Below are 56,826 nucleotides of genomic sequence, written 5' to 3' on the forward strand. Positions count from 1 at the left end.
GCCGCCGCCTATGCGGCCATGCTGGAGCAGGTTGCGACACTGGACATGGTGCTGTTGGGCATGGGCGAAGACGGGCATACCGCCAGCCTGTTTCCAGGCAATCCGGCCACGGAAAGCGCGGCGACAGCCGTGCCGGTATTCAACTCGCCCAAGCCGCCCCCCGAGCGAGTGTCGTTGGGCATAGGCGCATTGAATGCGGCGCGCCATAAAATCTTTCTTGTCGCCGGGGCGGGGAAACGCGAGGCGCTGGAGCGGATTCTGCGAGGAGAGTCCCTGCCCGCAGCACGTGTTTTGTCCGCCGAATGGTATCTCGACCGTGCGGCGCTGGCTGGGCGATAAAACACCCGGGCAATTCTGGAGAGCAGGGCAGTTGCGCTATAATTAATCCGAGCATTCGTGCAATTCAGACTATTGACGGGGCATAAAACCATGGAAAAAAGCACCTCGTATATCCTGCAAGTCCGCCCGAAAATTCCCGCGCGTCTCGCGCGCCTCGAAGAACTCGCAAACAACCTCTGGTATAGCTGGGATCGCCCCACCCGCGCGCTGTTCGCGCGCCTGCATCCCGGCCTGTGGAAAGCCACCGGGCAAAGCCCCAAGGCATTCCTGAAGCGCGTCGATGAACAACGCCTCCAGGATGCGGCGGCAGACCCAGTGTTCATCGGCAATCTCAACCGCGTGCTGGCGGCCTACGACACCTACCATGATTACCGCTTGCCGCCGGCAGGTTCCAATCTGCTGGGCAAGGACGACCTGGTCGCCTATTTCTGCGCCGAGTTCGGTTTCCACGAGAGCCTGCCGATCTATTCGGGCGGACTCGGCATCCTCGCGGGCGACCACTGCAAGGCGGCGAGCGATTTGCGCCTGCCCTTCATCGGCGTCGGCCTGCTATACCGCCAGGGTTACTTCCACCAGACCATAGACGGCGAAGGCAACCAGATCGCCACCAACACCGACTCCCATTTCGAAGACCTGCCCGTCGCTCCGGCCAAGCGCGCCGACGGCTCCGAAGCCTACATCTCGGTGAACCTGCCCAACCGCAAGCTCAACATCAAGATATGGCAGGTGAGGATCGGGCACATCACGCTGTACCTGCTGGACACCGACCTAGAGAGCAACAACGTGCACGACCGCGACATCACGCACCGCCTGTATGGCGGCGACAAGGTGATGCGCATCGAGCAGGAGATCGTGCTCGGCATCGGCGGCGTGCTGGCCTTGCAGGAACTCGGCATCCATCCGACGGTATGGCACATCAACGAAGGGCATGCGGCCTTTCTGGTGCTGGAGCGCATCCGCCAGAAGATCGCCCTCGAAGGGCTGACCTTCGAGGCTGCGCTCGAATATGTGGCGGTCAACACCGTTTTCACCACACATACCCCGGTGCCCGCCGGGCACGACCACTTCAGCGAAGGCATGGTGCGCACCTATTTCGAACACTACTACCCGGAACTCAAGCTCAGCAGCGAGGAATTCCTGGCGCTGGGCCACGCCAAGGACAGCCCGGACTTCAACATGACGGCGCTGGCGATCCGAGGCACGCGTTTCAACAACGGCGTGTCGCGCATCCATGGCGACGTGTCGGCGGACATCTGCGGCGACATGTGGCCGCAGATCGAGGCCAAGGAAAACCCGATGACCTACATCACCAACGGGGTGCATGCGCCGACCTTCCTCGCCACCGAGTGGATAGAGGTGTTCGAGCGCCACCTCGGGCTGGAATGGAGTGCGCGCATGAACGACGTGGAGTTCTGGGAAGGCGTGAATCGCATCCCGGATCACCTGTTCTGGAGCGTAACCCAGTCATTGAAGGCCAAGATGCTGACTATGGTGCGCGAACGCATCAGCGCGCAGCACTTCCGCAACCACGGCTCGGAGGCGCACCTCGAGCGCCTGCTCAGATACGTCAACCCGGAAAACCCCAATGTCCTCACCATCGGCTTCGCGCGCCGCTTTGCGACCTACAAGCGCGCGACCATGCTGTTCGGCGACCTGGACTGGCTGCGCGCAATAGTGGGGCACGAGGAGCGCCCCGTGGTGTTCATCTTCGCCGGCAAGGCGCACCCGGCGGACGTTCCGGGGCAGGACCTGATCCGCCGCATCACGCAGATTTCCAAGATGCGCGAGTTCGTCGGCAAGATCCTGATGGTGGAAGGCTACGACCTGGCGCTGGCGCGCAAGTTGGTATCCGGCGTGGATGTCTGGCTGAACAATCCGCTCTATCCGCTGGAGGCCAGCGGCACCTCCGGCATGAAGGCCGGCATCAACGGCACCATCAACCTGTCGGTACTGGACGGCTGGTGGGGCGAGGGCTACGACGGCAAGAACGGCTGGGCGATCAAGCCGGTGTCGGAATCGCTGAACGAAGAAGCCCGCACGCGCGAGGAGGCCCGCACCCTCTACGAACTGCTGCAGGACCAACTCCTGCCGCTGTACTACGAACACGGCAAGATGGGCCTGTCGCCCGACTGGGTAAAGATGTCCAAGCGCTCGATGGCCTCCATCATGCCGCGCTTCAACTCCAAGCGCATGGTGGGCGAGTACCTCGCCAAATGCTACCTGCCGGCCAGCCAGCAGCACCGCCTGTACCAGCAGAACCACTTCGAGAATGCGCAGATCATCGCCGGCTGGAAGGCGCGCATCCGCCACGCCTGGCCGGGTGTCGCGCTGCGCCGCCTGGATGCCGGGCAGAGGGAAATCAACTATGGCGACAGCATGCGTTTCGAAGTGGGAGTCAGGCTGAACGGCCTGCAGCCCAACGACGTGGTCGTGGAGATGCTGCTGGGCCTGTTCACCAAGCGCGAAAAACTGTCGAGCTCAACGCGCTACCGCTTCGAAGCCACCGGCGCGATGACTGAGGCGGGCGAAACCGTGTTCGCCCTCGAAATCCAGCCCGAGAAATGCGGCAAGCTGGAATACCGCATCCGCACCTACCCCAGCCACGAAATGCTGACGCATCCGTTTGAATTGGGCATGATGCACTGGCTCTAACAGATGGCTGAACTGAAAGTCCTGTTCGCGACCTCCGAAGTCGCCCCGCTGATCAAGACCGGCGGGCTGGCCGACGTCAGCGGCGCACTGCCCGCCGCGTTGTGCGCCATCGGCGTGGACGTGCGCATCCTGGTGCCGGGTTACCCGCAGGTCATCGCGCAACTGGGGCGGCATGAAACCGTCGCGACCTTCGACGCCTTGCCGGGCTTCCCCTCATCGCGGCTGCTCTCAGGCGCAATGCCGAGCGGCGTGCCGCTCCTGGTGCTCGACTGTCCGCTCCTGTATCAACGCGACGGCGGTCCCTATCAGGACGCCAGTGGCCACGACTGGGCCGACAATGCGCTGCGTTTCGGCCTGCTTTCCAGGATTGCCGCCCTCTTGGGCGGCAGCGGATCGCCGCTCGGCTGGCGTCCCGACCTCGTGCACTGCAACGACTGGCAGACCGGCCTTGCGCCCGCCTGGCTGCGCCTCGCGCCGGGCTCCGCGCCCAGCGTGTTCGCGATCCACAACCTCGCTTTCCAGGGAATTTTCCCGCCCGAGACGGTGGACGAATTACACCTGCCGCCATCCTGTTTCGGCATCGACGGGGTGGAGTATTACGGCAACCTGTCGTTCCTCAAGGCGGGGCTGTTCTACGCCGACCACATCACCACCGTCAGCCCGAACTACGCGCAGGAAATCCAGCAGGAGCCGCTCGGCTTCGGCATGCAGGGTATGCTCGCGATGCGCCACGACGATCTCACCGGCATCCTCAACGGCATCGACACCGACGAATGGGACCCCGCGACCGACCCGCACCTCGCCCAAAAATACAGCCGCGCGCGCATGGCCGGCAAGGCAGCCAACAAGGAGTCGCTGCAGCGCCGCATGGGGCTGAACCCCGCACCGGACGTGCCGCTGCTCGGCGTGGTCAGCCGCTTCACCCACCAGAAGGGGCTGGACCTGCTGCTGGAAATCGCGCCGTTGCTGGCCGAATTGCCCGCGCAACTGGTCATGCTCGGCACGGGCGAAGCGAAAATGGAACTGGCCACGCGCGACCTGGCGCAAAGATACCCCGGCAGCATCGGGGTGCATATCGGCTTCAGCGAAGATATCTCGCACCAGATCGAGGCCGGGGCAGACCTGTTCGTCATGCCATCGCGCTTCGAGCCCTGCGGCCTGAACCAGCTCTACAGCCAGCGCTACGGCACCCCGCCGATCGTGCACGCCACCGGCGGCCTGGCCGATTCGGTAGTGGATTGCACGCCGAAAACGCTCAAGGACGGCAGCGCCAGCGGCTTCGCGTTCCACGGCATGACTGCCGAAAACCTGTTCGCCGCGATCCGGCGCGCGGTCGAGCTTTATCACGATGAAGCCAAATGGAAGGCGCTGCGCCGGAACTGCATGGACAAGGATTTCAGCTGGCAGCACAGCGCCGAGGCTTATCGGGCGGTGTATTTGAAGGTGCTGGGGCGGCGGGAGTAGGGGAGTTGCAATATCCCCACCATGCTAGACTGCCAGCAACAAGGGGAGAAAAGCGATGTTCCAGCTTATCTGGAGAGTCTTACCAGAATATACGGCGTTATTGCCACCTACTTTAGGTTAGGTGCCATCATACTTTCCGCTCGCCCATCCTACGAGCTATTCAAACAGCTACACGCCTCGCCGGGAATGAACTACCTCAACCGTCGAAAGCTTCGAGCGTTCACTTTCAACATCTTCAGTGGCAACTATTTGGAGCTAAAGAAGGCGTGCGAAATCGTTGAGAATCCTGAAATCGGACTCAAGCTTATGTCCGAACCAATGAAAGGAGCTGGCGTTCAGGCACATATGGAAGTGATGCGGCTGTTCCATAACTTCCTCGCGTCCGCCAAAAGTTTGGTAGACCATACCAGGGTCTTCGTCGACGACCACTACGCTGGGACCGCATTCAAACAAGGCTATGAGCAGAAGGTTCAAGCCGAACTGGCAAACGACCCTCTGATGAAATTCATCCAAGACCTTCGAAACTACATGCTTCACAGAGGTCTTCCCAGCGGCTCAATGTCGCTAACAATCACACGAATTCCAGAGACAAATGCTCACGATCTTGTTACGACCGTAAGCATTGACCGAGAGAAGCTTCTCGAATGGGGTTGTTGGACCAAGCCAAGCCGAACATTTCTTGCTGCGGCTGACAAACAGATCAAGATTTCAGACATCGCCATCGCATATGGTGATCGGGTTCTTGCATTCTACGAGTGGTTTGATCGAAAGTTGGAGAAGCATCACGATGCAGACATTTCCGCATTCGAAAAGCTACAAAAGGAATATGCGCTCCTTCAAGATCAAGAAGAGGCGGCGAGACATAGCACCTAACCTTTCGGTCAACACGGACCGCCTGCAAGCTGCGCTTGCAAGTTTCCTACGCAGCTTCGGCCGCTCCGGCGGCCGGTTACCTCAAACGTTAAGCGCTACTGCCGATTCGCCTCATCTTCGATCACCCTGAGAAACTCATCCCCGTAGCGCGCCAGCTTGTTCTGCCCGACGCCGCTGATCCGGCCCAGTTCGTCCAGGCTGGCGGGGCGCTGGTTGAGGATTTCCAGCAGGGTGCTGTCGTGAAAGATCACGTAGGGCGGCACGCCCTGTTCGCGGGCGAGTGAAGTGCGCTTGGCCTTGAGCGCGAGCCACAGGCGGTCTTCGTTCGCGCCGGCGAACGGTTCGCGCGACTTGGCCTTGCGCTCGGCGCGCTGCGCCTTGCGCCTGGCCGGGTCGGCGTCGCGGCGCAGCCAGACTTGCTGTTCGCCGCGCAGCACCGGGCGGGCGGACTCGGTTAGTTTCAGGCCGCCGTAGGCTTCGATGTCGGCTTCCAAGAGACCTGCCGCCGCGAGCTGGCGGTACACGCCGCTCCATTGCGTGGGGCTGAGTTCCTTGCCGATGCCGAAGGTGGAAAGGGTGTGGTGGTTGAATTTTTCAACGCGCTCGGTGAGCTTGCCGGTCAGCACGTCGGTGAGGTGTCCCGCACCGAAGCGCTGGCCGGTGCGGTAGGCGCAGGACAGCGCCATCTGCGCGGCCTCGGTCGCATCCCAGGTGTCCACCGGCTCGAGGCAGTTGTCGCATGCGCCGCAGTTGCCCGGATGTTCCTCGCCGAAATAGCGCAGCAGGGCCTGATGGCGGCAGGCGGTGGATTCGCAGTAGCCGAGCAGGGCGTCGAGCTTCTGGCGTTCCAGCCGCTTGCGTTCCTCGGGGGCGTCGCCGCCGCCGATCATCTGGCGCATCGACACCACGTCGCCCAGGCCGTAGGCCAGCCAGGCGTTGGCGGGCAGGCCGTCGCGCCCGGCGCGGCCGGTTTCCTGGTAGTAGCCTTCCATGCTCTTGGGCAGGTCGAGATGGGCGACGAAGCGCACGTTGGGCTTGTCGATGCCCATGCCGAACGCCACGGTGGCGACCATCACCACGCCTTCCTCGCGCAGGAAGCGGCTCTGGTTTTTGCTGCGCGTCGCAGTATCCAGCCCGGCGTGGTAGGGCAGGGCATCCCAGCCGCGCTCCTTGAGCCAAGCGGCGGTTTCCTCGACTTTTCGGCGCGACAGGCAGTACACGATGCCGGAATCGTTCGCATGTTCCGCCTCAAGAAATTCCTGCAACTGGCTGCGCGCATTGGATTTTTGCGTGACGCGGTAGCGGATGTTGGCGCGATCAAAGCTGGAGACGAACTGGCGCGCCTGCTCCAGCGCGAGCCGCTCGACGATCTCGCCGCGCGTCGGCGTGTCTGCCGTCGCGGTGAGCGCAATGCGCGGCACATTGGGGAAGCGTTCGTGCAATACCGTCAGCTCGCGGTATTCGGGGCGGAAGTCGTGCCCCCATTGCGAGACGCAGTGCGCCTCGTCGATGGCGAACAGGGCGATGCCGGGAAGATTAACTTTTCTACCCTCTCCCCAGCCCTCTCCCTGCAAGGGAGAGGGGGAGGCGTGTACTTGATCGAGCAATGCCAGGAATCCTGGCATCAAGAGGCGCTCCGGAGCGACATACAGCAGGTCGAGTTCGCTGCGCAGCAAACGGCCCTGCACCTCGCGCGCGGTAGCGGCGTCGAGGCTGGAGTTGAGGAAGGCCGCACGCACGCCGAGCTGGATGAGCGCGTCCACCTGGTCCTGCATCAGCGCGATCAGCGGCGACACCACGATGCCGGTTCCGAACCGCAGCAGCGCGGGGATCTGGTAGCACAGCGACTTGCCGCCGCCGGTGGGCATCAGCACCAGCGCATCGCCGCCCGCCGCGACATGCTCGACGATGGCCTGCTGCTCGCCGCGGAAGGCGGCATAGCCAAAAACGTCGCGCAGGATTTGTTGTGGAGTGGAGGTCATCGGTAACTGGGCGGTTTGGTGGCGGGCATGGCAAATAGATGCTCTTGCCCGTAAAATGGCGGCATTTTAACGCGCGGCAACCTCGAAAGAGGAAAGATATTGGATCAGCCCATGGAAAATCCGACTACGGAAAACATCGTCGAGGTCAGAGACCTCCATTTCGCCTACAACAACCGCGAGGTACTGAAGGGCATCAACCTCGACATCCCGCGCGGCAAGATCGTCGCCATCCTCGGCAGCAGCGGCTGCGGCAAGACTACCCTGCTGCGCCATTTCGGCGGGCAGTTGCGGCCATCCAAAGGCAGCGTGAAGTTCATGGGCAGGGTGGTGCACGAGCTCGGCAACGACGAACTGTTCGAGATGCGCCTGAAGATGGGCATGATGTTCCAGGTGAGCGGGCTGTTCACCGATTTGTCGGTATTCGACAACCTGGCCTTCCCGATGCGCGAGCACACCGGCCTTCCGGAGGAGATGATCCGCGACTTGGTGCTGATGAAGCTGCATGCCGTGGGACTGCGCAACGCCCGCGATCTCATGCCGGGCGAGCTTTCCGGCGGCATGGAGCGCCGCGTGGCGCTGGCGCGGGCGATCGCCACCGATCCCGCGCTGATCGTCTACGACGAGCCGTTCGCCGGCCTCGACCCGATTTCGCTCAACACCATCGCGAACCTGATCCGCAAGCTGAATGACGCGCTCGGCGTGACCTCGGTCGTGGTGACCTATGACCTCTCGGAATCGCTCAAGATCGCCGATTACGTTTACTTCATCCACGACGGCGCGGTCGTAGCGCATGGCGAGACCTCGAAAATGTTCGAGTCGGATAACCCCTTCGTGCGCCAGTTCCTCAACGCCCAGCCGGACGGCCCGGTCGCCTTCCAGTACCCGAGCCCAGTTCCCTACGTGAACGAGCTCGGCGTCAAGGCCGCTTGAAGAAGCCGCGTAGGGTGGACAGACAAGGCTTTCGTCTGCCCACGTAATTTGTGGCATCCGCGTGGGCACAAAGTCGTGCCCACCCTACTGGCTAAAGGCTTTTAGTCGGGCCGGATCTGATTGCGGAAGTGGCCGATCAGTCCGGCGGTCGAGGCATCATGCGCCGATGTCGCCGCACTGCCCAGCTCGGGCAGGATCTTGCCGGCCAGTTGCTTGCCGAGCTCCACCCCCCATTGGTCGAACGGATTGATGTTCCACACCACGCTCTGCACGAATACCTTGTGCTCGTAGAGCGCGATCAGCATGCCCAGCGTATGCGGGTCGAGCCGGTCGAAGAGCAGGGTGTTGGTCGGCCGGTTGCCGGGGAACACCTTGTGTGGCAGCAGGGTTTCCAGTTCCTCGCCTTTCAACCCTTGCGCCTCCAGTTCGGCGCGCACTTCCTCCCCGGTCTTGCCGAGCATGAGCGCCTCGGTCTGCGCGAAACAGTTTGCGAGCAGGATGGCGTGGTGCTCGCCGAGGGGGTTGTGGCTGTTCAGGGGCGCGAGGAAATCCGCCGGGATCAGGCGCGTGCCCTGGTGGAGTAGCTGGTAGAAGGCGTGCTGGCCGTTGGTGCCGGGTTCGCCCCACATCACCATGCCGGTGTCGTAATCCACCGCGTTGCCGTCGCGATCCACGCGCTTGCCGTTGCTTTCCATCTCCAGCTGCTGCAGGTAGGCCGGGAAGCGGTGCAAATACTGGTCGTAGGGGAATACCGCGTTGGAACACGCATCGAAGAAGTTGCCGTACCAGACGCCGAGCAGTCCCAGCAGTACCGGCATGTTCTGCTCCAGCGGCGCGCTGCGGAAGTGTTCGTCCATCGCGTAAGCGCCGCCCAGCAGCTCCTCGAAGCGATCCATGCCGATGTACAGCGCGATCGGCAGGCCGATGGCTGACCATAGCGAATAGCGCCCGCCGACCCAGTCCCAGAACTCGAAGACATTTTCCGGATTGATGCCGAACTCGGTGGTTGCCTTGAGGTTGGTGGAGACGGCGGCAAAGTGTTTTGCCACGGCGCGCTCGTCGCCCAGCCTGTTGACCAGCCAGGCGCGCGCCGAGCGCGCGTTGGTCATGGTCTCCTGAGTGGTGAAGGATTTCGAGCTGACGATGAACAGGGTGGTCTCGGCGTCCAGTTCTTTCAGCGTCTCGGCGAGCTGCGTGCCGTCCACATTGGAGACAAAATGCGCGCGCAGCTTCGGGCTGCCATATGGTCTGAGTGCCTCGCAGGCCATCAGCGGGCCGAGGTCGGAGCCGCCGATGCCGATGTTGACGATGTCCGTTATCGGCTTGCCGGTGTACCCGCGATGCCCCCCGCTGCGCACCGCATCGGAAAAGCAGCGCATCAGCCCTAATACACGTTGCACACCCGGCATGACGTCCTTGCCGTCCGCGTAAACCGGATGGCCTGAGCGGTTGCGCAGCGCGGTATGCAAGGCGGCGCGCCGCTCGGTGGAATTGATCTTCTCGCCGCCGAACATGCATTCGATCGCGGCAGGCAACCCGGCCTGCCCGGCCAGGGCCACCAGCAAGCTGACAGTTTCCTCAGTGATGCGGTTCTTGGAGTAATCGAGCAGCAGGTCGCCGAACCGCAGCGAAAGTTTGTCGAAGCGCGCCGGGTCGTCGCGGAACATCTGGCGCATGTGCTGCGCCTCGATGATTGAATGGTGCGCCTTGAGCGCCTGCCAGGTGGGGGATTGCGTGAGCTTCGACATTGGTCAGGCTTCCGGCACGAGCACGATTCCCCCGAGCGGCGGCAGCACGATCTCGGCGGAGCAGGGCAGGCCCATCCAGGGGACAGCCTCCGCCTGGATCAGGCCGGCGTTACCGAGGTTGCCGCCGGCGTAATGTTCCGAGTCGCTGTTCAGCGCCTCGCGGTAGCGCGTCTGCGCCGGCAGGCCGATGCGGTAGCGGTTGCGCGGCACGGGGGTGAGGTTGAGCGCGACGATGGCAACGGAGCCGTCACGCGCGCGCCGCTGGTAGGACAGCACCGACTGCTCGGCGTCGTTGCAATCTACCCAGGAGAAGCCATCGTGCTGGAAATCCAGGTCGTACAGCGCGGGCAGCCTGCGGTAGAGCTTGTTGAGGTCGTGCATCAGATTCTGCACGCCGCGATGCATTTCCTCGCCCAACTGCCACCATTCCAGCTCCCAAGCCGATTGCCACTCGCGCCCCTGGGCGATTTCGTTGCCCATGAAGTTGAGTTTTTTGCCCGGTGTGGTCATCTGGTAGGTCATGAGCAGGCGCAGGTTGGCGAATTTCTGCCAGGCGTCGCCGGGCATCTTGGACAGCAACGAGCCCTTGCCGTGCACGACCTCGTCGTGCGAGAACGGCAGCACGAAGTTTTCGGTGTAGGCGTAGAGTTGGCCGAAGGTGAGCTGGTTGTGGTGATAGCGGCGATGCACCGGCTCATGGCGGAAATAGCTCAGCGTGTCGTTCATCCAGCCCATGTTCCACTTGATCGAAAAGCCCAGCCCGCCAAGGTAGACAGGGCGGGACACGGCAGGCCAAGCGGTGGATTCCTCGGCAAAGGTCAGTGCGCCGGGGAATTCCTCGTGCACCATGATGTTCATTTCGCGCAGGAAATCCACCGCCTCGAGGTTTTCGCGACCGCCGTATTTATTGGGGATCCACTCGCCTTCCTTGCGCGAGTAGTCCAGATAGAGCATCGAGGCGACTGCATCCACGCGCAGGCCGTCGAAGTGGAATTCGGCGAGCCAGTAATGTGCGCTGGACATCAGGAAGCTCTTCACCTCGTTGCGGCCGTAGTTGAAGACATGCGTGCCCCATTCCTCATGGAAGCCGAGGCGCGGGTCTTCGTGCTCGTACAGCGCAGTGCCGTCGAAGCATGACAGCGACCAGTCATCCTTGGGGAAGTGCGCCGGCACCCAGTCGAGGATCACGCCGATGCCCGCCTGGTGGCAACAATCGACGAAATGGCGCAGCTCATCCGGAGAGCCGAAGCGGCTGGTCGGTGCGAAATAGCCGGTGGCCTGATAGCCCCAGGATTCGTCCAGCGGGTGCTCGGAGATTGGCATCAGTTCGATATGCGTGTAGCCCATGCCCTTGACGTAGGGCACGAGGTCGGCGGCCAGCTCGCTGTAGGTGTAGAAGCGCCCATCGGGGTGGCGCTTCCACGAACCGGCATGCACCTCGTAGATGCTGATCGCGCTATGCAGCCAGTCCCACTGCCCGCGCCGCTCCATCCATTCGTTGTCCTGCCAGCAATGCCGGTTGGGCGGCGCGGCGAGGGCTGCCGTGCCGGGACGCAGTTCGTAGCCCTGCGCGTAGGGATCGGTTTTGGTCAGGAGGTTTCCGGTGTGGCGGTTGCGTATCTCGTAGCGGTACAGCGCGTGTTGCGGTATCCCGGGGACGAACAGTTCCCACACGCCGCTGGAGCCGAGGGAGCGCATCGGATGCACGCGGCCGTCCCAGCTATTGAATTCGCCCACCACGCTGACACGCTCTGCATTCGGTGCCCAGACGGCGAAGCGTACCCCCTCAATGCCATTGATCTCGATGCTGTGTGAACCCAGCATCCGGTAGCCCTGACGCAACCTGCCTTCACCGAACAGGTACAGGTCCTGCGGGGAAATATGCGGGGGGAACTGGTAGGGATCGAAGACTTCATGGGTCGTACTGCCGTAGTGCATGCGCAGGCGGTAGGGGCGGGGCGGTTCGCTGTTGCCGCGCCATTCGAAGACCCCGGCAGGGTGGATGCGCTTAAACGCGGCCTCGGCGTTGTTCAGCAGTTCGACATCGGTGGCATGCGGTTCATACACCCTGACCACCCACTCCGCACCCTCGCGGTGTAGGCCGAGCAGGCCGAATGGATCATGGAGACGAGCTTGCAGCAGCGATTCGATCGGCATGTTCACCTGTTCCACCATTGTTCTTGTCTAATGCAACGATTGTAAACGATAATGGTGGCGCGGCAACAAGGTAAATAAGGGAGAGCAAATGAAAGCTGAACCGGGTTACCTGCAAAGAAAATACCACCTCGCCACGGGGGAACCGGCATCGCGTTTTGTCAGCCGCATCACCAAGAATACCTATGCCATGGTGCTGGCCGGCGGCCGCGGTAGCCGCCTGTATCAACTGACCGACTGGCGCGCCAAGCCCGCCGTTCCCTTCGGCGGCAAGTTCCGCATCATCGATTTCGTGCTGTCCAACTGCGTGAATTCCGGTATCCGCCGCATCGGTGTCGCGACGCAATACAAGGCGCACAGCCTGATCCAGCATATCCAGCGCGGCTGGTCCTTCCTGAGCGGCCAATTCGGCGAATCCATCACCCTGCTGCCTGCGCAACAGCGCGTCAGTGAAGACCACTGGTATCAGGGAACCGCCGATGCGGTGTACCAGAACATCGACATCCTGCGCGAGGCCGATCCTGATTTCGTGCTGCTCCTGGCCGGGGACCATGTCTACAAAATGGACTACGGCAAGCTGCTTGCACTGCATGTCGAAAAAAAGGCCGACATGACCGTCGCCTGCCTGGAAGTGCCGGTGGCCGATGCGACCGCGTTTGGCGTGATGGGCATCGACGAACACTCCCGTGTCGTGAAATTCGACGAAAAACCCGCCCAGCCCGCATGCATTCCTGGCAAGCCGGACAAGGCGCTGGCCAGCATGGGCATCTATGTGTTCAACGCGAGCTTTCTCTTTGAACAACTGATCCGCGATGCCGATGACCCCCATTCCAGCCACGACTTCGGCAAGGATCTGATCCCCTACATGGTGCCGAGATATCGCGTGTTTGCGCAAAGCTTCGGGGAAAGCTGCGTGGGCATGGGTGACGGCATGGGACCCTATTGGCGCGACGTGGGCACTATCGATGCCTACTGGGAAGCCAACATGGAGCTGACCAAGGTTATCCCCGACCTGAACATGTATGACCAGGAATGGCCGATCTGGACGCATCAGGAACAGTTGCCGCCGGCCAAATTCGTGTTCGACGATGAGGACAGGCGCGGCATGGCCATCGACTCGCTGGTTTCCGGCGGGTGCATTATCAGCGGCTCGACGGTGCGCCGCTCGCTGCTGTTCTCCGATGTGCGTATCGACGGTTATTGCAACATCGAAGACTCGGTGCTGCTGCCCAAGGTGCATGTCGGGCGCCAAGTTACGCTGAGGCGCGTCATCGTGGACAAAAACTGCAGGATTCCTGAAGGACTGGAAGTAGGAGTCAATCCGGAAGAAGACCGCAAGCGCTTCCATGTCAGCCCGAACGGCGTGACGCTCATCACCCCGGAAATGCTCGGACAGAAAGTCCACAGCATCCGTTGACGCAAAAACATCACCATGAAAAAAGCCGTTGACCTGGTTTTTCTCTGGCACATGCACCAGCCGGATTACCGCGACTATTCCACTGGCGACTTCGTGCTGCCGTGGACCTACCTGCATGCCATCAAGGATTACACCGACATGGCCTACCATCTCGAACGGCACCCCAAGGTGCGCGTCGTGGTGAACTTCGTGCCGATACTGCTCGACCAGCTGGAAGACTATGCGGACCAGTTTGCCTCCGGACAGTTGCGCGATCCCTTGCTGCGCCTGCTGGCGCATGAGGACCTCCATGATCTGGCGCCGGAGCAGCGGCAACTGGTACTCGATGCGTGCTTCCGCAGCAACCACACCAAGATGATCGCTCCCTATCCGGCCTACAAGCGCCTGTCGGAACTATACAGCCACGTGCAGGAGGGCGGAGAGGTCGTGTCATCCTATTTGTCCGGGCAGTACATGGCTGACCTGCTGACCTGGTATCACCTGGTGTGGTGCGGCGAGAGCGTGCGCCGCGAGCATGAGCTGGTAGTGCGTTTGATGAGCCAGGGCACGGGCTTCAGCTACGAAGACCGAAAACAATTGCTCGAACTCGTCGGCGAGCTGATCAGCGGGGTCATTCCACGCTATCGCAAGCTGGCCGAAGCAGGGCAGATCGAGTTATCGGCCACGCCGCATTACCACCCGCTGGCGCCGCTGCTGATCGATTTTGCCTGTACCAGGGAGGCCATGCCCGGTGCGCCATTGCCCCAATCCCCGCATTACCCCAAGGGGCGGTCGCGCGTGACGGCACATGTCCGGCTGGCGAAGCAGAGCCATCACAAACGTTTTGGCGCCGAACCGCAGGGAATGTGGCCGGCCGAGGGATCGATTTCCTCGGAAACGCTGGAAGTGCTGGCTGCCGAGGGTTGCCGCTGGGCGGCCAGCGGCGAGAACGTGCTGGTCAACAGCCTGCGCCAGACACAACATACCGTTCCGGCACGCGCCCAATACCTGTACCGGCCTTACCAGCTGGAAAAAGGCGGCGATGGCCTGCAATGCTTCTTCCGCGACGACCGCCTGTCCGACTTGATCGGCTTCGAATATTCGCGGTGGCACGGCAAGGACGCCGCGCACCACTTCATCGATCAAGTCGTGGACATCGCGCAGCATGCCGCAGCAGGCGAGACACCCGTGGTGAGCGTGATTCTTGATGGTGAAAATGCCTGGGAATATTATCCGTACAACGGCTTCTATTTCATTGACGAGCTTTATACGACCCTCGAAACCCATGAACAGATACGCACCACCACCTACAGCGATTACCTCGAAAAACAGGGAAAAGCTCGCCATGCGGCCGACTATGCCCAAACACACAGCCTCGGAAATATCGTTGCGGGCAGTTGGGTCTATGGCAATTTCTCGACCTGGATAGGCTCGCCAGACAAAAATCGTGCATGGGACTTGCTATGCGTCGCCAAGCAGAGCTTCGACATGGTCATGTCCAGCGGCCGGCTCAGTCCGGCGGAACAGGAAGCGGCCGAGAGGCAGCTTTGTTCCTGCGAGAGCTCCGACTGGTTCTGGTGGTTTGGCGATTACAATCCCGCACACTCGGTGGCCAGCTTCGACCGCTTGTTCCGCCACAACCTGGCCGAGCTGTATCGCCTGCTGAAATTGCCGCCTCCGCTGAATTTATCGGAGCCTATCAGCCAAGGCAGGGGTACTCCCGAGGCGGGGGGCGCAATGCGGCGCGCTTCCGAATAGGCGTTGGCTGGTGCCATTTTCCAATAATCTAACCCTGACACGCCTATGCTAAGCATGCGAGCAAGCGGCATATTGCTTCATCCCACGTCGCTTCCCGGCAGGTTCGGTGCCGGCGACTTGGGGGAAGATGCGTACCGATTTGTCGATTGGCTGAAAAGTGCGGGCCAGACCTACTGGCAGGTTCTCCCACTGGGTGAGATCGGCCCCGGCAATTCTCCCTACATGTGCAAATCCGCCTTTGCCGGCAATGTCCTGCTGATCGACCTCGACGAGTTGGCAAAATACGGGTGGCTGGAGCAGGGGGATCTGAAGCCTCTTCCTGAATTCAGGGCTGACCGGGTTGATTTCGCACTGACGCTCCCCTTCCGCATGGAGCGTTTGCGCCGCGCCGCAAGAAAATTCTTTTCATTAAACAATGAAATGCATCATGAATATGAAGAATTTTGTGAGGACGAAAAAGCATGGCTTGATGACTACGCGCTGTTCATGGCAATCGCTGAACATCGTAATCAGGAATGGAATCTCTGGCCAGCCGACCTGGTTCGCCGCGACGTTCCGGCATTGAGCTGGGCGAGAATAGAGTATGCCGATGAGATTGGTTTCTGGAAATTCTGCCAATGGCGTTTCGCGCACCAGTGGTCCCGGTTGAAGGAATACGCCAACTCGCACGGTATATGGATTATTGGCGACGTGCCGATCTTTGTCGCCTACCAATGCGCCGACGTGTGGGCGCATCAGGAACTATTCAAGCTGGATGAAAACGGGCGCCCCCTGGTAGTTGCCGGGGTACCGCCCGATTATTTCAGCGAGACAGGGCAGTTATGGGGTAATCCCGTCTACCGCTGGGAAACCCACGAAGAAACGGGCTTTGCGTGGTGGGTGGCGCGTATGCGGCATGCGCTGCACCATGCCGATCTCGTGCGTGTCGACCATTTCCGGGGGTTTGCCGCCTACTGGGAGATACCTGCCGATGCGCCCAATGCCATCCACGGAAAATGGGTACCCGTTCCAGGAGATAAGCTATTGAATGTATTGCAGCAAAGCTTCCCGTATCTGCCCATTATCGCCGAAGACTTGGGAGTGATTACCCTCGATGTAGTCAAGCTTCGAGACAAATTCGGGCTGCCTGGTATGCGGGTTCTTCATTTCGCCTTTGCGGAGGGTGAAGCCAATCTTTTCCTGCCGCATCACTATATTCCGAATACTGTTGCCTATACCGGAACCCATGACAACGACACGACCATAGGCTGGTGGAATACGGTATCTGATAATGAAAAAGCCTTTGCGCTACAGTACCTGAAGAGCGATGGGCACGCCATTCAATGGGACATGATGCAGGCGCTCTCGGCCTCGGTAGCTAACACTGTCATTTTCCCCATGCAGGACGTCCTCGGTTTGACCAGCGAACATCGAATGAACTTCCCTGGACATCCGGCGGGGAACTGGGAATGGCGCTTTTCGTGGCTGCAGGTCGGGCAGGAGCATACTCAAAGGCTGTCCAGAATGTCCGCCGAGCATGAGCGGTTTCCTTATGGCCATCAGCCATAAGAGGAGAGAAGCAATTTGCCAACTGATTGAATATCCATTGGAAGCACTCTATCCTGTATTTGACATAATATACATTATGCGTATTTCAGAAAGACCGAACCCGGAACGGTTCGCGGTACGGTTTCGCCCAAAAAGCCGGATTTGACAGAATCCCGCTTATCCGTCGAGCCGCCCTCCCGTCCAGCCAGTTGGAAAAGTCCGGGTCGTATGTAATACCCGGACAAACTCCGATGGGTCGGACACCAAAACCAGCCCACAAAATCCCGCAATTCCTTACGGCGCGCGGCTCACCGCATTTCCGACCCCGAAAAACAACTGTTCCGACTTTTGCCGACGATTTCAATGGGTTTGCGGGGCGTTTTCTGCCGGTTTGTCCATCCTGCCGGAGGCTCCCATGAACGCCCCGGAAAAGCTCCCCCAAGCCGAGGCCGAACTGTGCACGATCATCCTGTCGTGGTCGGATGCCCTGCTGGTCATGGGCAGCTTCCAGCAGGCCTTGAAGCGCACTGAGCGGGACTTCTCCCTGGGCAAGTGCATCGCCGCCGATCTCGAGAGCGAAACTGCGATCGCCAGCGAACTGCAACGGCAAGTGCTGTTCCGGTTGCCGCCCTCGCAAGGGAGGCAGCCATGAACGAGTCCAGCGTTACCCTGCACCAGCAGGCCGGAGCCTTGACGCTGAAAGCCTTTGCGGAGCGCGAAGGCATGACGTTCGGGCAGGTGGTTCGCTACGCGAAAAGCGGCTGGATTCTCGGCGCACGCAAGGATGCGCGGTCGAAGAAATGGAGCATCTACCCGCCTGCCAAGCTGCTGAAGCACCCCCGGAAGCGGGGCGCGCCGGGGGTTGCCGCCTCACTCGATTCGCTCCCGTGCGGTTCTGCCGTGGCGGTCGAAGCTGGCGCGAAGTCGGGGCGGTCGAGTCAGTACGCGCCGCCCGTCGAGGCCGAAGGCATCCGCCCTCCTGCCGGTCGGGTTTTGGAGGCGGCGAGCGTCTTCACCTCGCCGGAGCGCGCATCGGATTCCATCTGGCAGAAGCTCCAAGCCATGAGCCAGCACGGGAGGCTGCCATGAGCCGCTTGCCACGCTCCCGCCGCTACATCGACCCGCAGGACTTCCGCGATCTGCGCAAGCAATCCGGCCTGACACGCCGGGAAGCTGCCGTGGCTCTCGACGTTACGCCGCGCACTATCCAGAACTGGGAAAACGGCGGCGCGCGCATCCCGTGGATGGCCTACCGGATGCTCCGCATCCTGCGCGGCTACGCCCTGCCTCGCAAGGAATGGGAAGGCTGGACGGTGCGCGGCGGCTTCTTGGTTGCTCCGAACGGTCGGTTTTTTGATGTCAGCTACCTGGAGAATCTGGAGATGGTTTACGAACAGGCGCGGCTGTGGCGGCTGATGTATTCGCGCTCGGGACGCGCTAGAACCGCCGAGCGGGTCATCCCCTTCCCTGACCTTAGGCGAACCCTTGTCGAGGCTCCAAACGAGCCGCAGGCGCAAATTAGATGCATTGGAGGTGCACAGTGACCAAGGAAAAAAACTGGATGGACTGGGCGCCCGAGAAGAACGGCATCTTGCCGGGTATCGCGGAGCAAAGCCGGGCAGGCTTCGACCCGCAGGGGCGTGACTGCACGGCTGCTCCTCGATGCCCCAAGCCGTTCGATGCTCTCGGGGCAGTGATGGACAGCGAATCGGCCGGCCAGCCAACCCCGAAAGGCGCAAAGCTCGTATCCGCCCCTGGCATGTTTGGCGGCTCATTCGTGCCGGTGTCCTTCGTGGCGAAGGATTGGAGCGTCACGCCCCGGCGCATCCGTGCCCTGCTTGCTGCCGGACGGCTGCAAGGGCGCTTGCAGGAAAACGGATATTGGGAGGTTCTCTACCCCTACTCGTTCACCTTCGGGACGCGTGGCCCCTCCTTGAAGCGGCAGCAGCGACCGCCGAAACGCCCCCGGCTGGTCGTGGATAACACGGAACAGAGGGCGGAATGATGCGCAAAGACCATTTGACAGCAAGGGAGAAAATCATGACTATGCACGAAGTCGGTACAGTTTCACCGAAACAAAACACTATCAAAAACAGCGCAATGCGTTTGATTCCATATACATTATGCGTTTTTCAGGTCGAGCCCAGTATGGTTCGCGGTAAGCACCACCTTAACTCTGAGTAGTATTCCCCTGCAGTAAGTGCACTATCAGCGACCTGAGCTTGGCTGGTCTGACTGGCTTATGCAGCAAGTGATGTCCGCTGACGCTGGCCAGCTTCAGAACTGTCTGGCTGATATCACCGCTGATCAAAATACAGGGCATCTGCTGATTCTGGTGCCGGCGCACCAAGTCGATGACATCAATGCCGTTCGTATTGTTTTCCAGTTGGTAGTCGCTGATGATCAAATCCCATTCGGCACCGTTGCGCATGAATTGCTCTACCTGCGTAATTGATGCGGCCGCGCTTACCTGGCAGCCCCAGGAAGACAAAATAACGGCCGTACTGGATAACACCGCTGCGTCGTCATCGACGATCAGCAACCTCTTTCCGGCCAAGGGCAATTTTTCGGCCTCCTGGCTGGAGGCAACCTGCTCAGCCGCAACAGGAGGCCTGCCGGAGATGGCTGCAATCGGCACTTCTAGAGCGAACACGGATCCCTTGCCGGGAGCGGAGAGCAATTCGATGCGGTGCCCGAGCAATTTCACGAGGCGGTCCACAATGGCTAGCCCCAATCCCAGCCCCTTGCTGGTATCCAGCTGCGGCTGCGCCAACTGGAAAAACTCGCGGAATACGTTTTCCTGGTCGGCTTTTGAAATGCCTACACCGTTGTCACGCACCTCGATGCGCAAGGAATCCCCGCGACGGCGGCATGCAACCATCACGCTGCCGTTCTGGTAGGTATAGCGTATCGCATTGCTGACCAGATTCGCCAGAATGCGCTCCAGCAGCAGCGGATCGCTGGTGACAAATCCTGTGCAAGGCCGGACAACCAGACGGATATTCTTGACGCTGGCGAGCATCTGGTAATCTGCCGCGATACGCCCGAGGATGGTATTTACTGCGCAGGTCTGGATCTGCGGGATCATCGTGCCCGCATCCAGCTTGGAAATATCGAGCAAGGCATTCAGCAGCGTGGAAAGCGCTTCGATGGAATGCTCCACCTGTTCAACCAGATGGCGTTGCTCGGCATTGGATACCCTGCGCTGCAGCTCGGCGACATATAAGCCCAGGGCGTGCAGCGGCTGGCGCAAATCATGGCTGGCCACCGCCAGAAAATGGCTTTTATCGTAGCTGGCGCGTTCCGCCTCTTCTTTCTTGGCTCTCAAAGCCTGGGTCGCCGCTTCTATCCGCTGTTGCAGCATTGCATGTTCGAGTTGCAGTTGCGTAGCCATCTCGTTCAGCCCCTGCTCCAGGGTATTCAGCTCGCTGACATGGGTTTCCAGGGAAATGCGCGTGGCAAGGTTTCCCCTGCCTATCGCCTGTACGGCATTACTGAGGTTGCGGATGGGGCGGGTAATGCTGCGGCTTGCGAGATACACCAGATAGAAAAATAATCCCAACACCAAAGAAGTAACCGCGACGGTAACCTTGAGCATCCGCATCTTGGCCGCTTCGATGCGCTGTTTGTTCATTTCCACGATGATTGCGCCTATCTTCTGTGCGGCAGCCGGCTTCTTGCCGCCGGTATCGTCCAGAATGATCTGCTCAGGGATGATCGGCTGGTATATCCATACGCTTTCCTCGTTGCTGCGCACCGGCGTCAGCAAATTTGCCTCTTCACCAGCGGCCAGCTGTTTCATGCCGGCCTGGCCGGCAAGATAGTCGCTTGCCGCCAGACTCACTTCGGTAAATGCACTCTTGGGCGGGCGGGAAAATTCTCCGGCACTGGCCAGAGTTTCAAAGGATGAATCCAGAATAATCACCCCGCGCACGTCAGGCTGTTGCATGCCGCCGTTGGCAATATTTTGCAGGAATGAAAGGTTATTCGAAAAGACGCCGTATTCGCCGCTCGAAGCAAGCTGGCGGGCTATCGACTTGCCGCGTTCCAGCAGATTTGTTTCCAGATCGGAGAAACGGCCATGCAGGAAAAACGATTCCAGGCTGACCGCCATGATGAACAGCGGGATCAGCGTCAACCAGGCGACTTGTTGGCGTATGCTGAACTGTTTCACCGCCTCCCCTCCCCGGCTTTATCCATGCGTTCGCGAATTGTTTCCGGCGGGTCCAGGGCGATCCCGAGCGAGCGCGCAACCTGCTGGTTTAACCCGACACTGAACAACATGGGATACTGCGGCTCGGGCAATTGCCCGCTTCTTGAAAATGAAATGATTGTATCAGCGGTCTGGCCGGCAATCTGTTCGGGTGTGGAAAAAACGGCCCCCAGCGCACCGGCATTGACATACGCCTGCGAGATGCCAATCAATGGGACTTTGTGCCGGTAGCTGGTCAGCAGGATGTTGCGCACATTGCTGCTGCTGTAGATTTCGCTATCGGGGATGACCAGCAGCACATCGCTGTTGTTCAGGATGTTTTCCAGCGTAGCAAACAGGTTTTCGACGGAAGTCGATTGAGCGTTGAGCGACATTCCTCGCGGCAAGCGAGGGAGGGTGATGCGGGCATCCGACGAATACAGGATGCCAACCGTCTTGTAGGCAGGGAGAGCAGCCTGGATAAAATTCAGCTGCCTGCCCCATGGTTGATCCAGATAGATCGCCGATACCGCCTTGTTACGATGGCGCAGGGACGGGCTTTCGAGCAATGATTCATATCCCATCCTGGGGACCATTACCCCCAATACCGGCGCATCCGATTTTGCAATAGCAAGCTCTGTCGCCTTCATGCCAACGGCAATGACCAGCCTGGCATCAGCCCCGTTGCCGGCCGGTGATTCAAAAACCTTCACATCGGCCTTGCTTGCAGCAAGCGCCGTTTTGAGGGCGGCCGAGAATTGCTGGTAGGGCTGGCTGCTGTCGCTCAACATCAGGCGCACGCCCAGTGTTTCCGCCTGTGCCATGGCTGTCAGCAGCGCAATTGCGCTTGATAACGACAGGATGGCAAGTCGACGGAGCATTGGCGGCGAGGCTTAATAACCCAATGTTGCGGTGAGATAGGCGCGACGCTTATGCCTGGTTTGTGTGCTGTAGTCGAAATAATGGTCGCTCAGCGCATTTTGTACTACAAGGGCGATTTCTCCTCCGCCCGATCCTCTTTTTTTGCTTTGCCATCCGCCAAAACTTTGAGCCACCCGAAAATCCACGTAGCGCGTCAATGGCTGCATGAGTCCGGCATCCAGCGATCGAACCGGATCTGTATGGTAAAGCCCAGTGCTGAACTGCAACCCCTCATGGAAATCATGGGAAAACAGCAGGCTGGCGCTATTCAACGGCACGGTCTGGGAGTATTTGTTCGCATAATCTATCAACGCGGTATTGACCGACGCAACGGGCGAAACCCGCGACGGAGTTGCGCCGGTAACCTGATGCGCGTAGTTTACGGTCAGTCTGCTGCGTGCCCCCAGATTGTAATTGAGGGTGCCTTCCAGCCCGCTGTAAAAAGCGTTGAAATCGCTCTTGAAGCTTTTCGGGGTCACGATTGAGTTGGCATCCGCAACGAGATCTACCCAGATGATATTGCTGATCTGGTCGTGATAGGCCCTGACATCAAGCGTCGAACCGGCTTCGTCCAACTGCCCGATATAGCCGATTTCCCGGGAAATCGCTTTTTCCGGCCCCAACCCGCCAGCCGCCGAAACGTTGTGCCACGTCCATTGTTTGCCGGCTACGTTGTTTAAGCGAACAGATTGATTCCCCAACTCCTCAACCATTTCGGGGTTGCGGTAGGCGACCGAAACGCTGGCACGCAGCGTATCTCGCGGTGTCAGGTGGTGGTTATATGAAACGCGCGGCGAAACGCGCGATTGTCCCAGCGCATTTTTTTCCGCCATTCCCCCGATGTTTATGAGGTTTGTCGGGGTGATGCGCCACTCGTCGTGAGCGAACAGGCGATACTCCCGCCACGTTGGCGAATACCGCAAATTATTTGGAGCGTTTGCCGAATCATGGCGCGCTCCCATCCCCCACACCACACGATTGTCGGAAGAGATATTCAGCGTATGCTGCATTTCGAGATCGTGGCGGTGTATGACGGCATCATCAAAAGCCGGGTAACGCCCCGAAGCGATCAGATTCAATGGGAACGCGCAGGTGGCGCAAGACCTGCTGTATCGCTCATCTTTCGTATTTCTGCCGATATGGTAGTAATTGACCTGGAGATCGCTGTCTCCGCCGAAAGTGTGCAGCCAGGTAAACTGTTCAAAATCGGAACTGACCTTCTGGTCGCGCAACGTGGAAAAAATCCCGGTTGCATTCAAACCTGGATTCTGGTCTCCGAGTTGCCGCGAAGAGTCGCTGTATCCAAGCTGAATATCCAAACTGTCGCTGCCAGTCGGGCGATAGTTGACTCGGGTATTGATCAATTGCGTGCGACTGGTATCGTTCAGCGGGATAGTGGCGACATCTGACATGGGATCAAAGCCGCTGTCGCCGCGTGAGGCCAGCGTCACCCGATAATCCCAGTTCTCTCCCGCTCCGCCAAAACGAGCCACAAGGTCAGAAACACTAGCCTCCCCCCATCTGGTGGAAACCTCTGCCTTGCGAGCATCGGAAGCATGGCGTGTGGAAATATTGATCACACCCTGCACGGAATTTGAGCCATGCGAAGCTGCCGATGGGCCGCGCACGACCTCGATTCGATCTATATCCCCGATATCCAGCGGGAGTTCCGCCCAGTCCACATGCCCGAATATAGGCAGGTAAATCGAGCGGCCATCGACCAGTACCTGCATCCTGCGCGCATAAGCATCGGTAATGCCGCGGTACGACACAATGGGTGTGTGCCCGTTCTCATATGCCACGTACATGGAAGGTACCAGCTTGAACAGGTCAGCGATGTTGCGCGCGCCGGAGGCCACGATCATCTCCCGGTCTATCACCGTGATCGCGTTGGGCGTCTCCGAAATCGGCTGTGAAAGCCGCGAAGCGCTGAGCACAACGGGCAAATCCTGGAAATAATCCTGCTCGCTTGGATAGTCGGCAGATCTAGCGTCTCCGCTGGACATGCCAATTAATAAGGCGGCTACAGGCAGCCGCTGCAATAACTGCTTCATGCTTCTTAATCCCTCTCCCGATTGCGTTTTTTGTTTTGAACTGGTTATTGCCAGGCGATGGCCTGCAATATAGCTACGCGCGATTATACGGGGGAATGATGGAAGATGGCGTGGATATTGGGGTGGCTGATGGGACTCGAACCCACGACAACCGGAATCACAATCCGGGACTCTACCAACTGAGCTACAGCCACCACTGATGAAACAACTTGCTTGTCCGACACTGGCGTGCCCGACAGGAATCGAACCTGTAACCCCCAGCTTAGAAGGCTGGTGCTCTATCCGGTTGAGCTACGGGCACAATTCTTTTCGCGGCGCGTAAATTACTACTGGAACCTGGTCGGGGTGGAGAGATTCGAACTCCCGACATCCTGCTCCCAAAGCAGGCGCGCTACCAGGCTACGCTACACCCCGAAGGCTGCGCATTATACAGGCGCAGACTTATAAATCAATTCAGTTCTGGTATTTTTTCAGCCTGGGCGAGGCCAGCATCAGGTAGTAACCCATCGACCACAGGGTCAGCAGCGCGGCGAGATACAGCAGCAGTGAACCGACCATCTGGCAGTCGATTCCCAGCAGGCGTTCGTGGTACAGCAACAGCAATATCGCGAGCATCTGGAAAGCGGTCTTGATTTTGCCCAGCATGGAAACCGCGACACTCCGGCTTTCGCCGAGCTTGGCCATCCACTCGCGCAACGCGGAGATGGTGATTTCGCGGCCGATGATGATGAAGGCAATGATTGCGTCGGCGCGCCCCAGCTTGACCAGCACGATCAAGGCGGCAGCCACCATCAGCTTGTCCGCCACCGGGTCGAGGAATGCGCCAAAGGCGGAAGACTGATTCAGTTTGCGTGCCAGATAGCCATCCAGCCAGTCGGTTATCGCGGCCAGCATGAAGATGCCGGTACTGATCAGGTTTTTCAGTTGCGGAGCAAGGGTGGTGTCAGGTAGATAAAAAACCGTGACGAATACCGGAATGAGCAGGATTCTCAACCAGGTAAGCAAATTGGGTATGTTGCTGAACATGCGCTCAGTGTAGCCGCTGATAAATCCTTTCAGCAACAGGATTCTCAACAGGCTGTTGAAAAACGTAGCGAGGATGGTCAAATGCAAGGCGCACGGAACGCAGCAACCGAGACATACCTTGTAGGTAGGCGAGGTTGTGAGTACCGCGCAACGCCGCAGATGAGCACCGCAGTAGTTTTTCGACAGCCTGTTAATGGAGTTGCTGGTAAATCTTCTCGGCAAGCGCCTTGCTGATTCCTTCCACTTGAGACAACTGTTCCACACTGGCCTGCGCCACTTCGCGCAAGCCGCCGAAATGGGTCAGCAGGCTGCGCCGCCGCTTGTCCCCTACCCCGCTGATTTCCTCCAGGCTGGAGGCGGTGCGCGCCCTGCCGCGCTTGGCGCGGTGCCCGGTGATGGCAAAGCGGTGCGCCTCGTCGCGGACTTGCTGGATCAGATGCAGCGCAGGATCGTCGCTGCGCAACTGCCTGGCCGTGCCATCGGGAAAAACCAGCTGTTCCAGCCCTGCCTTGCGCTCCTCGCCCTTGGCGACGCCGATCAGGGCCAGATCGTTCAAACCCAACTCATGCATCACCTCAAGTGCAACATGCAACTGACCCAGCCCGCCGTCGATCAGGATCAGGTCGGGGCGCGCACCCTCCCCCGCTGACAGCTTCTGGTAGCGGCGCGTCAGCGCCTGGCGCATCGCCGCATAATCGTCGCCCGCGGTGATGCCGGTGATGTTGTAGCGGCGATACTGCGTCGAACGCATATCGAGGTTCTCGTAAACCACGCAGGAAGCCACCGTTGCCTCGCCCATCGTGTGGCTGATGTCAAAACACTCGATGCGCTGCAAGTCAGGCATGTCCAGCAGCTCGCGCAGCCTGTCCAGGCGCAGCTTCTGCCCCCCCTGCTGCATTTTCCGCTGCTGCAATGCCAGCAGTGCGTTGCGTTGCGCCATCTCCAGCCACTGCCTGCGCTCGCCGCTCGCGGCCTGGCTGATCTTTACCGTGCGTCCGGCCTGTTCGCTGAGCAGCTGCGCCAACGTCTCGTCATCACATGCCGCATCCAGCACCAGCAGCGGCGGCACGCTGCGGTTCAGGTAATGCTGCGCGATGAACGCCTGCACGATCTCGTCCGCCGGCAGGCCTTCGGCATGCTCCGGAAAGAAGCTCTTGTCGCCCAGATGCCTCCCGCCGCGCACCATCGCCAGGTTCACGCAGGTCAGCCCATCCTGTTGTGCGAGTGCGATGATGTCGGCATCGGTCGCCCCGCCGGTGGATTCGACGAACTGTTTCTGCTGCACGGTATACAGCGCGCGCAACTGGTCGCGCAGCACGGTGGCCTGCTCGTAGTGCTGCGCCTCCGCCGCCTGCTCCATCGCGGCGCGCATGGCCTGCTCGACCTCCTGCTGCTTGCCCTGCAGCAACAGCATCGCGTTGCGGATGTCGGCCTGGTACTCCTCCTCCGAAATCAGCTTCACGCACGGCGCGGTGCAGCGCCCGATCTGGTGCAGCAGGCAGGGGCGGGTGCGGTTGTTGAACACGCTGTCCTCGCAGGTGCGGATGCGGAAAATCCTCTGCAGCAACTGGACGCTTTCCTTGGCTGCGTACGCATTCGGATAGGGGCCGAAGTACTGATCCCGGCGGTTGGGCGCGCCGCGGTAATAGGTCAGGCGCGGGAATTTGTGCCCGGTCAGCACGATATACGGATAGGACTTGTCGTCGCGAAACAATATGTTATAGCGCGGCTTTAAGGATTTTATAAGGTTGTTTTCGAGCAGCAGCGCCTCGGCTTCGGTGCGCGTGACCGTGGTCTCAATGCGTGCAATATGCGACACCATCAGGCCTATGCGCGGCGAAACATTGGTTTTCTGGAAGTAGGAGGTAACGCGCTTCTTCAGTTGCCTGGCCTTGCCGACGTACAGCACCTCACCCCTGGCGTCGAAGAAGCGATACACCCCCGGCAGCAGCGGCAGGTTGTCGAGGATGGGTTTCGGGTCGAATTTTTCAGCGTTCAAGGTGTGTCGCAATATCTTCAATGGCCGCCTCGAATATCGCCGCGGTCAGGGCGTCTGGCAAGGGCACCTATCATAGAGCGTCAAATGGCGCGACAGTTCAGGCCACACGCGGCCAGCCTAGCTGTGCCCGAAGAAGCCGACGTACCACAGCACAACCAGCGCGCAAAAGCCCGCTGCGATGATCAGGTAATAAGGCCAGAGTACCTGCTTCTCCGCAAACGGATCGAACAGCGAGCGGTTCGCGCCCTCCGGCAACTCGGCCATTCCGGTCAATGACGTGCCGAACGGGATGTTGATGCGTGCCCGCGCGTTGATCGCCCAGCCGTTGGCATCCAGGATAGGCGCGAGGTTGCGCCGCTTCAGCTTGAACCAGGCCATCGCCATGGACGGACCGGAAATCAGCAGCATCAGGCCGGCTATCGCCAGCGGTATCTGCCAGAATTTCAGCCCCAGCACGCCGCTGACTATCGAGGCGAGGATGCCGCCGATGGCGCCGATCGCCAGGCCGATCGCCGCGAAGATACCGGCGAACTTGCCCACGTCGAACGGCGGCTTGGGTGCGGCTGGGGGCGCCTCGACAGCGGCCTTGCCGCCCTCCGCTGCCGCCTTGATCAACTGGCTGTCCACGGCGCCGGCCTTTGTTGCCGCGAGCTTCTGCAACTGTTCGCTGATCATCCTGGACAACTTCTTGTAGGGCGACCAGAACGCCTGGCGGATGCTGATCGGATGATCGATGATGCGTACGATGCTGGCATCCCAGTCCTGGCCTTTGCGGTCATAGAAAATGCCGTTGCGCCCGACCATCAGGTAATCCGAATCGCCAGCGGTGAAGGCGGCGGCGATGCTCATCTTTTCCGTACCGCCGCTGCGCACGCAATCGCAATACGCGAGGCAGAATCCGCCCATGCCGGCAAGCACGGCATGCTTGGCCACGTCCTCGACCTTGACGCACAACTCGCAACTGCGCCCGTCGAGGTAGAGCGTCCCGACCTGGAAGATCGCCTTGTCCTTGCCGGTGTAGAAGTTGCGGAACGAAACGAAGTTGTTCACCAGCCGGAACAGGTCGCGGTTGTAGCGCAGCAGCTTTTCCACCAGGCGGGCCGCCTTCACCTCGGCCTCAATGGCCTTGTCCTGCGCCATCAGGCCGTCGAGTGCGACCTGGTGTCCGTTGCCGAGGATCACGCGGATACGCGCGATGCCGAGCTGCTCGACATTGCCCGCGGGTTTTTCCGCCAGCCAGGCCTCAAAGGCCGCGAACCTCGCGCACAGCGCGGCCCAGTCCGGCGCGCTCAGGCTTTTCTTTTCGCCGAGCAGCGGCTTGATCACCAGATCGCGCAACGCATCCAGCCTGGCCTGCCAAGCCGGATTGGTGCCGGAGGTCAGGGAGAGCGGCTTGTCCGCCTCTATGGTCGCAAGCGGGAAATCCGCCACCTCCCGGCTCTCTGCCGAGAGGCTCTGTGCGGCGAGCCGCTGGTAATCCTCGGCAGAGCGGCTCAGCGGCACGGCTGCACGCGCGTCATAGGCCGCGAGCTGGCAGCGCGTGAAATAGTCGCTGACCTTGTCCTTCACGGCGTGAAAGGCCTCTGCCGCCGCCATGGTCTTATCGCCCAGCAAAAGGATGGCGGCGTTACCCTCGCCTTTGGCTTGCCAGGCCGCGTAGGCGGCGGCCTCGGCAAAGAACCTGTCGGCGATCTCGCGGTTGATGCCGGCTTCGCCGCTCAGGTCCGCCACCGAGCCGGCGCATTTGACGATGTCCTCGACCGTCGCGTGCAAGCTGGCGTCGCGTATCCGCCCGGCGCAGATCACCCCGTCGCCGTTGAACTCCTGTGCCGCCATGAATTTCTCGATGTCCGCCATATCGGCAAGCGAGATCGCCGTCGCATCCGGCTTGCCGAGGCCCCTCAAGATATGCCGCGCCGAGGCCAGCAGCTGCTTGCCCTCTTCGTTACTGTCGTCGATATCGGCCAACGCCAGGCTGTCCGATTCCTTGACCAGCAGATCGGCATTCTTCAGCAGCCCCCCTGCCCACTCGATGGCCGCCAGCACCTCGTTGGCTCGCACATGGCCGTCGGTGTCGCTGTCGATCAGGTCCAGCGTCCGGCTATCGAATTCGAGGCCGCGTGTCGGGCAGCCCAGCGCCACCCACAGTTTCTGGTCCAGTTCCTTCAGCGCCAGCAGATCCGCGCCGCAGTCGAGCTGCACCTGGTCGAAGCCGCCTGCCCGGAAAAAATTCCATGTATGCGATGTGGCCATATGCGCTCCTTAGTCTTAGAGTTGAGTTGAAGGCAGGACGATTATACAAGGTGGGAAGGTCAGTTTTCCCGATACTCCAGCGTATACCCCGCACCTTCGTCCTGCCCCAAATGCTGCGCCAGATAGGGCATGCTTTCCTGCAGCATTTCATGCAGGATCCACGGCGGGTTGATGATGAACATGCCGCTGCCGTGCATGCCGAACCCGTCCGCGCTGGGAGTTTGCACGCTGAGCACGGCATGCAGCCAGCTCTTTACCGGCAGTTGCCTGAGCTGCTCCGGCAGCTGCTGCGCCTCGGCACGCTGCAACTGCGGATACCACACCGCATAAATTCCGTTGGCGAAGCGCTTCAGCCCCTCGCGCAAGGCCGAAACCACGCGCCGATAATCCTGCTTGTCCTCGTACGGCGGGTCGATCAGCACCAGCGCGCGGCGTGGTGGGGGCGGTAGCAGGGCCTTTAGCGCGCCGAAGCCATCGGCCTCCTGGATCAGCACCTGCGCCTCGTGGCCGGCAAAATTTTCCCGCAGGATTTCGCTGTCGGTCGGATGCAGCTCGAACAGCCGCAGCCTATCCTGCTCGCGCAACAACTCCAGCGCAACCAGCGGCGAGCCGGGATAGAGCTTCATCTGCCCGTCCGGGTTGAGGCGCTTCGCCAGCTCGACATATTCCGCCAGCGGCGCGGGCAGATCGTCACGCTGCCACAGCCGCGCGATGCCGCTCTCGTATTCCGCATTCTGCACGGCATAGCCGGTGTCCAGCGCATAGCAGCCCGCCCCGGCATGGGTGTCGATGTACCAGAACGGCTTGTCTTTCTGCGCCAGATAGCGCAGCAACTGCACCTCGATAAAGTGCTTCAGCACGTCGGCATGGTTGCCGGCGTGGAAGGCGTGGCGGTAACTCAGCATGAATTCGTAAACCGGAAATGCGCAAGGCGCGATTGTGCCACGCCCGCCCGGATAATGCGCCATCTGGTAAAGCACCCGCAATGTCCGGTATATTGGCTGCCGGACAATTTCCGGGTGAACGAAATGGGCAAACTCTATACGCAGTTGAACGACGAACTGGCGCACTTCATCCAGCAGCAGAAAATCTTCTTTGTCGGCACCGCCGCGGAGGACGGCAGGGTCAACGTATCGCCGAAAGGCCTGGACACCCTGAGCGTCGTCACGAAAGACCGCGTCGTCTGGCTCAATCTCACCGGAAGCAGCAACGAGACGGCGGCGCACCTTCGCGAGAACGACCGCATCACCCTGATGTTCTGCGCCTTCGAGGGCGACCCGCTGATCCTGCGCCTGTACGGCCGTGCCCAGGTATTCCACCCGCGCGACGCGGAATGGGACAGTCTCGTCACCCTCTTCCCCGCGCTTCCCGGCGCGCGCCAGATCATCGACATGTCGATCGACCTGGTGCAGACCTCCTGCGGCTTCGGCGTGCCGTTTTTCGATTTCAAGGCTGACCGGGAACAACTGGAAGAATGGGCCGGGAAAAAAGGCCCGGAAGGCATACGCAAATACTGGGAAGAGAAAAACCAGATAAGCCTGGACGGCAGGCCCACGGGCATCATCGCGGAATAAGCGAAATGACCCGTCCTAAAATAGGTTGACACCTGTGATGACGGATTGGCCGGCTTGATTGCTGGCCAACATAGACGCCCGATGAACCTCATCGGGCGTTTTCAATTGTAGCGAGAGATGGGGGTGCTCGGTGTTGTAAATCGCAATGGATTGACTGACCATGCGCCGGGCCTGAGCCAGATCAGACGGCTTCTGGAGCAGGAACTCCTGCTTGAGAATGCCGTTGACCCGTTCCGCCAAGGCATTCTGGTAGCAGTCGTAGCCGTCCGTCATTGAGCAGATCAGCCCGTGTTTATGATGAATGGCCTGGTACTCGTCGGCACAGTACTGGATTCCCCTGTCCGAATGATGGATCACCGGTTGGCTTCTACAACGCCCTTTCAGCGCCATCTTCAAGGCCTGGCTGACTTGGGCCGTGTGCAGGCTGTCATGGACGTGGTAACCCACGATCTTGCGTGAGTAGGCATCGGTGATCAGGCTCAGGTAGACACAGCGTTCGCGGGTGGGCAGATAGGTGATGTCCGCAACCCAGACCTGCTCGCTCGCTTCGGCACGAACCTGCTCCGGACCGGCTTTGAGCAAGTTGGGATGGCGCCGGAAACGATGGTGGCTGTGCGTCGTCTTGTGGTATGCCCGTCGCGGGAGCAGCAACAGGCGCGCACCGCGCAAAAGATTGAACAGCGCATCCCGGCCAATGCCAAGGCCGTGGGCGTCAAGCTCGGGGCCTATCAGGTGGTGCAGCTTGCGCGTCCCCAGCCGGGGCTGGCGCAGGCGTTTTGCCCTGACCAGTTCCAGCACCGTTTCGTGCTTCGCTTCTTCCTGCGCCCGGCGATGTTGCCACTGGTAATGTGCCTGCCGGCTGATCCCCATGTAGCGGCAAACCCTCGACACGTTCAGTCCTTCAACGGACTTTTGCGCGAGGACTTGCCCACAGGCTTTTTTACGACGCGGACTCCATAGTCTTGCTTCAGAACATCGATCACCGCTTCGAAGAATTGGGCTTTCTCCCGCGCCTCCTTGAGCTGGACTTCCAACTCCTTGATCCGCTGTTCCGGCGTCAGCCCTTGGCTGCCGGCTATTTGGGCTTGGTTACTCATACGACCGTATGATGCCATCGCTCCCCAGTTCTGGCGACCGTGCTTGCGCAACCAGACCATGACGGTCGATCTCCCCTGAATCCCGTAACGGTCCTGCGCCTGTTTGTAGGTCAGTTCGCCTTTTTCCACTTGCTCGACTACTGCCAGTTTAAAAGCCAGCGTGTAATCTCGCTGCGTTCTCTTAACTCCTGCTCCCATCTGACTTCCCCTTTTCCTGGTCGAAAAGGCGTCAACTTCTTTCAGGACGAGTCACAGCCAAACAAAAAGCCCGGCACTCTCGCGCCGGGCTTTTTACCAACTCAGGAACCTGTTAGGCGGCCTGGATGTTGGAGGCTTGCTTGCCCTTTGGGCCTTGTGTCACTTCAAAGCTGACCTTCTGGCCTTCTTTGAGCGACTTGAAGCCGTTCATGTTGATTGCCGAAAAGTGTGCGAAAAGATCATCGCCGCCGTCATCGGGTGTAACAAAACCAAAACCCTTAGCGTCGTTGAACCATTTAACAATACCTGTTGCCATGTGTTTACTTCCTTATTAAAAAAACGGGAAAAACTCCCGCAGAACTATTTGAGTCGAAGATTGCACATGGAAAAACCAGTACTGCAGAGACTTTGAATCAAATACCTGGGAGCCTTGTACGCGTAATAGTTGATACCGTCAAGGTAATTCTTCAAAAGATTGGAATCTGCCCCGGAATCCAATCTGCGACTCCCTTCGATAAGCCTGTTTTCCTTAATCACGACTCCGGTATATTGTTCCCATTCCGCAGAAAAGTACTCCCTGAAACAACCATGGCACGCCGCAACCACTACCACATCTATGTGATCGAACTGTCGAAGGACGTTCTGTACGAAGGAAAATTCAAGAAGTGCAACCCCGGCTACATTCCGGGCAAACCCTGCGTCTACGTCGGCATGACCGGACTCGACCCCGACCTGCGCTTCGACAAACATAAGGCAGGCATTCAGTCCAACCGCTACGTCAGGGAATACGGCCTGAGGCTGCTGCCCGACCTCTATGAAGGCTTCAACCCGATGTCGTACGACGAGGCCTGCGAACGGGAGGTGGAGATCGGCATCGACCTGAGGGAGGCGGGATTCGGGGTCTGGCAGGCCTGAGCATTTATAATAAGTCCGTTCGCCCTGAGCTTGATGGAACTACTAGCCATCCGACTAGGCGGCCAAGGAACGCCCGCCAAGTCGTTGGTTATGCGAAGGGTGGACTCCGCCACAACTTACCGGTTACATGTCGTCCTCCATTCATGGTTCGACAAGCTCTCCACGAACGGAGGAATTTCAGTGTTTCCCCTATAACTATTCGCCCTGCACCGTCACTACGATACGCCTGCTGCCGCCGTGATTGCGGTGTTCGCAGAGATAGATGCCCTGCCAGGTTCCGAGCCTCGGCTGCCCGTCGGCAACCGGGATGTTCAGGCTGCTGCCGAGCAGGCTGGCTTTCAGGTGCGCGGGCAGGTCGTCCGAGCCCTCATCCCGATGCACGTAGTACGGCTCATCCTCGGGTACGGCGCGGTTGAACCAGCTCTCGAAATCCTCACGCACCGTAGGGTCGGCATTCTCGTTGATGGTCAGCGAGGCCGAGGTGTGCATGAGAAAGATATTCATCATGCCGATCCTGAAATCGCGCAGCTCAGGCAGTTCGCGCAGCAGCTCGTCGGTGATCAGGTGGAAGCCGCGCGGTCTTGCTTTCAGACGTATCTCTTTTTGCAGCCACATGGGGGTGAACCGCCCTCAGCGCTTGACGTCAGGCTCATACACGCGGACCGCCTCGCCCTCGATCACCTCACCCCTGAACACCTCGCTTTCCCCCTGCGTGCTGGGAGGCGGAAAGTTCTGCATCTGTTCGCGCATCAGCCTGCGGATTTCGCGCGTCTTCCACCACAGATAAGCCCCGCCGATCACGGCGACGATCAGGATGGCCGTCAACAGCACTGCCGAGAACATCAGCGCCAGGCCGATCAGCGCGACAGTCCAGACAACTGCAACAATTTTGCGCAACAAGCCGGGACGACTGGCTGGAGTATAGGAAATATATTTAATCTGCATGGCGAGAGTTTATCCGATTCTTGCTGTACCGGAATTGCCGTGTGCGCTGCACATCCTGCGTTTCATGCCAGTCGCGGCGCCGATGCTCAGCGCAATCCGGCCCGCATGAATCGATTGGGGGCAGTTTTACCAAATGTGCTGCGCGATTGAAGTGCATCTTGGCCAGTAGAACTAGATATTCTGGCGGATATGTTTTCCAAGGATGAATGGATAGTATGCGCGCCTCAGGATTGATTAACGAGGTAAAGAATATGAAAAAGGCGTATTTGGCTCTGACGGTGGCAGCCCTGGCGATGGCTGGCTGCTCCAAACCCAACAACTACACTCCCGCGGCAGGCGCTTCGGGGGCGGACATTTTCAAGGCCGCCTGTCTCGAATGCCACAAGATCGAAGGCGGCAAGATTTTCGAATTGGCTGCCGAAAAGGCGAACCCTGCAGCTATCGCCGACAAAGTCACCAAGGGCGGCCCGATCATGCCCTCCTTCCCCAGCATCAAGGGGGGAGAGCTTGCAGGCTTGGGCAAATATGTAATCGAGAACAGCAAGGTCAAATAGTTTTGCACGGGCAGCCAAACAGCTTCCTCCCTTTTCTTGGCTGCTCCCTTTATTGAGTGTTGCATAATTCGCGGCAGTTCCTCGTTCCGGATCGAGAGCATCGCTGATTCTCGCGGCACACCTGCCCCGATTTATGCTTGACAATAGGAGCCTGCCCAGGCTCCTTTTTCCTGAGCGTGGCAATCACATGCAAGCAGAACTCGAACTATGTGGCTCCCGGGAAAACGGTGTTTTTGTCGCGAGCTGGCCTGCCGCGGCGCGACCGAACGCGAAGCCCTGGGCAACCTCGAAGAGGCGCTGCCCCCCTACTTCGACCCTAGCCCGACCGGCCATTGCCACATTCGCGTAACATAGCGCTGTCTCCACAAGGGAACGCCCCCATGCCCTCCACAAGCATGTTCGATGTCGAAAGCATCCGCCGCGACTTCCCCATCCTGCAACGCAAGGTGCACGGCAAACCGCTGATCTGGCTCGACAATGCCGCGACCACGCAGAAGCCGCAGGCCGTGATCGACCGCGTCTCACGTTTCTACGAAAACGAAAACTCCAACGTCCATCGCGGTATCCACGCGCTCGCCGAGGAAGCCTGCGACGCCTGCGAGGCGGCGCGCACGAAAGTCGCCGCCTTCCTGGGCGCGGAATCGATGCTGGAGATCGTCTTCGTGCGCGGTACCACCGAAGGCCTCAACCTGCTCGCCGCCGTGCTTGGCGAAGGCCTGCTCAAACCCGGCGACGAAATCCTGCTCACCGAAGCCGAGCACCACGCCAACATCGTGCCTTGGCAGTTCGCCGCGAAGAAGACCGGCGCCACGATCCGCGCCGCACCCGTGGACGACAACGGCGACATCCTCCTCGAAGAGTACGCCCGCCTGCTCGGCCCACGCACCCGCGTCGTCTCCATCACCCATATCTCCAACGCGCTCGGCACCGTCATGCCCATCCGCGAGATGACCGCCATGGCCAAGCGCGTCGGCGCCACGGTGGTGATCGACGGCGCGCAGGGCATCCCGCATCGCAGCGTGGACGTGCGGGCGATCGGCTGCGACTTCTACGTATTCTCCGGCCACAAGCTCTTCGCCCCCATGGGCATCGGCGTGGTCTACGGCCGCATGGAAATGTGGGAGCAGCTGCCGCCCTGGCAGGGCGGCGGCAACATGGTCGAGCGGGTCACGTTCGAAAGCACCACCTTTGCCGCGCCGCCCAAGCGGTTCGAGGCAGGCACCCCTGCGCTCTCGGCGGCAATCGGGCTGGGCGCCGCTATTGACTACCTGAACGGCATCGGCCTCGACGCGATAGAGCAATACGAAACCCAACTGCTCGATTACGCGCTGGAAGGCATCCGCAGCATCGACGGCCTGCGCGTAATCGGCATGCCCCGCGACCGGGGCGGCGTCATCTCCTTCGTGATGGACGGCATCCCCGATCTGGAAGTCGCGAAGAGACTGGATGCGGAAGGCATCGCGGTGCGCGTCGGAACCCATTGCGCGCAACCGATCCTGCGGCGCTTCGAGCTGGAATCCACCGTCCGGCCCTCGTTCGCGTTCTACAACACACGGGCCGAGGTGGATGCGCTGGTCGAGGTACTGCGCGGGATCAACATACGGCGGTAGCAAGGCTACGGTATATTGCTCAAAATTAGCGCGAAGCTGACCCGTTTAACTACTTCATTAGGGATAGTTGCCATGGCAAAGACCACGAGCCTTGTAAATCTTGACGCAATGATCAAGCGAGAGGACTTCGCTGCGACAAGTGAAGATAATTCATCTTCATTTGAAAATGTTAATACGCTATCCCTGCGTGAATTCACCGAGGGTGGCCTGATTGGGCCAAATTTGCGAAAGCCTGATTTTCAGAGGGAAACCAATCATTGGAAGCCAGAGCAAGTATGCTCATTGCTCGAATGCTTTGTTAATGGCGACCTAATCCCTTCTGTGATCCTATGGCAGTCTCCAACGTGCTTATTTGTAATTGATGGCGGGCATCGTCTTAGTGTACTTCGGGCATGGATCGAGGACGACTATGGTGATGGCCCAATATCCCAGCCGTTTTTTGGGTATCAAATTTCTGAAGAGCAAAAGAGAAATGCTGAAAGAACTCGTGAATTAGTTAAGGAGCGGGTCGGAACATGGCAGCACTTTCTCGCAAAACAAAAAACAGATTCTGCTACGGCAGATGAAAAGCGGAAAATTAATGTCATAGCCTCGCGAGGGATCCCCATTCAGTGGGTAAAAGGCGATGCAGATAAGGCCGAGAATTCCTTCTTCAAGATCAACACAAAGGGGACCCCTCTGGATTCTGTTGAGGAGCTTCTTCTAAGAAATAGGGGGAAGCCCATATCAATAGCATCAAGGGCGATAATTCGCGCAGGCAAGGGGCACAAGTATTGGTCCTCATTTCCTCCGGCAAATGTTGAAAAAATTGAAGATATCTCAAAGAAAATACATTCCGCATTCTTTGACCCAGAGTTGAAGAGGCCGATCAAAACGCTGGACCTTCCATTGGGAGGCCCCAAAGGCGTTAGGGTCGCGTTAGAAACACTGATTGAACTGAACTTGATTGCAAATCGAGACCAGACAAATAAGCCGGCGAAGCTTGAAGATACCCCAGACGATGCGGACGGCTCTTTGACAATCTCGATCCTCACAAATACGCATGCCTTGGCCAAACGGATCACCGGCAATGAGGATGGGAGCCTAGGGCTGCACCCGGCCGTCTACTTCTACGGCCCCACGGGCCGTCATTCTGGCCCCATGTTTATGGGAACAATGACTGTTATTGCAAGAAAGTTGGTAAGCAACGATAAGTCATTCTTTAAGAAATTCTCAGCCGTGAGAGCCCAATTGGAAGGCCTACTCATTGAGAACAAAGACTTGATAGCTACCATACTGCAGAAACACATAAGCCCACGTAGAACCAACAGTTATGCTTCTCTTCTTGAGCAATTGGTAACTACCCTGAACGAAGGGAAGGTTGTTGGTCAGACCGAGTTGGTTCGCATGGCCGGTTTAGAAGGAAAGATTATTGTTGGGACGGAAGAGGTTGCCTCGAAGAAATTCAGCGATGATGTTAAGAGCGCAACGTTCATAAATACGGCCCTCGCATCAGCGGTGAAGTGTCCGATTTGCGGGGGATATCTGGACTCAGAAAAGTCCATCTCTTACGACCATATAACGCGTGTGGAAGATGGTGGGGACGGTGCGCTCAATAACTGCGGCCTCACGCACCCCTACTGCAATCAAGCCATAAAGTGTTAAGAATTATCAGGGGCAGCATAACGAACTAAAGGGGTCAGCATCGCAACATGGATTAACGGGGTTAGCTCAGCCTCGAATTCTTCCAATGAAAAGCCCAGCTTCGCCGGGCTGCCCCGACCCTTGGCAGGCCTGAGCGCCCCCCGCCATGCATACGAAAAAAGCCCTAGTTATTTCTTCTGTCGGCTATCGAGACTGATGGGACCGCTGCCATGCACCACGACGTACAGCAGACCGCCCATCATGGCCATATTCTTCATGAAGTGAATCATCTGCCCCTGCGCCTGATCCGCAGGCAACGCCCAGAAATTATGGAAGAAGAGCGCAGTCATTGCCGTAAACACGAACAGCGCCGCGGCGGCAAGGCGCGTGTTCCAGCCGACGATCAGCAGGAGGCTGCCCCCGATTTCCACAACGGTTGCGCCGATGGCCCCCAGTTCGGGCAACGGCAGGCCCTTGCTGGCGATGTAGCCTACCGTCCCCTCGAAACCGGTGATCTTGCCGAACCCGGCGAACAGGAAAATGAATGCAATCAGCAGACGTCCTAGCAACGGTCCAAAACGGTTTAACGTTTCCATGATTTTCTCCTTGCGATGAATTATTGATACAACTCCGGGAATCGTTTGCGCAATTGTTCCACCTTGGACTTGTCGTGGATCACGATGTACGGCTGGTTGGGGTGCCTGGCGTAGTAGTTCTGGTGGTAGTCCTCGGCGGGATAGAACTGCTGGAGCGGAACGACCTCGGTAACGATGGGATCGGGGTAGACGCGCGCGGCGGTGAGATGGTTTATGTAGTCTTGCGCGAGTTGCTGCTGCTCCTTGCCGGTGTAAAAGATCGCCGATCGGTATTGGGTTCCGTGATCCGGCCCTTGGCGGTTTAGCTGGGTGGGGTCGTGCGCCACGCTGAAAAACACTTCCAGCAGTTTCCGGTAGCTGACCTTCGCCGGGTCGAAGCTGACCTGCACCGCTTCGGCATGGCCCGTGTTGCCCCGGCTCACTTGCTCATAGGTCGCGGTTGCCGCGCTGCCCCCGGCATAGCCGGACACCACTTTCGACACGCCCTTGACGTGCTTGAACACCACATCCACGCCCCAGAAGCAGCCCCCGGCGAACACCGCCGTCTGTTCAGTTGGCCCCGCCCATGCCGCCCCCTGGCTGAGCATGAGGCTCAAGCATCCGAGCAGGTAAAGTTTGAAGGTACGGTTCATGATTGCTCCTTTCGCTATGGAAATTCATACCGCATCGCCCCACCCTTTCAGCAGCAATTTCGAATACGTAATCCTCCTCATATACAAGGGGGATGGCAATAAGGTTCAATGTGTAGCCAGCCCATGTTGCCTGTGCCCGAAAGGCGGATTTCATGGCCACTCCCTCCATCAGCGAATACCGGCGCAAGCGCGATTTCCGGCGCAGCCCCGAACCAGCTATTGCGCCGCCGGGCGCGGCTCCGGCATTGCAGCCCGGGCATCTATACGTGATGCACAAGCACGCCGCACGGCGCCTGTATTTCGATCTGCGCATCGAGCAGGATGGCGTGCTGTTCAAGGAACGGTTGCAGGGGCAGCAGCCGCATGCAGCCAGCCGCCACGGGGCCAAGCTGGAACGTTCGATGAAACGGGACAAACCAACCACCACTGCGCCGCATCACACATGAAAAGGAGAATGATCATGTCCACCGACACCGTCAGGCTGCATCGAGTCCTTCGTGCCACTCCCGAAAGGGTCTATCGGGCGTTCCTCGATGCCGACGCAATGGCCAAATGGCTTCCACCTCATGGGTTCACGGGCAAGGTTCACCACTTGGATGCCAGGATCGGCGGCAGCTACAGCATGTCGTTCACGAACTTCTCCACCGGCAAGAGCCACTCCTTCGGTGGGAACTACCTTGAGCTGGTTCCGAACGAACGCATCCGCCACACGGACCAGTTTGACGACCTCAATCTTCCCGGGGAGATGCAAACGACCGTTACCATACAGCCGTTATCGTGCGGGGCCGAGCTGCACATCGTGCAGGAAGGAATCCCCGAGGCCATCCCGCAAGAGGCCTGCTACCTCGGCTGGCAGGAATCGCTATCCCTGCTCGCGCAGCTCGTCGAGTCGGAAATCCCGGACTGACCAGGGCCGGATCAGTTGCGCCAAGCCCAAGCGGCAGCTTGGGTTAAAATTCGTACAAAACCACTTCGTGATTTTCAGAGCTCGCCTTGCTTCCTGCTTCTCACCCCCCGCCGCTGCGCATAATTCAGCTTCGCCAACGCCTGCGAGAGCTCGGCGCTAAGCCCTGCCACGAAGACCGCGTACTGCGCGGCTGGAGCCAGGTGTGCTCGTACGATAAAAAGCACAGTCCCGCTGAAACCTTCTTTCCGCTGGCCCTGCGCAACGAGTTGCCCGCCATCGAGGCGGAGCTGGAAGGGCTGGCACGGCTGAAGAGCGAACATCCCGCCACCCTCTCCCCAACCCTCTCCCGCGATGCGGGAGAGGGGGCGAACGAAGCGCTGCGCACCTCTTCCAATAACGAGGAGGTCGCGCGGCTGCTGGTGGAACTGCACGACGGCCAGATGGTGGAGAGCGTGCTGCTGCCGCGCGGCGGGCTGTGCGTATCGACGCAGGTGGGTTGTGCGGTGGGCTGTGTGTTCTGCATGAGCGGCCGCGACGGCCTACTGCGCCAGCTTGGCAGCGCCGAGATCGTGGCGCAGGTGGTGCTCGCCCGCCGTCGCCGCGCGGTGAGCAAGGTGGTATTCATGGGCATGGGCGAGCCGGCCCACAATCTCGACAACGTGCTCGAGGCGATTGAGGTGCTTGGCATACAGGGCAACATCGGCCACAAGAATCTGGTCTTCTCCACGGTCGGCGACCTGCGCGTGTTCGAACGCCTTCCCCGGGAAACAGTCAAGCCGGCGCTTGCCCTTTCACTGCACACCACCGATACGGTGCTGCGCGCCAAGCTGTTGCCGCGCGCGCCGCAGATCGCCGTCGAGGAACTGGTGGAGCGCGCCGAAGCCTATGCGCGCGCCACCCACTATCCGGTCCAATATCAATGGACGCTGATCAAGGGGGTGAATGACGGCGACGCCGAGCTGGAGCGGATAGCCCGGCTCCTCTCCGGCAAGTATGCCGTGATGAACTTCATCCCCTTCAACGAGGTCGACGGCCTGTCCTATCGCCGCCCCTCGGCCGAACGAACTGCGGCTATGGTGCATGCCCTTAATCAGCAAGGCATCTACACCCGGATACGCGATTCGGCAGGGCAGGAGATCGAAGGGGCTTGCGGGCAGTTAAGAGCGCGGGCGGTGAAGGTGGGATAGCCCACTTAATTCCCCCCCCCACCTCCCCATATGAAAAAATTCGCCCCCAACCAAAGCTGAGATTGCACTGCTGGAGCCATTTATCGGCCTCCCTCTTGCGCGTACCCATGTACCGGCAACCACAGAGGAGTTTGCTTCCGCCATCGTCGAGATCAAGGCTGCAGGCATCGTGGGCTTCGATACTGAATCCAGGCCAACGTTTGTCACGGGCGATATCAGCGAAGGGCCGCATGTGGTGCAGTTTGCGCTGCACGACAAGGCTTATCTGTTTCAACCGCATCGTACGGAAGGGCATCCGTTCCTGATCGAGTTGCTGCAATCGAAACAGCTCATCAAGGTGGGCTTTGGCCTTAAATCGGACGGCGGGCATATCCGCGCAAAGCTGGGTGTACATTTCGGCGGAGTGGTCGATCTCAATGTGGTGTTCAGCATGGGCGGCTACCGCAAGGAGATGGGCGTCCGGGCGGCGGTGGGGTTGGTTTTGAAGCAGCGCTTCGCCAAATCGAGGCATGTGACCACCTCCAATTGGTCTCAGCCTCGACTCACTCCGCAGCAAATGCTCTATGCGGCCAACGATGCCTACGCGGCGCTAAAAGTTCTGGAGGCCCTGAATCTGCGCCGCGAAGATTTGCCGATCATGCAGCACCCCCCGGAAACCTCGGGAGAGACCTCAGGGACGGAGCCTGCTAACCCTTCTCGAGCGAATTAAAGGGGCGCTTGATGATTTTCAGGGCTTCGCATTTCTATTTGAACGAATCGAATTGCATCGCCCCTCTCTAGAGAAACACCTCTAGCCCGCCAACCCCACATAAACATTTTGCACGTCATCATCCGCATCAATCGCCTCCAGAAACGCTTCCACTTCTTCGCGCTCGGCATCATTGCCAAGTGTGACGGCATTCTTCGGGCGATAGCCTAGCTGGGCGGAGATGACGGTGAAGCCTTGTGCTGGCAAGGCGCGGCACACAGCATCCAGATCGGTGATGTCGGTGATGAAAAGGGTTGCGCCTTCGTCGGCCGGCTCAAAGTCCTGCGCGCCTGCTTCGATGGCGGCGACTTCTGCATCTGCTTCCCTGGAGTTCGGCGTGGCTTCAATCATGCCAACATAGTTGAAGTCCCACGAGACGGAGCCTTCTGCACCAAGCTGTCCTTTGCGGAACAATACACGCATGCTGGACATGGTGCGGTTGATGTTGTCGGACAGGCATTCGACGATCACGGGGACGCGGTGCGGTGCGAAACCTTCATAGACGAGGCGCTCCAGATTCGCGCCTCCGTCGAGCAGGCCTGCGCCCTTCTTGATCGCGCGCTCCAGCGTTTCACGCGGCATGGAGGCTTTCTTGGCTTGCTCGACCACGAGGCGCAAGCGCGAGTTCGAGTCCGGATCGGCTCCACCTCGTGCGGCGACCGTGATTTCCTTGCACAGCTTGCCGAAAATCTTGCCCTTTGCGTTCGCTGCGATTTCTTTGTGCTTTGCTTTCCACTGTGCGCCCATAGTTATTCTCTTGTTTATGCAAAAAATTCAGGGGGCGTATCTTGCCCTAAGTGTGGAGGTGCATCAATCTCGAAAGGCATTGCTTGCTAAAACGAAGGGCTGCCAAAGCAGCCCTTGTCGTTTCATGCGCCGTAGAAATCAACCCTTCCCGAACTTCATCACCCCGCCCACGCAATCCACCTTGATGGTGTCCTTGGCGGCGAAGCGCCCTTCCAGGATGGCTTTCGCCAGAGGGTTTTCCAGTTGGGCCTGGATCGCGCGCTTCAGCGGTCTTGCGCCGTACACCGGGTCGAAGCCGGCATTGGCGATCTCCTTCAGCGCGGCATCGGTCACTTCCAGCTTCATCTCCATCGCCGCGAGGCGCTTGTCCAGGTACTGCAACTGGATGCGCGCAATGGACTTGATGTTCTTCTCGTCGAGCGCGTGGAACACTACCACCTCGTCGATGCGGTTGATGAACTCGGGGCGGAAATAGCTCTTCACCTCGCCCATCACCGCGAGCTTGATGACCTGGTAGTCGTCGCCGGCCATCTGCTGGATCATCTGGCTGCCGAGGTTGGAGGTCATCACGATCACGGTGTTCTTGAAGTCCACGGTGCGCCCCTGCCCGTCGGTCATGCGCCCGTCGTCCAGCGCCTGCAGCAGCACGTTGAACACGTCCGGATGCGCCTTCTCCACCTCGTCCAGCAGGATGACGCTATAAGGCTTTCTGCGCACAGCCTCGGTCAGCCCGCCGCCCTCCTCGTAGCCGACGTAGCCGGGCGGCGCGCCGATCAGGCGCGCGACGGAGTGCTTCTCCATGTACTCGCTCATGTCGATGCGTATCAGGTGCTCCTCGGAGTCGAACAGGAAGCCGGCGAGTGCCTTGCACAGCTCGGTTTTGCCAACGCCGGTCGGGCCGAGGAACAGGAAGGAGCCGTAGGGCTTGTTCGGATCGGACAGGCCGGAGCGCGAGCGCCGGATCGCGTCGCTGACCAAGCGCACCGCCTCGTCCTGCCCGACCACGCGCTCGTGCAGCTTGTCTTCCATCGTGAGCAGCTTGTCGCGCTCGCCCTGCATCATCTTGGATACCGGGATGCCGGTCGCGCGGCTCACCACTTCGGCGATTTCTTCCGCGCCGACCTGGGTGCGCAGCAGCCTGTTCTTCGCAGCACCGCCTTCCTTCTCGCGCTGTGTCGCCTCCTTCAGTTTCATCTCGAGCTGCGGCAGTTTGCCATATTGCAGTTCGGCAACCTTTTCCAGTTTGCCCTCGCGCTGCAACCTGACGATCTCGGCGCGCACCTGCTCCATCTCCTCCTTGAGCTGGGCCGTGCCTTGCGCCGCGCCCTTCTCCGCCTTCCAGATTTCCTCCAGGTCGGCGTACTCGCGCTCCAGCTTTTTGATCTCGTCTTCAATCAGCGCGTGGCGTTTCTGCGAGGCTTCATCCTTTTCTTTCTTCACCGCTTCGCGCTCGATCTTCAACTGGATGAGGCGGCGCTCCAGTTTATCCATCACTTCGGGCTTGGAGTCGATTTCCATCTTGACGCGCGCGGCGGCCTCATCAATCAGGTCAATGGCCTTGTCGGGCAGGAAGCGGTCGGTGATGTAGCGATTGGACAGCTCCGCCGCCGCGACGATGGCCGGGTCGGTGATGTCCACACCGTGATGCAGTTCGTAGCGCTCCTGCAAGCCGCGCAGGATGGCGATGGTGGATTCCACCGACGGCTCGTCCACCAGCACCTTCTGGAAGCGGCGCTCCAGCGCGGCGTCTTTTTCGATGTATTTCCTGTACTCATCCAGGGTGGTCGCGCCGATGCAGTGCAGCTCGCCGCGCGCCAGCGCAGGCTTCAGCATGTTGCCCGCGTCCATTGCGCCTTCCGCCTTGCCCGCGCCGACCATGGTATGCAGTTCGTCGATGAATACGATGTTATTGCCCTCATCCTGAGCCAATTCCTTCAGCACGGATTTCAGGCGCTCCTCGAATTCGCCGCGATACTTGGCACCGGCCAGCAGCGCTGCCATATCCAGTGACAGCACCTTTTTGCCTTTGAGGGTTTCCGGCACTTCGCCGTTAACGATCCTTTGGGCCAAGCCTTCGACAATCGCGGTCTTGCCAACACCCGGTTCGCCGATCAGCACCGGATTGTTCTTGGTACGGCGCTGCAACACCTGGATGGCGCGGCGGATTTCATCGTCGCGGCCGATCACCGGATCGAGCTTACCCTGGCGGGCACGCTCGGTCAGGTCCAGCGTGTATTTTTTCAACGCCTCGCGCTGCCCTTCTGCTTCCTGGCTGCCCACAGTTTCGCCGCCGCGCACCGCGTCGATCGCCTGCTCCAACGGCGCGCGCGCCACGCCATGTGCTTTCAGCAGCCGCCCGGTTTCGCCCTTGTCGTCACAGGCGGCGAGCAGAAACATCTCCGAGGCGATGAACTGGTCGCCGCGCTTCTGCGCCGCCTTGTCGGTCAGGTTGAGCAGGTTGGCCAGGTCGCGCCCGACCTGCACCTCGCCGCCGTGCCCTTCCACCTTGGGCAGGCGCTCCACGGCCTGCTGCAGGGCAGCCTTCATCCCGCCGGGATTCCCGCCGGCGCGCGCCAGCAGCGACGCCGCGCCGCTCTCGGCATCGTTGAGCAGCGCCAGCAGCAGGTGCTGCGGCTCGATGAACTGGTTGTCCGCGCCGACCGCGAGGCTCTGCGCGTCTGAAATCGCCTGCTGCAGCTTGGTGGTGAACTTGTCGAAACGCATGGTGGCTCCTTCAAATGAATATTGGATTGCTGCTTAGCGTGAAATACATGAAATATTGCCCCGTAGGAGCCCGATTTGTCGGGCGATTGCTTGCCCCGGCGAACGAGCCTCTCGCACAGCAAGCTGCGCTCCTGCGAAATGCGTATTGCATCATCAGGGGGCGGCATTGTGTCATGCACGTTAGGTGGGGTGGCGTTTGCAAAATTCAAGGGGCGACAGTCGATTTGCGCCCTGCTGTGATAATCTTGGCAGCAGATTGCCTGAAGGAAAGTTATGACCCTGATACCCCACATCCGCACCAATGTCCGCGCCGCGTTCGAAGAAGACCTCGGCAGCAGCGACCTGACAGCCCAACTGCTGCCCGCAACGCAGACCGCGGCCGCGCGCGTGATCTCGCGCCAGGAGGCGGTGCTGTGCGGCACCCTGTGGGCCGAGGAATGCTTCCTCAGCCTCGACCCCGGCTGCGAAATTCACTGGGCGGCGCAGGAAGGCGCGCTCGTCCAGCCCAACCAGCTGCTGTGCGAGGTGCACGGTAATGCGCGTGCGCTGCTCAGCGCGGAACGCTGCGCGCTGAATTTCCTGCAGACCCTGTCCGGCACCGCCACGCTGGTGCGCCGTTACGTGGAGGCCGTGGCTGGTACGCAGGCGAAGATCATGGATACGCGCAAGACCCTGCCGGGGCTGCGCATCGCGCAGAAACACGCGGTGCGTGTCGGCGGCGGGCACAACCAGCGCATCGGGCTGTTCGACGGCGTGCTGATCAAGGAGAACCATATCGCCGCCGCGGGCAGTATCCGCGCGGTGCTGGAGCTGGCGTTCCGCCTCACTCCGCCCGCCATCCCGGTCCAGATCGAGGTGGAGAACATGGCGCAACTCGACGAGGCGCTCAATGCGGGCGCACGGCTGATCCTGCTCGACAATTTTTCGCTGACGGACATGCGCACCGCCGTGAAGCATGCCGCAAGACGCGCCGAGCTGGAGGCCTCGGGCGGCATCACGCTGGACAACGTGCGCCTCGTCGCGGAAACCGGCGTGGACCGGATTTCCATCGGCGCGCTGACCAAGGATGTGCAGGCGGTGGATTTGTCGATGCGTTTTGCCTGATCTGTTTTTGGGAGATGCAATTTGAGCCACGGATGAACACGGATTGACACGGATACCATCCCATCGGCAGGGTTTTATCCGTGCTTATCCGTGTGAATCCGTGGCTAAATGAGGTTTTTCAAAGGCGACAGGCAAACCTACCTGGGCAGCCACAGCGCGAAGCAGGCTCCGGCGTTGTTTGAGCGGGAAATTTTTCCGCCGTGGGCCGTGGCAATGCGCTCGTTGAAGCGCAGGCCGAGGCCGGTGCCTTTTCTCGAATCCCCGTCTTTCATTTCCTGCGGCAGAGCCTCCGGGCGGAAACCGGGTTGGTCGGGATAGCCCGCCCCGTCGTCCCGGACGGTGAACAGCAGGCCGCCCGCTTCCTCGCGGCAGCCGAGAACCACGCGCGAGTTCGCGAACTTGAAAGCGTTGTGCAGGGCGTTCATCAGCACCTGCGAGACCAGGTAGCGGTCGATGAACCAGAACGGCACATCGCCCACCCTGTTGTCCGATTCGAGCGATATACCCTCCGGCAGCATCAGCCTCGCATCCGCGGCCACCTCATCGAGCAGCTCCTCCGGGTTGATCGCCTCCGCGTTTACACTCAGGTGATTCCCGCCTTCATTCTGCAGGATCAGGATCTGGATCAGCCGATCCTGCAATTTGCGCGACAGGGTGCGCATCCTTGCCATCTCGGCATCGGGATGCCGGCGGTGGTATTCGTCGAGGTTGAGGGACAGCTCCCCCATCATGTTTTTCACCTCATGCACGGCGGTTGCCAGCACGGTGGCGGTGTCGATAGCCGTCATACGCTTGCCCTGGCCTCAAGCCGCTGGCGCATGGCCTGCAGCTTGGGCAGTCCATTGGGCGGGGCGGGAAATTGCGCCATCCTTTCAAGGTATCGATCCACCCTGGCCAATTCTTCAGCGGACACACCGCATTTTTGCAGTTTCAGCAACAGCGCATAGGCGGCATTCAGCACGATGGTGGCATTGCGCGGCAGTTTCTCGGCCGCCTCCACCAGCAGCTGCGCAGCCTCTTCCAGTTGCCCGTCGCGCAGCAGCAACGCGCCGCGGTTATTGAGCACAACCACTTCATCGACGGCATTTCCCACCAGTTCCTTGGCCTGATCGCCCAAGCCGACGGATTCCAGCATCTTGACCGCCTCATCCTTGAGCGCCGCGTTGTCGTGGTTGTTCTGCATCATCTCGCTCAACAGCCTGGAAGCGACTTCGTTGTTCCCGGTCAGGAAACTGGTCTTTGCCAGATCCATCCGGACGGATTCGGGCAAATCGCCCGGATTGGCCAGCAGCGGCTCCAGCAAGGCTTTCGCCTGATCGGCTTTGCCTTCCTTCTGCCAGGCCATCGCCTTGAGCACCTGAACCCCGGCCTTGACCTCGGGCGTTGCGGCAAAGCGCTTCCCCACCAGATCGAGCACCGAGCGCGCCTGTTCGGTTTCGCCCTTCTCAATGTGCACCTTGGAAAGCAGGGTGTAATCCTCCGGGTCCTTGAAGAAGGAATACTTGCCGCGCTCGATCACTTCGCTCAGGTATTTCTGCGCCTTGTCGACATCGCCGCGCTCCAGCGCAAGCTTGCCGGCGCGCTTCTGGCGGTGCATTGCCGGCACGATCGCAAGCGCTTTTTCGACCTGTCTTTGCGCTTCTTCGGCGTCGCCGGCCTCGGCGCACAGGGTCGCCAGCATGTCGTAGCCCGCAAGATATTCGGTATGCTGCTGCAGCAATGCATTCAGCAAGCGCCGCGCCTCATCCGTCCGGCCCAATCCCTTCAGTCCCTTGACCTTGCCCATCACCGCCCAGGGAATTTCCTTCAGCTTGAGGATTTCCTCGAACACCGGGATGGCATCGGCGTAGCGCCCGGCCTGGATCCGGCTGTCGCCCATCAGGCGCATGGCGTCGATCCAGTACTTGTTCCTGTTCGCGCATAGTTGCCCAAGCTTGCTGATTGCCAGGTCATATTTGCCATCATCGAGCGCGGCATGAGCATCCTGGAAATATTCCCTTTTTTCCAGCAGGCTCAAGGCACGCTTGCCGAGCGTATCGGCAGTGAACGGCTTGACCAGGTAATCGTCGGGAAGAAAATCCGCGGCGCTGACGACGCGATCCTGCGTGCGCTCGGCGGTAACGATGACGAACAGCGACCTGTGGCTGATGATCCGGTTGCGCCTCACCATCTCGAGAATCTGCTGCCCATCGGTTGCGTCGCCCAGGTAGTAGTCGCAGATGATGAGGTCATAGAACTTGGCGCGCATTTTGTCGACCGCCTCGCGCGCGGTGCCGGCCTGGTCGCAACTCTCGATACCCAGCGTGGACAAGGTGGCGCGCATGGAGCTGCGCATCCCCGTCAGGTCGTCGATGATGAGCGCTACTTTCCCTTTCAGATACATAACTAATCCATTGAAATTTATAAATCTTCGGCAACCATCCAGAAGCCTGGAGTTTGCCCGACACCCTGCAATTCTACCCTACCGGTCACGGCTTAAGAATCGGTTCATGGACTTTTCCATGCAAAATATGACCAGCAAAAATAATCGCAATCCCTCATAATCCATGCGTCATTTCAGCAACAAAACATGCAGCCCCAATCATGTCGAAGCCGGACGGAAACATCATTGATCCCATAAGCGGCACCCCTGCAAGCCAGCTACCGCAACACCCCAAGGATTCCCCGGCGATACAGGGGAGCAAAGAACACCGCAGCATGCCGCGTTTCTTCGTCAAGTGGCGGGCCATAGCCTTCATCGACGCGCAAAGCCAGCATCACGGTTTCATCAAGGATATTTCCGTCAAGGGAGCGGCCGTTTTCCTGGAGCGCAACCTGCAGTCACTGAAGCTCATCAAGCTGCACATCCATGTCCCGCCGGCCCCTACGGCAAAAGCTCCGCGCGTCATAGAGGTTTACGGAAAGGTCGTCTATACGGTTTACGACAACCGGGAGCTTCTTTTCCGGGCTGGTATCAGCTTCCTCAAATTCGATTCGGAACACGACCCGCTGTTTCTTGAGAACTACCTGACGAATTTCCAGACCAGAATTCCCTAGAGCCACGTTCACGTTAGCCAGACAAACGTGCCCATGCGGCCGGTCGCGCCATCGCGGCGGTAGGAAAAAAACTTCTCGCGCTCACAGTAGGTGCAGTGCTCACCGCCGTATATTTCCGTAATACCCAAGGCGTTGAGGCGCAGCCGCGCCAAGGCATAGAGGTCGGCAAACCATTTGCCGGCTTGGCCAGGAACGAATGCCGATGCGGCCTGCGGCTGCACGGCGACAAAAGCGGCACGCACTTCGTCGCCCACTTCGAAAGCCTCCTGGCTGATCGCCGGCCCCAGCCATGCCATCAGATTCTGCGGCGCGACCTGCATCGCCCGCACAGTCGCTTCGATCACCCCGTCGCACAAGCCGCGCCATCCCGCGTGTGCCGCACCGACCACCGTGCCTTGCGTATCGCACAACAGGATCGGCAGGCAATCAGCGGTCATCACGACGCATACCGACCCGCGCTGCCGCGCGATGCAGGCGTCGGCCCGAATCCGGCAGTCTGTCATGTCTGCATCCGCGACACCCGTGCCATGCACCTGCTCCAGCCACACCGGCTCACCGGGCAGCAGATGGTTGAGCAGCACACGGTTGCGCGCCACCGCCAGCGGATTGTCGCCGACATGCTCGCCGAGGTTCAGGCTGTCGTAGGGCGTGGCGCTCACGCCTCCCCGGCGGGTAGTCTGCAATGTCCTGACATTGGGCGGCGCGGGCCAATCCGGAACGATCAGATGCTCAGTCAGAAGCATGGCTCGCCTCGCGTATTTGCCGGAGGAATCTCATCATGTCCGCAGGCAACGGCGCATGCCATTCCATCGTCTCGCCGCTGACCGGATGTTCCAGCGCCAGGCGCGTGGCATGTAGGGCCTGGCGTGGAAAACCGTGCAACAGGCTGCGCAGCTGTGGCACGCATTTCTGCATGCCTTTCAGATAGGTCTTGTCGCCCACCAGCGGATGGCCGATATGCGCCAAGTGCACGCGAATCTGGTGGGTGCGCCCGGTTTCCAGGCGGCAGCGCAACAGCGTGCAGCCTGGGAACTTCTCCTCGACCTGGTAATGCGTAACGGCGTGCTTGCCGCTTTCCACCGCCGCCATTTTGACGCGCTGCGTGGGGTGGCGGCCTATCGGCGCATCCACCTTTCCGCCATGGCGAAGCTCGCCCCACGCCAGCGCCAGGTATTCGCGCTTCACGCTGCGCGCCTGGAGTTGGCGCACCAGCGCGGTCTGGGCAGTCAGGGTCTTCGCCACCACGAGCAGGCCGCTGGTATCCTTGTCGAGGCGATGCACGATGCCGGCGCGCGGCACGCCTTCCAGTTGCGGCGCATGATGCAGCAGCGCGTTCAACAGCGTACCTTCCCAGTTGCCGCTGCCGGGGTGCACCACCAGCCCGGCCGGCTTGTTGATCACCAGCAGCGCCTCGTCCTCGTAGACGATGTCGAGCGCGATGTCCTCGGCCCGGTACGGCTGGTCGGCGGGATGCAATTGCGGCTGCACGGCGATGGTTTCGCCGCCCCACACCTTCTGTTTTGCGACGGTGGCGGCTCCGTCCAGACTGGCCTGCCCCGCCGTTATCCATTCCTGCAGGCGGCTGCGCGAATACTCCGGCAGCAGCTTTGCCAGCACTTGGTCGAAGCGCATGCCCGCGCAATCACCGGGCACGATGAAGACCTGCGGGTTGGAGGCGGCTGCGCTATAATCGCGCAAATTTTTTCCGGATTCAGTCATGCGCCATAGTTTATCCTTATTCCTCCTGCTTACGTTAACTGCTTGCAGCATCTTCGACCCGTTGCCGGATGGCACCGACCCACTCAAGAATGTGCCCGTCGAGGAAATCTACAGGCAGGCCAAGGAAGAGTTGAATAACGAAAACTATGATTCGGCCATCAAGCTGTATGAAACGCTGCAATCACGCTACCCCTACGGGCGCTACGCTCAACAGGCGCTACTGGAAGTGGCTTTTGCCTATTACCGCCAGGGCGAGGCTGAATCGGCCGTCTCCTCCGCCGACCGCTTCATCAAGCAGTATCCAAACAATCCGCATGTCGATTACGCCTATTACGTGAAAGGGCTGGCCAACTTCCACGGCGAGGTCAGCCTCGTCAATTCACTGAGCGGGCAAGACCCCACCGAACGCGACCCCAAGGCCTTGCAGGATTCGTTTGCTGCCTTCAAGGACCTGGTGACGCGCTTCCCCGACAGCAAGTACGCGCCCGATTCCAGGGTACGTATGCAATATCTGGTGAACATGCTGGCCAGGCATGAGCTGCATGTCGCCAGCTACTACCTGCGCCGTGGGGCCTATGTCGCCGCGGTCAACCGTGCTCAGGGCATCCTGACGCAATACCCGACCAGCCCCTCGACGCGCGACGCGCTGGAAATCCTGGTGCAGGCCTACGATGCAATGGGCATGACCGACCTGCGCGACGATACCCGGCGCGTGCTGCAGAAAAACCGCAGCACGTCTGCTTCACCTGCCGGCGACGAAACACCTGCCGGCGGAGCCAAGTCGGGGAAATCCTGGTGGCAATTCTGGAAGTAAACTATTGCTCGTCCTGCGGCGCGGCGGTCGAGCTGCGCCGCCCGGACGACGACAACCGTCCGCGCCACATCTGCACCGCCTGCGGCGTGATTCATTACCAGAACCCAAAGATGGTGATCGGATCGATGCCTGAATGGGAAGATAAAATCCTGCTGTGCCGCCGCGCCATCGAGCCGCGCAATGGTTTGTGGACCTTGCCCGGCGGCTTTATGGAAAACGGCGAAACCACAACCGATGCTGCAGTCCGCGAGACCCTGGAAGAAGCCAATGCGCGCATTGCGATCGGCGATCTGTATTCAATGTACAGCCTGCCGTACATCAACCAGGTGCATCTGTTATTCCGCGCCAGGCTGCTCGATACGGATTTCGCCCCCGGGCAGGAAAGCCTGGAGGTCAGGCTCTTTGCCGAAGCGGAAATCCCGTGGGATGAAATCGCCTTCCGCCCGGTCAAATTCAGCCTGGAGCATTATTTTGCAGATCGCCGGAAAGGGCATTTCGGCTTTCATATCGGCGAGATAGCCGCCCCCATGGTCTTCAAGTAAAGGTCACACTTCACAGCACAGCCGTTTTTGGTTACGATGCCGTTTAAAATTCATAGAATCACTCCGACACTCCGCGTATTGCATCACCGATCAACCCTTATTCAAAGCGAGACCTAAACCATGAGCGAACACATACAATACGTTACCGATGCCACTTTCGATGCCGAAGTATTGCAATCCCCCCTGCCCGTGCTGGTGGATTACTGGGCCGAGTGGTGTGGTCCGTGCCGCATGATCGCGCCTATCCTGGACGAAATCGCCAAGGAATATGCCGGCCGCCTGAGTGTCGCCAAGCTGAACGTGGATGAAAACCAGCAGACCCCGCAGAAATTCGGCATTCGCGGCATTCCGACCCTGATGCTGTTCAAGAACGGCAACATCGAGGCCACCAAGGTCGGAGCGTTGTCTAAATCCCAACTGGCCGCCTTTATTGACAGCCACATCTAAAGCGTTTACTGTCACGCCTGCATCGCCTTCCAGTTTCGTCTCCGGAAACAAAAAAACACCATAACGAACATTCCAGGCCATGCGGGCGGTCATCTTCCACCCGGTCAACTCCCTTATCTTTTTGTTCTTCTCATATTCGCATCGCTATGCACCTATCCGACATAAAAACCAAACACGTCACTGAACTCGTTGAAATGGCCGCGGCCAATCAGATCGAGAACGCAAACCGGATGCGCAAGCAGGACCTGATGTTCGCCCTGCTGAAAAGCCAGGCGAAAAAGGGCGAGAGCATCTTCGGCGATGGCACGCTGGAAATCCTGCCGGATGGCTTCGGCTTCCTGCGCTCGCCGGACACCTCCTATCTGGCGGGACCGGACGACATCTACGTCAGCCCGAGCCAGATCCGCCGTTTCAACCTGCACACCGGCGACACAATCGACGGTGAGATCCGCACGCCGAAGGACGGCGAGCGCTATGTCGCGCTGGTGAAGGTGGACAAGGTCAACGGCGAGCCACCCGAAAATGCCAAGAACAAGATCCTGTTCGAGAACCTGACGCCGCTGTTTCCGACCGAGCCGTTGCGCTTGGAGCGCGAAATCAAGGCCGAAGAGAACATCACAGGCCGTATCATCGACATCGTCGCACCGATCGGCAAGGGACAGCGCGGGCTGCTGGTGGCTTCGCCGAAGTCCGGCAAGACCGTGATGCTGCAGCACATCGCGCATTCCATCTCGTCTAACAACCCCGATGCGACCCTGATCGTGCTGCTGATCGACGAACGCCCCGAGGAAGTGACCGAGATGACCCGCACCGTGCGCGGCGAAGTGGTTGCCTCCACCTTCGACGAACCGGCCAGCCGCCACGTGCAGGTTGCGGAGATGGTGCTGGAAAAGGCCAAGCGCCTGGTCGAACACAAGAAGGACGTCATCATCCTGCTCGACTCCATCACCCGCTTGGCACGCGCCTACAACACCGTGGTGCCCTCTTCCGGCAAAGTGCTGACCGGCGGCGTGGATGCCAATGCGCTGCATCGCCCCAAGCGCTTCTTCGGCGCGGCGCGCAATATCGAGGAAGGCGGCTCGCTAACCATCATCGCCACCGCACTGGTCGATACTGGCTCGCGCATGGATGACGTGATCTACGAAGAATTCAAGGGTACCGGCAACATGGAAATCCATCTGGATCGCCGTATGGCCGAGAAGCGCATCTACCCGGCGATCAACGTCAACCGCTCCGGCACGCGCAAGGAAGAACTGCTCATCAAGCCGGACATCCTGCAGCGGATCTGGCTGCTGCGCAAACTGCTCTACCCGATGGATGAGCTGGAAGCAATGGAATTCCTGCTCGACAAGATCAAGGCGACCAAGAACAACGCCGAGTTCTTCGACTCGATGCGGCGTTAGCTCCAAATAGCCAATAGGACAGCCAGCCTGGTTTCAGCCTGGCTGGTGGCTCCCTGGCATCACTGCCGTCGAGGCAAGACCAGGGATTGCCACCATGATGGCCATAAATATACGGCCCACTGCGCAAATTTCCCGCTCGCGCCCCTACGCCACTTGATGCGGGCATTCCACAATTTGCTGGTAAACCATGCTTTGCAGGATAATCATGTCATTCGGTTGCAGGTTCTGGAACTCGATACCGTAGCGAATAATTTCCGCTCCAAGCGCCTCCGCATCTCCAGCATCCACTGCAGTGCGGATCACCCCATTAAGCGACAACAAGGCATCGATCTGATGCAGATTTACCCGAAACACCAGATTGAGAACATCACCTTTTTTACCCAGGGGATGTTTGGCATTGAGCGCCGCGCCGTTGGCGCTGATGTTGGAAATGAGCGCGGGATTCCTTTCCTCTAAATCACGCGAATTGGTGTTTTGTACTGCCGCAATAATTTTTGTCCTGACACGCGGTACCTTGCGTATCAGGACCCCTTGGATAACATCGGGAAACGACAGATGCAAGTACTCGTAAGGCCGCTTGCACGCAAGCTCCACGGCGCAGGCGAAAGCAAAGGCGTTCTGCCCGGAGAATGACCGCATCATGACCTTTTCGCCTTCCAGAAGCCGCAGATAAGCGCCATCGGCAGTAGCCGGCGTGGTAACTATCAGACTGACACCTCTCATATAACCGATCAGCCTGACCAGGAAGCGTTCTCGCCCCAGTTGTTTGGGCGGTTCAAGTTGCAGGCGGCTTCCCACCCCCAGCTTCATGTCGTCGAATTCGAATTGCGACCCGGGCTTATCTGCGTTGACTTGCTCCTGATACGTCAAATCAGCAGGCATATTGCTACTGTCGTTCCCGTTGCCGGGCGCTTCCCACGATAGTTCACGATATGCACCGGTTGCCAGCAGATTGTTCAGATGTTCTTTGTCACTGACGATCCCCCCCTGCTCCAGCAGCACCTTGTGTTCGCCGTCATACAACTGCCAAGGCAACGGTTTGCCGACTGCAATATCGTCTCTACCGACAGGAATCAGGCTCATTTGCCAATGTCTCCGCCAAGGAATTCCGATTCAAGAAAACGCTGATTAAGTCATTATCCCTGCGTAGGCAGGTATCCTGCCTATCGATTCGACGGGTTCCAGGGGCATGACCCGGCATGTCATATCCTTCTCGATGATGCTTACTCACCATTCAAATAAGCCAGAATATCCCCTTTGAGTTCGGAGAATTCATACCCCGACATCTCAAAGTAGTCCAGTACTTCCTGTTCAAACTGATGCCAATCTTTATCTCTGACGAATAAATGTTCGTCGGCAATACACTCCGCCATATGTACTATGCCGATTAAATCGCAGGCATCAGTTCTGGTATTTCCACCAGATGAATTAAAGATGGCGTGGTCATGATGATATAAAACGGCTTTGCATATGTGGTCGGGGAGCATCCAGTTGCGCGTCAGCATATTCCCGACCACGGCATGGCTGGTGGAAAAAACATCATTTTCGACCTCGCAGATCGACTTGCCTAATTTACACTGGGCCATCACGGTTTCGCGATATCCGGGGAATTTCATCATGAGTACCGGGATACCGCAATCGTGGAACAATGCCGCAAGATAGGCATCATCTTTGGATACGGTACGGAATTTCGCCGCTATTTTTTCTGCAATAGTCGCTGTCAGACTTGATCGCTCCCAAAATTTTTCAAAGCTTTGCGACCCGCCACCAACACTTTGCCGCAAGGCAATATTTTGCACAAGATTTAGCGTATTCTGCAGGCCAAGTACACTGATTGCCTGAGAGATGGACGCCACCTTGCTTCTCAAACCGATAAAAGGTGAATTGGCCAATTTGAGCAAGGGGCCCACAATACCCGCATCGCGGCTGATCAGGCCCGCGAGCTCGACAAAACTGACGGACGGGCGTTTCGCCTCGCGCATGATGGATACCAAAGAGGCCGGGCAAGGCGGAATGGTGATACCCTTCAAGGCGTGTTCGGTGATGCCATTCGATAGCTCCACGGGTATGTTCATGCTGATCTCCTGAAAATCTCATTACGAAACAATGGAGTGAAAACTATATGGCTAGTACTTCACCCTCGCAGCAGCGCATGACAGGTGCGCCCGGCGTAGGCGAAAGGGGGTGAAATCTCCCCAAATTGAGTACCGTGAGGCGCAACACACGATGAAAACGGGTTTTGTTCAGCCAATCGAATGAATGGACGGGTGATGCACTACCCGGATACTTGTTCAGCGTTTCCATAGAGATAACCCTAGCTCAAGTGCGGAAAAATATCATGCCACATGAAAAAAATGTATATGCCGAACGGCCTATTTTTCATTCCATCCTTTAGAGGCCTTACCGCGCAGGGAAGCCCGCCAGAAATGGTTTTGA

General features: G+C 59.4%; 51 protein-coding genes and 3 tRNA genes (1 of these 54 running past the window's edge). 27 read left to right on the plus strand and 27 right to left on the minus strand.

What is annotated here, in order from left to right; all coding sequences use genetic code 11:
• The 4 genes from pgl to ACRRNM_RS02880 all read left to right on the plus strand — a co-directional run.
• Positions 1 to 339: the 3' portion of a 6-phosphogluconolactonase gene (gene pgl / locus ACRRNM_RS02865; protein WP_435626742.1), read on the plus strand. It extends 357 nt beyond the left edge of the window; only the last 339 of its 696 coding nucleotides appear in the window; its start codon lies off the left edge, out of view; the stop codon is at positions 337 to 339.
• A 90-nt stretch (positions 340 to 429) separates the two neighbouring features.
• Complete coding sequence (gene glgP, locus ACRRNM_RS02870; RefSeq protein ID WP_435626743.1) at positions 430 to 2,991, plus strand: alpha-glucan family phosphorylase; 2,562 nt, start codon at positions 430 to 432, stop codon at positions 2,989 to 2,991.
• Between the two features lie 3 nt (positions 2,992 to 2,994).
• The gene (glgA, locus tag ACRRNM_RS02875) at positions 2,995 to 4,455 is read left to right on the plus strand and encodes a glycogen synthase GlgA (RefSeq protein ID WP_435626744.1); all 1,461 of its coding nucleotides are present in this window, start codon (positions 2,995 to 2,997) and stop codon (positions 4,453 to 4,455) included.
• Between the two features lie 21 nt (positions 4,456 to 4,476).
• Positions 4,477 to 5,328 carry a hypothetical protein gene (locus ACRRNM_RS02880; RefSeq protein WP_435626745.1) on the plus strand — a complete coding sequence of 284 codons (852 nt, stop codon included), beginning with the start codon at positions 4,477 to 4,479 and terminating at the stop codon, positions 5,326 to 5,328.
• 95 nt (positions 5,329 to 5,423) lie between these two features.
• Here the strand turns inward: ACRRNM_RS02880 and ACRRNM_RS02885 are convergent, their stop codons facing one another.
• Positions 5,424 to 7,310, minus strand: a complete 1,887-nt coding sequence (locus tag ACRRNM_RS02885; RefSeq protein WP_435626746.1) for a RecQ family ATP-dependent DNA helicase — start codon at positions 7,308 to 7,310, stop codon at positions 5,424 to 5,426.
• A gap of 111 nt (positions 7,311 to 7,421) precedes the next feature.
• Here ACRRNM_RS02885 and ACRRNM_RS02890 point away from each other — a divergent pair, with 111 nt between their 5' ends.
• A complete protein-coding gene (locus ACRRNM_RS02890; RefSeq protein ID WP_435626747.1) occupies positions 7,422 to 8,240 on the plus strand; it encodes an ABC transporter ATP-binding protein in 819 nt (272 codons plus the stop codon).
• 101 nt (positions 8,241 to 8,341) lie between these two features.
• Here ACRRNM_RS02890 and pgi read toward each other — a convergent pair whose 3' ends face one another.
• Entirely contained in the window at positions 8,342 to 9,988 is a 1,647-nt protein-coding gene (pgi, locus tag ACRRNM_RS02895) for a glucose-6-phosphate isomerase (RefSeq protein WP_435626748.1), read from the minus strand.
• Positions 9,989 to 9,991: 3 nt separating this feature from the next.
• A complete protein-coding gene (gene glgB / locus ACRRNM_RS02900) occupies positions 9,992 to 12,145 on the minus strand; it encodes a 1,4-alpha-glucan branching protein GlgB (protein WP_435626749.1) in 2,154 nt (717 codons plus the stop codon).
• A gap of 88 nt (positions 12,146 to 12,233) precedes the next feature.
• Between glgB and glgC the strand changes: the two genes are divergently transcribed.
• From glgC to ACRRNM_RS02935, 7 genes are all read left to right on the plus strand, one after another.
• Positions 12,234 to 13,559 carry a glucose-1-phosphate adenylyltransferase gene (gene glgC / locus ACRRNM_RS02905; protein ID WP_435626750.1) on the plus strand — a complete coding sequence of 442 codons (1,326 nt, stop codon included), beginning with the start codon at positions 12,234 to 12,236 and terminating at the stop codon, positions 13,557 to 13,559.
• A gap of 15 nt (positions 13,560 to 13,574) precedes the next feature.
• Entirely contained in the window at positions 13,575 to 15,296 is a 1,722-nt protein-coding gene (locus ACRRNM_RS02910; protein WP_435626751.1) for a glycoside hydrolase, read from the plus strand.
• Positions 15,297 to 15,341: 45 nt separating this feature from the next.
• On the plus strand, positions 15,342 to 16,844 hold the full coding sequence (malQ, locus tag ACRRNM_RS02915; RefSeq protein ID WP_435626752.1) for a 4-alpha-glucanotransferase: 1,503 nt from the start codon (positions 15,342 to 15,344) through the stop codon (positions 16,842 to 16,844).
• 394 nt (positions 16,845 to 17,238) lie between these two features.
• Entirely contained in the window at positions 17,239 to 17,475 is a 237-nt protein-coding gene (locus ACRRNM_RS02920; RefSeq protein ID WP_435626753.1) for a hypothetical protein, read from the plus strand.
• Positions 17,472 to 17,912: a hypothetical protein gene (locus ACRRNM_RS02925; protein WP_435626754.1), complete on the plus strand. Its 441-nt coding sequence runs from the start codon at positions 17,472 to 17,474 to the stop codon at positions 17,910 to 17,912. Before ACRRNM_RS02920 ends, ACRRNM_RS02925 begins: the two co-directional genes overlap by 4 nt.
• Positions 17,909 to 18,367 (plus strand): VC1465 family Xer recombination activation factor, encoded by a 459-nt coding sequence (locus ACRRNM_RS02930; protein ID WP_435626755.1) that lies wholly within the window; start codon positions 17,909 to 17,911, stop codon positions 18,365 to 18,367. The genes ACRRNM_RS02925 and ACRRNM_RS02930 overlap by 4 nt, the downstream gene beginning before the upstream one ends.
• Positions 18,364 to 18,828, plus strand: coding sequence for a hypothetical protein (locus ACRRNM_RS02935; RefSeq protein WP_435626756.1), 465 nt, complete (start codon positions 18,364 to 18,366; stop codon positions 18,826 to 18,828). The genes ACRRNM_RS02930 and ACRRNM_RS02935 overlap by 4 nt, the downstream gene beginning before the upstream one ends.
• Positions 18,829 to 18,993: 165 nt before the next feature.
• Here ACRRNM_RS02935 and ACRRNM_RS02940 read toward each other — a convergent pair whose 3' ends face one another.
• From ACRRNM_RS02940 to ACRRNM_RS02985, 10 genes are all read right to left on the minus strand, one after another.
• Positions 18,994 to 20,997, minus strand: coding sequence for an ATP-binding protein (locus ACRRNM_RS02940; RefSeq protein ID WP_435626757.1), 2,004 nt, complete (start codon positions 20,995 to 20,997; stop codon positions 18,994 to 18,996).
• On the minus strand, positions 20,994 to 21,839 hold the full coding sequence (locus tag ACRRNM_RS02945; protein ID WP_435626758.1) for an ABC transporter substrate-binding protein: 846 nt from the start codon (positions 21,837 to 21,839) through the stop codon (positions 20,994 to 20,996). The genes ACRRNM_RS02940 and ACRRNM_RS02945 overlap by 4 nt, the downstream gene beginning before the upstream one ends.
• A 69-nt stretch (positions 21,840 to 21,908) precedes the next feature.
• Positions 21,909 to 23,990 carry a TonB-dependent receptor plug domain-containing protein gene (locus ACRRNM_RS02950; RefSeq protein WP_435626759.1) on the minus strand — a complete coding sequence of 694 codons (2,082 nt, stop codon included), beginning with the start codon at positions 23,988 to 23,990 and terminating at the stop codon, positions 21,909 to 21,911.
• 118 nt (positions 23,991 to 24,108) lie between these two features.
• A tRNA-His gene (locus ACRRNM_RS02955) sits at positions 24,109 to 24,184 on the minus strand.
• Positions 24,185 to 24,214: 30 nt separating this feature from the next.
• Positions 24,215 to 24,291 (minus strand) — tRNA-Arg (locus ACRRNM_RS02960).
• 36 nt (positions 24,292 to 24,327) lie between these two features.
• A tRNA-Pro gene (locus ACRRNM_RS02965) sits at positions 24,328 to 24,404 on the minus strand.
• Positions 24,405 to 24,443: 39 nt separating this feature from the next.
• Positions 24,444 to 25,016: a CDP-diacylglycerol--glycerol-3-phosphate 3-phosphatidyltransferase gene (pgsA, locus tag ACRRNM_RS02970; protein ID WP_435628627.1), complete on the minus strand. Its 573-nt coding sequence runs from the start codon at positions 25,014 to 25,016 to the stop codon at positions 24,444 to 24,446.
• 190 nt (positions 25,017 to 25,206) lie between these two features.
• Positions 25,207 to 27,015 (minus strand): excinuclease ABC subunit UvrC, encoded by a 1,809-nt coding sequence (uvrC, locus tag ACRRNM_RS02975; protein WP_435626760.1) that lies wholly within the window; start codon positions 27,013 to 27,015, stop codon positions 25,207 to 25,209.
• Positions 27,016 to 27,132: 117 nt separating this feature from the next.
• Positions 27,133 to 29,268: a hypothetical protein gene (locus ACRRNM_RS02980; protein WP_435626761.1), complete on the minus strand. Its 2,136-nt coding sequence runs from the start codon at positions 29,266 to 29,268 to the stop codon at positions 27,133 to 27,135.
• 59 nt (positions 29,269 to 29,327) lie between these two features.
• Complete coding sequence (locus tag ACRRNM_RS02985) at positions 29,328 to 30,173, minus strand: 23S rRNA (adenine(2030)-N(6))-methyltransferase RlmJ (RefSeq protein ID WP_435628628.1); 846 nt, start codon at positions 30,171 to 30,173, stop codon at positions 29,328 to 29,330.
• A gap of 123 nt (positions 30,174 to 30,296) precedes the next feature.
• Here ACRRNM_RS02985 and ACRRNM_RS02990 point away from each other — a divergent pair, with 123 nt between their 5' ends.
• Entirely contained in the window at positions 30,297 to 30,842 is a 546-nt protein-coding gene (locus ACRRNM_RS02990) for a pyridoxamine 5'-phosphate oxidase family protein (protein WP_435626762.1), read from the plus strand.
• 15 nt (positions 30,843 to 30,857) lie between these two features.
• Here ACRRNM_RS02990 and ACRRNM_RS02995 read toward each other — a convergent pair.
• Together ACRRNM_RS02995 and ACRRNM_RS03000 are read right to left on the minus strand one after the other, a co-directional pair.
• Positions 30,858 to 32,137 (minus strand): IS3 family transposase gene (locus tag ACRRNM_RS02995; RefSeq protein WP_435626763.1). Its coding sequence is split into 2 segments (ribosomal slippage): positions 30,858 to 31,771 and positions 31,771 to 32,137, totalling 1,281 coding nucleotides; the frame shifts between segments, so codons are not numbered across the junction.
• A 112-nt stretch (positions 32,138 to 32,249) separates the two neighbouring features.
• A complete protein-coding gene (locus ACRRNM_RS03000; RefSeq protein ID WP_435626764.1) occupies positions 32,250 to 32,453 on the minus strand; it encodes a cold-shock protein in 204 nt (67 codons plus the stop codon).
• Positions 32,454 to 32,725: 272 nt separating this feature from the next.
• Between ACRRNM_RS03000 and ACRRNM_RS03005 the strand changes: the two genes are divergently transcribed.
• Complete coding sequence (locus ACRRNM_RS03005) at positions 32,726 to 33,052, plus strand: hypothetical protein (RefSeq protein ID WP_435626765.1); 327 nt, start codon at positions 32,726 to 32,728, stop codon at positions 33,050 to 33,052.
• A gap of 195 nt (positions 33,053 to 33,247) precedes the next feature.
• On the opposite strand, the gene ACRRNM_RS03010 is transcribed toward ACRRNM_RS03005, so the two are convergent.
• Positions 33,248 to 33,667 (minus strand): secondary thiamine-phosphate synthase enzyme YjbQ, encoded by a 420-nt coding sequence (locus ACRRNM_RS03010; protein WP_435626766.1) that lies wholly within the window; start codon positions 33,665 to 33,667, stop codon positions 33,248 to 33,250.
• A gap of 15 nt (positions 33,668 to 33,682) precedes the next feature.
• Positions 33,683 to 33,997 (minus strand): hypothetical protein, encoded by a 315-nt coding sequence (locus ACRRNM_RS03015; protein WP_435626767.1) that lies wholly within the window; start codon positions 33,995 to 33,997, stop codon positions 33,683 to 33,685.
• A gap of 251 nt (positions 33,998 to 34,248) precedes the next feature.
• On the opposite strand from ACRRNM_RS03015, the gene ACRRNM_RS03020 reads away from it, so the two are divergent.
• From ACRRNM_RS03020 to ACRRNM_RS03030, 3 genes are all read left to right on the plus strand, one after another.
• Complete coding sequence (locus ACRRNM_RS03020; protein WP_435626768.1) at positions 34,249 to 34,551, plus strand: c-type cytochrome; 303 nt, start codon at positions 34,249 to 34,251, stop codon at positions 34,549 to 34,551.
• 380 nt (positions 34,552 to 34,931) lie between these two features.
• Positions 34,932 to 36,161, plus strand: coding sequence for a SufS family cysteine desulfurase (locus ACRRNM_RS03025; protein WP_435626769.1), 1,230 nt, complete (start codon positions 34,932 to 34,934; stop codon positions 36,159 to 36,161).
• Positions 36,162 to 36,233: 72 nt separating this feature from the next.
• Entirely contained in the window at positions 36,234 to 37,805 is a 1,572-nt protein-coding gene (locus ACRRNM_RS03030) for a GmrSD restriction endonuclease domain-containing protein (protein WP_435626770.1), read from the plus strand.
• Positions 37,806 to 37,972: 167 nt separating this feature from the next.
• Here ACRRNM_RS03030 and ACRRNM_RS03035 read toward each other — a convergent pair whose 3' ends face one another.
• Positions 37,973 to 38,380 (minus strand): DoxX family protein, encoded by a 408-nt coding sequence (locus ACRRNM_RS03035; RefSeq protein WP_435626771.1) that lies wholly within the window; start codon positions 38,378 to 38,380, stop codon positions 37,973 to 37,975.
• A gap of 20 nt (positions 38,381 to 38,400) precedes the next feature.
• Entirely contained in the window at positions 38,401 to 39,012 is a 612-nt protein-coding gene (gene msrA / locus ACRRNM_RS03040) for a peptide-methionine (S)-S-oxide reductase MsrA (RefSeq protein WP_435626772.1), read from the minus strand.
• A gap of 152 nt (positions 39,013 to 39,164) precedes the next feature.
• On the opposite strand from msrA, the gene ACRRNM_RS03045 reads away from it, so the two are divergent.
• The 4 genes from ACRRNM_RS03045 to ACRRNM_RS03060 all read left to right on the plus strand — a co-directional run bounded on the left by ACRRNM_RS03045 (position 39,165) and on the right by ACRRNM_RS03060 (position 41,815).
• On the plus strand, positions 39,165 to 39,458 hold the full coding sequence (locus ACRRNM_RS03045; protein WP_435626773.1) for a hypothetical protein: 294 nt from the start codon (positions 39,165 to 39,167) through the stop codon (positions 39,456 to 39,458).
• Between the two features lie 14 nt (positions 39,459 to 39,472).
• Positions 39,473 to 39,919, plus strand: a complete 447-nt coding sequence (locus ACRRNM_RS03050; RefSeq protein ID WP_435626774.1) for an SRPBCC family protein — start codon at positions 39,473 to 39,475, stop codon at positions 39,917 to 39,919.
• A 113-nt stretch (positions 39,920 to 40,032) separates the two neighbouring features.
• On the plus strand, positions 40,033 to 41,106 hold the full coding sequence (locus tag ACRRNM_RS03055; protein WP_435628629.1) for an RNA methyltransferase: 1,074 nt from the start codon (positions 40,033 to 40,035) through the stop codon (positions 41,104 to 41,106).
• Between the two features lie 82 nt (positions 41,107 to 41,188).
• Complete coding sequence (locus ACRRNM_RS03060; RefSeq protein WP_435628630.1) at positions 41,189 to 41,815, plus strand: 3'-5' exonuclease; 627 nt, start codon at positions 41,189 to 41,191, stop codon at positions 41,813 to 41,815.
• Positions 41,816 to 41,896: 81 nt separating this feature from the next.
• Here the strand turns inward: ACRRNM_RS03060 and ACRRNM_RS03065 are convergent, their stop codons facing one another.
• Both ACRRNM_RS03065 and clpB read right to left on the minus strand, forming a co-directional pair.
• On the minus strand, positions 41,897 to 42,601 hold the full coding sequence (locus tag ACRRNM_RS03065) for a YebC/PmpR family DNA-binding transcriptional regulator (protein WP_435626775.1): 705 nt from the start codon (positions 42,599 to 42,601) through the stop codon (positions 41,897 to 41,899).
• A gap of 138 nt (positions 42,602 to 42,739) precedes the next feature.
• A complete protein-coding gene (gene clpB, locus ACRRNM_RS03070; protein ID WP_435626776.1) occupies positions 42,740 to 45,325 on the minus strand; it encodes an ATP-dependent chaperone ClpB in 2,586 nt (861 codons plus the stop codon).
• Positions 45,326 to 45,598: 273 nt separating this feature from the next.
• Here clpB and nadC point away from each other — a divergent pair, with 273 nt between their 5' ends.
• Positions 45,599 to 46,429 carry a carboxylating nicotinate-nucleotide diphosphorylase gene (nadC, locus tag ACRRNM_RS03075; RefSeq protein ID WP_435626777.1) on the plus strand — a complete coding sequence of 277 codons (831 nt, stop codon included), beginning with the start codon at positions 45,599 to 45,601 and terminating at the stop codon, positions 46,427 to 46,429.
• Between the two features lie 137 nt (positions 46,430 to 46,566).
• Here nadC and ACRRNM_RS03080 read toward each other — a convergent pair whose 3' ends face one another.
• On the minus strand, positions 46,567 to 47,217 hold the full coding sequence (locus ACRRNM_RS03080) for a sensor histidine kinase (protein ID WP_435626778.1): 651 nt from the start codon (positions 47,215 to 47,217) through the stop codon (positions 46,567 to 46,569).
• A complete protein-coding gene (locus tag ACRRNM_RS03085) occupies positions 47,214 to 48,812 on the minus strand; it encodes a response regulator (RefSeq protein WP_435626779.1) in 1,599 nt (532 codons plus the stop codon). The genes ACRRNM_RS03080 and ACRRNM_RS03085 overlap by 4 nt, the downstream gene beginning before the upstream one ends.
• Before the next feature lie 200 nt (positions 48,813 to 49,012).
• Between ACRRNM_RS03085 and ACRRNM_RS03090 the strand changes: the two genes are divergently transcribed.
• Complete coding sequence (locus tag ACRRNM_RS03090; RefSeq protein WP_435626780.1) at positions 49,013 to 49,465, plus strand: PilZ domain-containing protein; 453 nt, start codon at positions 49,013 to 49,015, stop codon at positions 49,463 to 49,465.
• 8 nt (positions 49,466 to 49,473) lie between these two features.
• On the opposite strand, the gene pgeF is transcribed toward ACRRNM_RS03090, so the two are convergent.
• A complete protein-coding gene (gene pgeF / locus ACRRNM_RS03095) occupies positions 49,474 to 50,208 on the minus strand; it encodes a peptidoglycan editing factor PgeF (protein WP_435626781.1) in 735 nt (244 codons plus the stop codon).
• Entirely contained in the window at positions 50,195 to 51,184 is a 990-nt protein-coding gene (rluD, locus tag ACRRNM_RS03100) for a 23S rRNA pseudouridine(1911/1915/1917) synthase RluD (protein WP_435626782.1), read from the minus strand. Before rluD ends, pgeF begins: the two co-directional genes overlap by 14 nt.
• On the opposite strand from rluD, the gene ACRRNM_RS03105 reads away from it, so the two are divergent.
• The 4 genes from ACRRNM_RS03105 to rho all read left to right on the plus strand — a co-directional run bounded on the left by ACRRNM_RS03105 (position 51,183) and on the right by rho (position 54,390).
• Positions 51,183 to 51,998 carry an outer membrane protein assembly factor BamD gene (locus tag ACRRNM_RS03105; RefSeq protein ID WP_435626783.1) on the plus strand — a complete coding sequence of 272 codons (816 nt, stop codon included), beginning with the start codon at positions 51,183 to 51,185 and terminating at the stop codon, positions 51,996 to 51,998. The two genes, rluD and ACRRNM_RS03105, sit on opposite strands and share 2 nt — an antisense overlap.
• Positions 51,980 to 52,540 (plus strand): NUDIX hydrolase, encoded by a 561-nt coding sequence (locus tag ACRRNM_RS03110; RefSeq protein ID WP_435626784.1) that lies wholly within the window; start codon positions 51,980 to 51,982, stop codon positions 52,538 to 52,540. Before ACRRNM_RS03105 ends, ACRRNM_RS03110 begins: the two co-directional genes overlap by 19 nt.
• 120 nt (positions 52,541 to 52,660) lie before the next feature.
• Positions 52,661 to 52,987: a thioredoxin TrxA gene (gene trxA, locus ACRRNM_RS03115; protein WP_435626785.1), complete on the plus strand. Its 327-nt coding sequence runs from the start codon at positions 52,661 to 52,663 to the stop codon at positions 52,985 to 52,987.
• A 146-nt stretch (positions 52,988 to 53,133) separates the two neighbouring features.
• A complete protein-coding gene (gene rho, locus ACRRNM_RS03120) occupies positions 53,134 to 54,390 on the plus strand; it encodes a transcription termination factor Rho (protein ID WP_435626786.1) in 1,257 nt (418 codons plus the stop codon).
• Between the two features lie 144 nt (positions 54,391 to 54,534).
• On the opposite strand, the gene ACRRNM_RS03125 is transcribed toward rho, so the two are convergent.
• Together ACRRNM_RS03125 and ACRRNM_RS03130 are read right to left on the minus strand one after the other, a co-directional pair.
• Positions 54,535 to 55,473, minus strand: a complete 939-nt coding sequence (locus ACRRNM_RS03125) for a flagellar brake protein (protein WP_435626787.1) — start codon at positions 55,471 to 55,473, stop codon at positions 54,535 to 54,537.
• Positions 55,474 to 55,613: 140 nt separating this feature from the next.
• Positions 55,614 to 56,465, minus strand: coding sequence for an HDOD domain-containing protein (locus tag ACRRNM_RS03130; RefSeq protein WP_435626788.1), 852 nt, complete (start codon positions 56,463 to 56,465; stop codon positions 55,614 to 55,616).
• Between the last annotated feature and the right edge of the window lie 361 nt (positions 56,466 to 56,826).

Origin of the sequence: Ferrigenium straubiae (genome assembly GCF_051257895.1) — a bacterium.
GTDB lineage: Bacteria > Pseudomonadota > Gammaproteobacteria > Burkholderiales > Gallionellaceae > Gallionella > Gallionella straubiae.

Bases quoted from the DNA above. Each gene is read 5' to 3' on its own strand.
- glgP (WP_435626743.1), top strand. From the start codon at position 430: ATGGAAAAAAGCACCTCGTATATCCTGCAAGTCCGCCCGAAAATTCCC.
- glgA (WP_435626744.1), top strand. From the start codon at position 2,995: ATGGCTGAACTGAAAGTCCTGTTCGCGACCTCCGAAGTCGCCCCGCTG.
- ACRRNM_RS02880 (WP_435626745.1), top strand. From the start codon at position 4,477: ATGCTAGACTGCCAGCAACAAGGGGAGAAAAGCGATGTTCCAGCTTAT.
- ACRRNM_RS02885 (WP_435626746.1), bottom strand. From the start codon at position 7,310: ATGACCTCCACTCCACAACAAATCCTGCGCGACGTTTTTGGCTATGCC.
- ACRRNM_RS02890 (WP_435626747.1), top strand. From the start codon at position 7,422: ATGGAAAATCCGACTACGGAAAACATCGTCGAGGTCAGAGACCTCCAT.
- pgi (WP_435626748.1), bottom strand. From the start codon at position 9,988: ATGTCGAAGCTCACGCAATCCCCCACCTGGCAGGCGCTCAAGGCGCAC.
- glgB (WP_435626749.1), bottom strand. From the start codon at position 12,145: ATGCCGATCGAATCGCTGCTGCAAGCTCGTCTCCATGATCCATTCGGC.
- glgC (WP_435626750.1), top strand. From the start codon at position 12,234: ATGAAAGCTGAACCGGGTTACCTGCAAAGAAAATACCACCTCGCCACG.
- ACRRNM_RS02910 (WP_435626751.1), top strand. From the start codon at position 13,575: ATGAAAAAAGCCGTTGACCTGGTTTTTCTCTGGCACATGCACCAGCCG.
- malQ (WP_435626752.1), top strand. From the start codon at position 15,342: ATGCTAAGCATGCGAGCAAGCGGCATATTGCTTCATCCCACGTCGCTT.
- ACRRNM_RS02920 (WP_435626753.1), top strand. From the start codon at position 17,239: ATGAACGCCCCGGAAAAGCTCCCCCAAGCCGAGGCCGAACTGTGCACG.
- ACRRNM_RS02925 (WP_435626754.1), top strand. From the start codon at position 17,472: ATGAACGAGTCCAGCGTTACCCTGCACCAGCAGGCCGGAGCCTTGACG.
- ACRRNM_RS02930 (WP_435626755.1), top strand. From the start codon at position 17,909: ATGAGCCGCTTGCCACGCTCCCGCCGCTACATCGACCCGCAGGACTTC.
- ACRRNM_RS02945 (WP_435626758.1), bottom strand. From the start codon at position 21,839: ATGGCACAGGCGGAAACACTGGGCGTGCGCCTGATGTTGAGCGACAGC.
- ACRRNM_RS02950 (WP_435626759.1), bottom strand. From the start codon at position 23,990: ATGAAGCAGTTATTGCAGCGGCTGCCTGTAGCCGCCTTATTAATTGGC.
- pgsA (WP_435628627.1), bottom strand. From the start codon at position 25,016: ATGTTCAGCAACATACCCAATTTGCTTACCTGGTTGAGAATCCTGCTC.
- ACRRNM_RS02980 (WP_435626761.1), bottom strand. From the start codon at position 29,268: ATGGCCACATCGCATACATGGAATTTTTTCCGGGCAGGCGGCTTCGAC.
- ACRRNM_RS02985 (WP_435628628.1), bottom strand. From the start codon at position 30,173: ATGCTGAGTTACCGCCACGCCTTCCACGCCGGCAACCATGCCGACGTG.
- ACRRNM_RS02990 (WP_435626762.1), top strand. From the start codon at position 30,297: ATGGGCAAACTCTATACGCAGTTGAACGACGAACTGGCGCACTTCATC.
- ACRRNM_RS03000 (WP_435626764.1), bottom strand. From the start codon at position 32,453: ATGGCAACAGGTATTGTTAAATGGTTCAACGACGCTAAGGGTTTTGGT.
- ACRRNM_RS03005 (WP_435626765.1), top strand. From the start codon at position 32,726: ATGGCACGCCGCAACCACTACCACATCTATGTGATCGAACTGTCGAAG.
- ACRRNM_RS03010 (WP_435626766.1), bottom strand. From the start codon at position 33,667: ATGTGGCTGCAAAAAGAGATACGTCTGAAAGCAAGACCGCGCGGCTTC.
- ACRRNM_RS03015 (WP_435626767.1), bottom strand. From the start codon at position 33,997: ATGCAGATTAAATATATTTCCTATACTCCAGCCAGTCGTCCCGGCTTG.
- ACRRNM_RS03020 (WP_435626768.1), top strand. From the start codon at position 34,249: ATGAAAAAGGCGTATTTGGCTCTGACGGTGGCAGCCCTGGCGATGGCT.
- ACRRNM_RS03025 (WP_435626769.1), top strand. From the start codon at position 34,932: ATGCCCTCCACAAGCATGTTCGATGTCGAAAGCATCCGCCGCGACTTC.
- ACRRNM_RS03030 (WP_435626770.1), top strand. From the start codon at position 36,234: ATGGCAAAGACCACGAGCCTTGTAAATCTTGACGCAATGATCAAGCGA.
- ACRRNM_RS03035 (WP_435626771.1), bottom strand. From the start codon at position 38,380: ATGGAAACGTTAAACCGTTTTGGACCGTTGCTAGGACGTCTGCTGATT.
- msrA (WP_435626772.1), bottom strand. From the start codon at position 39,012: ATGAACCGTACCTTCAAACTTTACCTGCTCGGATGCTTGAGCCTCATG.
- ACRRNM_RS03045 (WP_435626773.1), top strand. From the start codon at position 39,165: ATGGCCACTCCCTCCATCAGCGAATACCGGCGCAAGCGCGATTTCCGG.
- ACRRNM_RS03050 (WP_435626774.1), top strand. From the start codon at position 39,473: ATGTCCACCGACACCGTCAGGCTGCATCGAGTCCTTCGTGCCACTCCC.
- ACRRNM_RS03065 (WP_435626775.1), bottom strand. From the start codon at position 42,601: ATGGGCGCACAGTGGAAAGCAAAGCACAAAGAAATCGCAGCGAACGCA.
- clpB (WP_435626776.1), bottom strand. From the start codon at position 45,325: ATGCGTTTCGACAAGTTCACCACCAAGCTGCAGCAGGCGATTTCAGAC.
- nadC (WP_435626777.1), top strand. From the start codon at position 45,599: ATGACCCTGATACCCCACATCCGCACCAATGTCCGCGCCGCGTTCGAA.
- ACRRNM_RS03080 (WP_435626778.1), bottom strand. From the start codon at position 47,217: ATGACGGCTATCGACACCGCCACCGTGCTGGCAACCGCCGTGCATGAG.
- ACRRNM_RS03085 (WP_435626779.1), bottom strand. From the start codon at position 48,812: ATGTATCTGAAAGGGAAAGTAGCGCTCATCATCGACGACCTGACGGGG.
- ACRRNM_RS03090 (WP_435626780.1), top strand. From the start codon at position 49,013: ATGTCGAAGCCGGACGGAAACATCATTGATCCCATAAGCGGCACCCCT.
- pgeF (WP_435626781.1), bottom strand. From the start codon at position 50,208: ATGCTTCTGACTGAGCATCTGATCGTTCCGGATTGGCCCGCGCCGCCC.
- ACRRNM_RS03105 (WP_435626783.1), top strand. From the start codon at position 51,183: ATGCGCCATAGTTTATCCTTATTCCTCCTGCTTACGTTAACTGCTTGC.
- rluD (WP_435626782.1), bottom strand. From the start codon at position 51,184: ATGACTGAATCCGGAAAAAATTTGCGCGATTATAGCGCAGCCGCCTCC.
- trxA (WP_435626785.1), top strand. From the start codon at position 52,661: ATGAGCGAACACATACAATACGTTACCGATGCCACTTTCGATGCCGAA.
- rho (WP_435626786.1), top strand. From the start codon at position 53,134: ATGCACCTATCCGACATAAAAACCAAACACGTCACTGAACTCGTTGAA.
- ACRRNM_RS03125 (WP_435626787.1), bottom strand. From the start codon at position 55,473: ATGAGCCTGATTCCTGTCGGTAGAGACGATATTGCAGTCGGCAAACCG.
- ACRRNM_RS03130 (WP_435626788.1), bottom strand. From the start codon at position 56,465: ATGAACATACCCGTGGAGCTATCGAATGGCATCACCGAACACGCCTTG.